Genomic DNA, 57,671 nt, shown 5'->3' with positions numbered 1-57,671 from the left:
TGACTTAACATCTCTAAAGCAAACAAGAAACGCTCATGCGATCGCAATGTTCAAACAAGCGATGTTGAACTTAACAGCAGGTTCTTCCCATACCCATCTCTTAATAGGGAATGCTTACAATGAAGTACAATCGCTACCTTTATTGCAACAAGCAAACGATCGCCAAGTTTTGTTTCTACTCTATCTAAATAAACTTATGCTTTGCTGCTGGTTTAACCTACCACAGCAAGCAGTGGAAAATGCGGATTTAGCAGCAGCTTATCTTGATGGAGTTGCAGGACAAGTCAGCATTGCATTCTTCCACTTTTATGATGCGTTAGCCCGATTGGCGATTTATGCTGAAGCATCACCTCCGGAGCAGATTGAGATTCTGAGCAAAGTGAAATTGGATCTCGAACAAATGGAACGATGGGCGCGACATGCTCCCATGAACTACCAGCACAAATTTTTTTTGATGCAAGCAGAACAGCATCGCGTATTGGGTGAAGAGTTTCAAGCAATGGAGTTATACGATCGCGCCATTACCCTTGCAGACGAACACGAGTACACTCAAGAGGCGGCTATTGCTTACGAGCGCTCTGCTATGGTTTATTCGGCTAGAGGAAAGGTTGTGTTTGCTAAAACCTGCATACAGGAAGCCCGTTACCGCTATCTCAGATGGGGGGCTATGGCAAAAGTTAGAGATTTGGAGACAAAGTTTCCAGAATTCTTCGAGCAACCTTTAGAAACCAGTGCCAAAATTTCTGTGACCGATTCCACAAGTAGCCGTTCCGAGACGCTAGATTTGGAAACTGTCATGAAAGCGTCTCAAGCAATTGCAAGCGAGCTTGTTCTCACCCGTCTGTTATCAACTCTTATGAAGGTAGCGATTGAAAATGCTGGAGCACAGATAGGAAGGTTGATTTTAGAAACAGATGGTCAGCTGTTAATGGAAGCAACAGGTATGGCGGATGGCGAGACAATTTATATAGGACAGCCCGTTCCCATTCAAAAGTGCCAAAATGTTTGTGTTGCTATTGTCAATTATGTTGCTCGCACTCAAAACAGCATAGTTCTAGACAATGCAACTCGCGACAATCAATTTGCATCCGATCCTTATATTCGCCAACAACAGCCCAAATCTATTCTCTGCACTCCAATGGTCAATCAGGGGAAATTATCTGGCGTGCTTTATTTGGAGAATAACTTAGCCACGGCTGCGTTTAAACCAGAACGAGTGGAATTATTGAATTTATTGTCTACACAGATGGCGATCGCAATTGAGAACGCACGGTTACTCAGAAATAGGGAAGAACTCAACCAATTTCTACAACTGAAAACAGAACAAACTTCTCGAATTTTAGAGCGAATTACAGATGGATTTATTGCTGTGAATCGGCAATGGCAGATTGTCTATGTCAATCAACAAGCCGAACGGCAATTGGGAAAAGCTGGTGAGGAACTTTTGGGACAAAACTTTTGGAAGACTTATCCAATCGTTATAAATACCGTGTTTTACCAGCGATATCATGAAGCTATGAAGAATAAAAACCACATTCAATTTGAAGAGTTTTATCCACCTAGCAAGAAGTGGTTGGAAGTCAATGTTTATCCTGATGATGAAGGCTTATCTATCTTTTTTCGCGATATTACAGAAAGAAAGCAAATGGAGGATAAACTGGTTTATGATGCCCTCCACGATACCTTGACTGGATTACCCAATCGGCTGCTATTTACCGAACGATTGGAGCAAGCTATTCGGCGAACGCAGAAGCACCGGGATTATCGATTTGCCGTGTTGTTTTTGGATGTAGATCGTTTTAAGGTAATTAATGATAGTTTGGGGCATATGGTTGGAGATGAGCTTTTAGTTGCTATTGCTCGAAGGTTAAAATCTTGCCTCAGCCCGATGGATATAATTGCGAGATTGGGAGGGGATGAATTTATTATTTTATTAGATTCTCCAGAAGATGAAGCCCTGATTGCCGATCGCATTCAGTTAGCGCTCAATGTACCGTTTGATTTAAATGGTTATAAGGTTTTCAATACCGTCAGTATTGGGATTGTTTCTAGTGTGACGGGGTACAATCGTGCGGAAGAATTGCTGCGTGCTGCGGATATTGCAATGTATCAAGCAAAAGCAGGCGGGAAATCTTGTTATGTTATTTTTAATACGAGTATGCAAGATAGAGCCACATTGCTGCTACAGCTAGAGACAGATTTGCGATGGGCGATCCAACACCAACAATTGCAAGTTTATTATCAACCGATTGTATCGCTGCAAACTGGGAGATTGGAAGGGTTTGAAGCGCTGGTGCGATGGTTGCATCCGGAGAAGGGGTTGATTTCGCCTTCTGAATTTGTTCCCTTAGCAGAAGAAACAGGGCTGATTGTTCCTATTGGGGAATGGGTGTTGCTAGAAGCATGTCGTCAGTTGCGCGTTTGGCAATTGCAATTTAGCGATCGCTTACCTCTGACAATGAGCGTTAACCTTTCGGTGAAGCAGCTCTCGCAATCAGATTTGATTGAACGTATCGATCGGGTTTTAAGTCACATGGATCTTCGGGGAGACAGTTTAAAGCTGGAAATTACAGAAAGCACTTTAATGACTTATTCAGAAGTGACAAGGGATGTGTTGCAGCAATTGAGCGATCGTAACATACAGCTTTGCATTGATGATTTTGGGACGGGGTATTCTTCATTAAGTTATCTGCACCAGTTTCCCGTTCATCTTTTGAAGATCGATCGCTCCTTTACTCAGAGGATTGGGGTTCAAAATCAGGATACTGAGATTGTCCGCACTATTTTGGCATTGGCACACAATTTATCAATGAATGTTATTGCGGAAGGAATCGAAACGGTTGAACAGCTGGCTGAATTGAGAAGACTGGGCTGTGAATACGGACAGGGTTATTGGTTTTCTAAACCTTTGGACAGTCAAGCAGCAGAAGTGTTGATTGCACAAAGACCTGATTGGCTAATGGCTAATGGCTAATTGCTAATGGCTAATGGCTAATGGCTAATTGTTAATGGCTATTGAAGTCTTATTTTAGCCAAGTGAAAAAAAGCCTCGATCCATTTGGTTATACTATCTCACCAACAATTTACCCTGGTTACCTGCTGCTGCGATCGCACCTGTATTGTATAGTTAACTAGCATCAAAGAGTGTTAGCCTGTTCGCCGATCGCTCGGTTTTTGAGCATAGTTACGAGCGGGAGCATCCCAAAGAGTGCCAATTGCCTTCAGAATAGAATTCTCAGGCTATATAAACGCTCGTCCCTTCGGACTCACCGCAAGACAAGGACTTCTTATTAAGTCCACGTAGGTGGTGAGTCCGGCGCTGCAGGCGGGTTTCCCGCCGTAGGCGACTGGCGAACCCGGAGGGACTTAGCTTGTATAGCGGCGATTTCAATCGCCAACGTGTTTTTTGCAAATTGGGATGCTCCCGTTACGATCGCCAATCTCAATTAAGGCGAGTCAAGAGAAAACTTCTTCAGTCGGAGAATGTGCAGCATGAATAAACCGAACACGCTACTGATAGAAATTGCAATCCATAAACCGTGAGCGATCGCTGGGGAACGATCCATTGCCCATCCGCCTAAAATTGGACCGACAAAATAGCCAATTGACCAACATTGATAGCCGATAGCAAGATAAACTGCTCGCAATGATTGCGGCGCTAACTCAGCTATTAGTGCTGGTGCAAATGGTTTGTAGATGGCACTTGCAATGGACAAGACAGAAAATGCAGCAATAGTTCCAAAGATGGCAATTGATGGCATCAGATGAGTTGCCCAAACTAAAATGAATCCAGCACTCCATAACAACATTGAGATTGTAAGAACTCGAACATTCAACAGTGAAGTTAATAGTTGTACTAGCGGTAATTGCAACACCGAACCAATGCCGACATAGCACCAAGTAAAGAGATTTGCCACACTGACTAATGACGAGCCTGCATCTGAATTCGTCTGTGAAATCCCAATAAAAACAAAGTTTGTAAAATACAGCGGTAATGTAGTGCTAACCAAAGCAATATAAGTTGTAAAAAGAACATTAACTAACATAAAGACTTGCAGGGAGCTATCTTTTAATGCCAAACTAAATCCTTGGAGTGGATTGGAATGTTCGTTCGCCTCTTGATGAGAGTCGGCGATCGCAACTTGGATTGTTACCAAAAACACCAAGAGAATCAACCCTGCCATTAAAAAGAGCGTTTGCGGTTGCGTGACTGTAGAAAGTACGAGCCCACCACTCAAGATTCCCAAACCACTGCCAATACTATCTGCCAGTACCAGAATGGCAAATGCTTTTTGATGTTCTTTTGGAGGAGTGACATCAATAACTGCAGCATCAGCTGCTGTCCAATAACATCCGGCGCTCAACCCCATCAGCAAATTTACGACAATCAGCATGGATAAATTGGGAAGCAATGCTAATGCGATCGCTGCTAAAATTGACAACAAAGCCGAAAATAACAGTGTTCGTTTGCGACCATATGCGGGAGAATCAGCTAAATAACCTCCCAAGAAATGCCCTACGACTCCAGCAAGCGCCCCACAGCCTACCGCAAACCCAACCACTGTTGCTGAAAAATTCAACTGATTGACAAAAATTAAAGGGATAAAGAATTGGATAGTCCCATATCCACCTTGATAGAGAAATCGAGCAATTGCCTGTGCCCAAACCTGATAACTTGATGGTTGGAGCAAGAAGGGTTTAGGATTTGCAAGACTTTGATTTTCCACAGAAACCTCATAAATAACGAGTGTGGCTGAATCGGTATGTAGAGACGTGCTGTTTGAAGCGTCTCTCCATTATCAATTTTTATCATCATTTTTGTAAAATGATATAACTACTAACTTGAAGCTTGAGGATTCAAACCAATGGTAATGCAAGCTAACGAGAAAAAAAACTATACAAGCGAAGAATATTTAGAATTAGAGCTTAACTCAGAACAACGTCATGAATACATTAACGGTGAAATTATTCCTATGACTGGTGGGACACCAAATCACAATCAAATTGCAGGAAACTTCTATGCTGCACTAAATTTTGCTCTCAAACGTCAACCCTATCGAGTTTTTGTCACCGATCAACGGTTGTGGATTCCTAAAAAACGAATTTACACCTATCCTGATGTTATGGTAGTTCGGGGCGAATTGCAATTACAAGAAGGAAGACGAGATACTCTTATTAATCCATTCATCATTGCTGAAGTCTTATCAGCCGCAACTAGAAGTTATGACAAAGATGAGAAATTTTTAGCTTATCGTACTATTCCAACTTTTCAGGAATATTTGTTAATTGACCAATATAAAGTCCATATAGAACATTTTTTTAAAACAGATAATAAACGCTGGTCTTTTCTTGAATATGATGAACTTAATGAAACATTGTCTCTAAATTCTATTTCTTTTGAAATCAGTCTTATGGATCTTTATGATAAAGTTGAATTTGAAAATCTATAGCAGTTCTCAATTATTAGCAATCCTATTTCATCGCTATAGAATTTTTCTCATGTAAACCAATTTACTTACTGAAATTCACGCACCAACACACAAACTTGCTGGCTCAAATGGGCTTTTTACTGACTTGGTAGAGAATCGGGATCGACGCCAATTGAACGTAAATACTGCGCTAACTGTTCTGCTCGTTCTTCTGCTGTTAAATAGCGATCGCCTTTTTTGTCATACCAAGACAATAGTTGTTGTTGAATACCAGCAACGGTAGCTTGGTATCGTCCAATCCCCAAACCTACTTCTGGCATCCAATAAGGTTCACCAATTTGCAATTGATAATTACCATCTATCAACTTATACACTTCAAACGGTTGATGTTGGTCGCGTTGCCAATATTCTGGGTTATAAATCACATAGTACAACACACCAAGTTTAGCGTAGATATCTAGTTTCTCATCGTATTCACCCCCTGGTGTTTGGGATACTATCTCCAAAGTCAAAATGGGAACTATCTCCTTTTCTTCCCAAACTGCATAACTTCTGCGAGATTTCCCCCCCTTTTTACGTTCCACTCCCAAGCTCAAAAAGCCATCAGGTACCACAGGCACTCTAGAATTGACTCCTGTGGTGTGATATATTGCCATATCTACACCAAAAAACCAATCCAGACGCTTTGCCCAAATTGAGTTCAGCAAAAACAGTAAAACATTGGGCAAGAAATTTTGGTCTTCGTTATCCACAGGTGTATCATCTGAGCAAGCTAGTTGATTGGTGCTTGGTAAGGCAACAGGGATTTCAGGTGACAGCATAACTGTTGTCAGGCTTGGCTTTAAGTTCTTCTATTATAGGTGGAGCGCACTATGAAGAGTGCAAGACGTTCAAAACAAGTGTACTATAAAAAACAAAGCATCCCTCTGTTTAGATGACATCAAAAGGTAAGGTGCTATGCCCAAACGCCTTCTAGTGGTTGAGTCCCCCGGTAAAGTCAAAAAACTCAGTCAAATCCTGGGAAGCGATTGGATCGTGCGTGCTAGTTGCGGTCACATTCGCGAACTCAGCAATGAAGGTGAGGATTCTTTGGGATTTGTGATGGAAGGCAACAGCGTACAATGTCGTTACATACCTCGCGACCAACAAGCACGGGAAACGATTCAACAGCTAAAGGCGGCTGTCAAGCAGGTTCAAGAAGTTGTCTTAGCGACAGATCCAGATAGAGAGGGAGAAACTATTGCTTGGCATCTTAAAGAAGCCTTGGGACTCAAAAACCCAAAACGGGTTGTGTATACAGAAATTACTGAGTCTGCGGTTCGGAGTGCCATTGCCCATCCTAGAGAACTTGACCTAGATTTAATAGGGGCGGGATTGTGCCGAGATTGTCTGGATAAGTTAGTTGGTTACAAGGGTAGCCCGTTAGTCTGGGCTTTGAATAATGGAGCAAAAAGTGTTGGTAGAGTCCAAAGCGCAACTTTACACTTGATTTGCCAGCGCGAAAGGGAAATTCAGTCTTTTGTTCCTCAAGATTATTGGAGTGTGTGGGTAGATTATGCTGAGGGCTTCCGCGCTTTTTATAAAGGAAAAGTGGGCGAACGCGCCGAGTCTTCAGAACCGGAAACGGAAGCACACGACGATGCAGCAAGTAACACCAAAAATGCCCCAGAGTCAACTCGCGTTCTTTCTGAAGCCGAAGCAGATCGTTTGGTAGAAGAGGCGCGGCGTCATCCACACCAAGTCGTTAAATTTGAAGGTAAGATTGCCAACCGCCAACCACCTCCACCGTTTATCACTTCTACCCTCCAACAAGCGGCGGGTTCAAGGCTGCGATTTGCTCCTGACCGGACTATGGTTTTAGCTCAAAAGTTGTATGAGGCGGGGTTAATTACATATATGCGGACGGACTCAGTGATGCTCAGCCCTGAGTTTTGCGCCGATGCTCGAAAATGGTTGGAGGAAAACGATCCGCAAAATGTACCGCCGAAAACTGCCAGACATCGGAGTAACAAAACGGCTCAAGAGGCTCATGAAGCAATCCGCCCGACTAACGTGTTTCGTCCTTCAGCCGAGTTGCGAGTAGAACTGCCTGCAGATGAGTTTAACCTGTACGTAATGATTTGGAAACGTGCGATCGCATCCCAATGTCGTCCCGCGCAATTGCGTAAAACCTTGATAATCGTTCAGTCTGGTGAAATTTTATGGCAAGCAAGAGGACAAGTTGTTGAATTTCTAGGTTACGCCCGATACTGGTCAAACCTCAGCAAAGATACCCTTTTGCCAACCTTACACGAGGGACAAATTCTAACTTTAGAAAATGCAGGACACGAGAAAAAGCAAACGCAACCACCACCACGCTACAGCGAACCAAAATTAGTCCAACTGATGGAACGCAAAGGGATTGGTCGTCCGAGTACCTATTCTCCCACAATTGCTACCCTCAAGAAACGAGATTACGTGCAGTTAACAAAAGATAGTTTACAACCAACTGCCTTGGGTTTGGAAGTGGACGCTTTTTTATTAAAAGCATTACCCGATTTGCTACAAACAGAATTTACTGCAAAGATGGAAGATGCTCTAGATGCGATAGCGTCTGGGAAACAGCCATGGCAGAACTACCTAACAAATTGGAACCAGAATTACTTTGCACCTGCACTGGTAAAAGCAAAAACTGTAGTTGTGAGTTCATCGAATGGAGTAAAAGCGCCCTCTGTTGATAAAAGTAAATTTGAGACTTCCAGAACTCGTTGTCCTCAGTGCAAGAATCACTTAGCCAAAATCAAGAGCAGTAAAGTTAAGAAGAAATACTTTCTGAAATGCGTGAGTGGGTGTGAAGATGTCGTTCTTTTTTGGAGTGAGTATAGCAAAACATGGGAAGCACCACGCTCAAAAGCAACCACAGGCGAAAGCCCCCAAAAGCCCCCTGCACAAATCACAGAATATCCCTGTCCGGTATGTAAAAAACCTTTAGAGGAGTATAGCTATGTAAAAGAAGGGCAAAGTAAAAAAATGCTCCGCTGTTCTGACCCCAAATCTCGAAATGACCAGAAACATAAAGATGTGGCTTTTTTTACTACCCAAAAAGGTTGGTGGAGCCCTAAATTCGGGGAATTGAAGTGTTAGCCTCCACAATATATACAACTCTGCTTGCTCGAGTTAAAGTTAAACTTTTGGCGAGCTTGCAGTAATTAATAGTAATAGCGACCAAGGTATATTGAGATTGGGCACCAGCCATGAATATTTTCGCAGTGCGGGTATGGCAAAGGGAATGAGAAACCTGAGCGATCGCAACGATACAGGGCGATCGCCATTTTGGTCTACCAATCCATAATATTGAGCTAGTTCAGCAACAATTTGCACTTTTCCCGTGCGACGCATTAAAGTTGGGTCTGCTGTAAGAGCGGCAATTACCCGTCCTGTAAGCAAAGGAGTTTCCCAATTGTATCCCTCCTTAAAGACAGCACTTTGTTGGTCTGCTGCCTCATTTTCCTTCATCTGAGCGGCTAAACGAGTGATATGTTCGGTACCAACAATTCCCGGCCAAATGGAAAGTGAGGTAATATTCTGTGGTTTCAATTCAATTGCCATATCTGCTGCTAAGCGATCGCAAGCAGCCTTTCCCACAGTATATGGCACCCCAAAAATATAAGACAAACCGCCCCAAGAAGAAATGGTGCAAATCAATCCCTGCTGGTACTGCGTCATCATCCGAGCCGCAAAAACACTCGCTACATAGTGGCTACGCAGTCCAACATTGTTGCAAGCATCCCAAAAATTCGGTTCGCACTCCCAAAAAGGTTTTCCATAAGCATCTGTTAATGCTTGAACTCCTGAATAAACGTTATTCACCAACACATCAAGCTTTCCTTGCTCATCTTGGATGCGCTCGAACAGCAAACGCACTTGCTCATCAGAGCTGTGGTCTACAGGAATGGGTATGCAAATTCCACCAGCTGCTCTCACGGCTGACTCAGTTTCCCGGAGACTTCCAGAACCATCGTTGGATTCTAAAGTACGACCTGTGATATATACAGTAGCGCCTGCTTCACCCAGTCCAACAGCAATTCCTTTGCCCAGACCTCGCGTTGCCCCCGTTACCAATGCTATTTTACCTTCAAGGTATTTGTTCATAACTGGTTATCACTCGCTCAACAAAATTAAGAAGACTTCCAATTAAAAAATCATCCCATCGTAAGGGCGCAAGTCCGCTGCTCCCCTGCACGTTAATTTCTGATTTGGGGTAATTTATTTTTGGTGTTCCCTTGTTCCAGGAACTTTTGGTGTTGATACTTAGACATTAGCAGCAATGGCGATAAGAAGGCTTAACGGCTTCAGCCGTATCCCATTTGAGGGAGTTGCACCAAGTATGAAGAGTTATTCATGAAGAATGAAATAACTTTAAGAAATAAAAATCAAGTCTTGTAGAGTAAATATAGTAAGTTAAAAAGAGAATTTTCTTAATCAAAAGGGCTTGAAGTGATGCTAAATTTATATTCCTTGAAATTCGCTAATGCAGAATTGCAAAAAATTATCGTTTTTCACTCAGATGCAGTTGGTGGGGGAATTTGGTCTTCCATCAAGCTAGTGGACCGAGATAACACGTGACTGGAAAATTAAGAAAATTCTTAGATATATTGCTGGGTTTTATTACCTATAATGAAACATTAGATGTTCGGGAATTAAGAATAAATGCACTGTAGTTGAGCCACAGAAAAAGGGAGCATCCCTATTTGGAAAAAACACGCTTGCGCTCGGAAATCACGGCTAAATAAACTAAGGGTGTGCTACGCAGGCTATACGTTATAGTCCACGTAGGTGGACGAGCGTTTATATAGTTTCAGAATTTCATTCTGAGGACAATCTGCACTCATTAGGATGCTCCCCAGAAAAAAGCAAAGAGCATCTTCGCAACGAACCGAAAAAGTAGATTTTAAACGATAACTAGCTAGAAGCACGATCGCTATGAAAGAACATCGTAACGGTATTATAGAACTGCAAATCGTGGAAGCAGCTTTGCTGGATTATCCGTTGATTGACGACTGTGTGGTACGGGTTCGGAAAGGAAAAACTTCCGCAACAGAGCTAGTCGCTTATATAGTTTTGGCAGGGACACTCTCGTTGGAGCAGTTACAGTCTCACCTGCAAGCCGTGCTACCTGCTGGTATAACTATTAGTGCTTGCGTTCCAGTATCTACCCTACCACTCAATAAACAGGGGCTGGTGGACGAGCAGGCTTTAATCGAGATGGAAGTCATCGACCCTGACTTAGCGCAACGTTGGGAAGAGCAACTGCTGTCTGTGCCAAAAGTTGAACAAGTAGCGGTTGTGGTTCAAGAGCACGTAGAAAAAATTCCTCCATTACATCTATCAGACGTGCTACCTGAATACAAAGGTACGAGTGAAGAAGAAAGTATAGATTCAGAGATACTGGGTGTAAAGCTTTTACCTACTACCCCGTCTGTTGAAAAGGCTTTGGGGTTAAAAGAAGAGTGGGGATCGAAAGCATTAGCTATAAGTTGTGGGGAGCCTTCACAGGAGGACGCGGGGCTTCCAACCACCCTATCAAAGGCTTTGCAAAGAACCGCATCTCAGGTACCAAAAAAAGGAATTATCTATCTACAGGCTGATGGCTCTGAAATTGTACAGTGTTATGAAGATTTATTGGATGAGGCAGAGCGAATTTTAGCAGGATTACGCAAGTTAGGTTTAAAGCCTCAAGATAAAGTGATTTTCCAGTTAAACCACAATTGGGACTTTATCCCTGCTTTCTGGGGTTGCATTTTGGGAGGCTTTGTACCCGTACCAATATCAACTGCTCCAACGTATGAGTCAGTCAACAGTACTGTTCAAAAGCTACACAATGCTTGGCAAATGTTGGAGCAACCGCTCGTTCTTACTAGTGCAGAACTAGCTCCAGCAATAGGTTTGCTGCCTAACCTTCTGGATTTGACAAACTTCCAAGTTGAAACTATCGATCGCTTGCGCTTGTGCCAACCGGACAAACATTGGTATGATGCCCAACCCGATGATTTGGCAGTACTCATCCTTACTTCTGGCAGTACGGGTTTTCCCAAGGGTGTAATGTTAAATCACAGTAACATTTTGAGTAATGTTTCTGCTAGCGCACAAATGAATAATTTCCAACGCGAAGATGTTTCATTGAACTGGCTAAACCTAGACCATGTAGGAAGCCTTGTACGCTGTTCTATTCGAGATATCTATGTAGGCTCGCAGCAGATCCATGCTCCTGCTGAGGTCATGTTAGAAGATCCACTGAGATGGTTGGATTGGATCGAGCAGTATCGGGTGACATTCGCTTGGGCTCCTAACTTTGCATTGGGACTCATTAATGCTAGGGCAGATGTTATTCAACAACGGAGTTGGGATTTATCTGGAGTGAAGTCTGTGTTGTCAGTCGCTGAGGCGATCGTACCCAAAACAGCAAAAAGGTTTTTAGATCTGCTAGCTCCTCACGGGTTGTCATCCCAAGCCATGCATTCGGCTTGGGGTATGACAGAAACCTGTGCAGGTGTTACATTCTCTCATCGGTATTTGTTGGACTTGTCAGATGACCAAACTTTTGTAGAAGTGGGCGCACCTATCCCTGGTTTTAAGATGCGTATTGTGGACGATCGAGAGCAGGTCGTTACTGAGGGTACAATTGGTCGTCTGCAAATTTATGGATCGATGATTGCTTGCGGATACTATAAGAATCCCGAACTTAACCGAGAAGCATTTACTGAAGATGGATGGCTGAGGACAGGAGATTTAGGATTTCTTCATCAAGGGCGTTTAACTATTACCGGTCGCCAGAAAGATATCATTATTGTCAACGGTCTCAATCACTACAGCCATGAAATAGAAGCGGTCGTTGAAGCAGTTAACTCAGTGGAGGTTTCTTATACTGCTGCTTGTGCAGTCCGAGATCCCCAAAGCGATACCGATCGATTAGTTATTTTTTTCCATACTCGTCTAACGGATAACAACCAATTAGCAGAACTGCTAAAGGAGATCCGGAAAAACGTTGTTCGAGAGATTGGGGTAGATCCAGCCTATTTGATTCCGGTTGAGAAGAAGGCTATTCCCAAAACTGCTATTGGGAAGATTCAGCGATCGCAACTGAAACAACGCTTTGAAGCAGGTGACTTTAACGAAATTATCAAACAAATCGACATCCTGACTGGCAATACCAACACCCTTCCAGACTGGTTTTACAAAAAGGTTTGGCATCGCAAAGAAGCAGTTACTTTAACTCCTCACTCAAAGACAGGTCTGTGTTTGCTCTTCCTCGATCGGTTGGGATTGGGTGTGCAAATATGTGCAAAATTGGAGCAGATGGAAGTACCATACGTGTGTGTTGAGCCCAGTTTGAATTTTGCTAGGCTTAGAGATAACTACTATGTTATCGATCCTACAAATCCCGATTGTTATCGGCAGATCTTCGAGAATCTTAAAGAAGCAAATCTTCAAATCGATCGAATTCTACACTTGTGGACTTATGGTGAGTATGAGGGAGATGTCTCCAGTTTAGAAGCATTAGAGCAAGCACAAGAAAGCGGAGCTTACAGTTTGCTGTTCTTAGTTCAAGCACTCTCGCAAGTCCAAGGCTCTCAAACGAAAGTACGCTTGTCTGTGATTTCTAGCTATACACAACCCATCAGAATAGAAGACGAAATTGCTTGCGAGAAAACACCGTTACTTGGTTTGATCAAAACAATTCCACAGGAAATGCCTTGGTTAGACTGCCGTCATATTGATTTACCTACAGAAAACATTGATGCTAATGCCACTTGTGTTCTTCGAGAACTTCAGGTTATTCAAAGAGAACGAGAAGTAGCCTACCGAAACGGACAACGTTTAGTCCCTGGTTTGGAGAAAGTTGACCCACAACAAGCGCCAAAGCGGGAGTTACCTTTTAAGCGTGGCGGAATGTATTTGCTTAGTGGAGGTTTAGGGGAGATTGGTGTAGAGATTGCCAAATATTTGTTACAACAACACGAAGCTAAACTCTTATTAGTAGGCAGAACTCCTCTACCAGAAAGAAGCACATGGGAAGAACACTTAAGGCAAGAAGATACCGTCTCCACACGCATTAAAGCTTACTTATCCTTGGAACAGCTTGGAGGACAGGTTCGTTACGAAGCCGTAGATATTTGCGACTTGATGCACTTACAGTTGGTGGTTGACCGGGTTAAGTCCGAATGGCAATGCGAGTTGGATGGAGTCATTCATCTAGCAGGTATTGCTCAAGAGCGTTTGTTAATTGAGGAAACGCGGGATAGTTTGGCTACAGCACTTCGTCCGAAAGTTTCAGGTACCTGGGTACTACATCAACTTCTCAAGACCCAACCAAACGGTGTCTTCATCAGCTTTTCTTCTGTAATTAGTTTTTTCGGGGTCTTTAACGTGGGTGCCTATGCCGCAGCTAATAGTTTCTTAGATGGCTTTTGGCACTACCAGAGATATAAGAGTGGGTTACAAAGTTATTGCTTTGGTTCAAGTACATGGGCTGGGCTTGGCATCAGCCGTGGTTATGAAAATCGGGATTCACGTCTTGCCCGAGGTCGTGCAGTCATGTCCAAAGAGCAGGGATTGAATTCGTTTCTGGTTAGCTTGCACCACCAGCCAGCTCATCTCCTTGTTGGATTAAATGGAACCAACCCTCATGTCCGACGCTATATACAGACAAAATGCCATCGCGTGCAGAAATTATCCGCCTATTTCACAGCCCCAGGCGATCGCGTTTCCATTGCCAGTTTACAAGAGTTGGATGTGCGCGATCGCTTTGGAACGCGCAGTCGCTGCGATTTTCACCAACTCCAAGAAATGCCATTAACAAATACAGGCAAAATTGATTTGAAAGGGCTCTCGGTTGAGGATTTAGGGACTCCTGCTAAATATGTTGCACCCAGAACCGCGATAGAAGAAGAACTCATCAGCATTTGGCAACAGGTATTGAATGTACCTCAGGTAGGAATTAACGATAACTTTTTTGAGTTAGGAGGAACTTCTTTACTAGCAGTACGTTTGTTCTCAAGTATCGAGCAGAGATTCGGTAAAAAGCTTCCTCTAGCCAGCCTCTTCCCCTCTGGTACTGTAGAAGCTCTTGCTAAAACTGTCTCTCAACAAGAGGAGTTAATCGATAGTTATGGGTTTTCGTCATCAAACACAGTTCCAAACCAGTCAAAAATCCTTTGGTCTTCCCTTGTAGAAATTCAGCCCAATGGATTTAAGCCTCCTTTATTCTGTATCCACCCTCTTGGTGGAGAAATTTTGTGTTATCGCCCTTTAGCTATTCATCTGGGACAGGATCAACCCGTATATGGGCTACAACCAGTAGGGCTTGATGGAGAACAAAGTTTTTATACTCGGGTTGAAGACATGGCGAAGCACTACATCAACGAAATACAAACCATTCAACCACAAGGACCTTATTATATAGCCGGATACTCCTTTGGAGGTATGGTTGCTTTTGAGATGGTACAGCAACTTTACAAGCAAGGTGAGAAAGTAGGTCTTCTGATTATGATTGATACCTGTCGTCCGGGTACAGAAAAGCGATTGCCTTTCATCTTAAGAATTTGGGAGCACATAAAAAATTTTGTACAACAAGGACCTGTGTACCTTCAGAAAAAGCTTATTGGTTGGCGTGAATGGGGTACATACCTGATCCGAGATAAATATAAGCGTTTTTTGGAACAGGCGGATATATTACCTGAGGGTGACAAGCACTTAGATGTTTTAGGTGCTAATTACCAAGCTTTATGCAACTATACTTATCAAACATACCCCGGTTCAATGACTCTAGTGCGGACTGAGGATGCAAATCGAACTGATGCTGTCGGCGAAATCTACGATCCGCTATTTGGTTGGGGCGATGTCGTAGCTGGAGGAATAGATGTTCATTATCTTCCCGGCTCTCACCTTTCTCTGTTTGACGAGCCTGATGTACAAGTGCTGGCAGAACAATTAAAGCATTGCTTGGAAAAAGCGTATGGTTTGGAAGTTTTAGAAGAAAACACCAAAAAATAAATTATCCCAAATCAGAAATTAACATCATCAGGGCGCAGCGACCTTGCGCCCTGATGATGCTACTAAGCGATCGCACATCACAATGTCATAGTTTATCTAATACCGTTGCTCCAAATTGTTAGCAACAAAGTCGAGGCTCTAAAGCCATTGAAATCTAGCGTCAAAGCAATATTGTTGAACGTGCTATCAACCGACTTAAGCAATTTCGCCGCATTGCTACCCGATATAAAAAACTTGCTGCAAATTCTACAGCTATGATAACGAGCACGCAGCGGCGGCTTCTGCATCGCCTCCATTATTCTATGGTTATAGTTTGAAAACACGCCCTAGCCCCCCGATCGATTGAGGGAATTTCTGAAAGTTAATGTGTAGCTTTAATTTAGAGAATCGGTAGGGATTGGTAGGAAAGTGAGAAAATATTTTTGGCAGTCATGGTTTACTTGTCCTTTGTTTAACTTTAGCAAGCTGGTCATAAAAAACAGAACTATCTAACGAAAGATGCTGTACATAGTTGAGCTTTAGCGCTAAAGCCCAACTACATACTAATTACAATCGTTTGTGCTGGCTTACTTAACAAATGACGATTGACCGATGACTCATGACAAATGACAAATTTGGTTAAAATAATGACAAAGGCTCGTATTGGAATTATTGGTGGCAGCGGTTTATACAAGATGGATGCCCTGAAAGACGTGGAAGAAGTACACATTCAAACGCCTTTTGGCTCGCCATCTGATGCTCTAATACTGGGAACATTGGATGCAACTCCAGTAGCTTTTTTAGCACGCCACGGACGCAATCATACGTTATTACCCTCAGAGTTACCATTTCGCGCCAATATCTATGCAATGAAGCAAATCGGCGTAGAGTATCTAATTTCTGCTTCAGCCGTTGGTTCTTTAAAGGAGGAAGTCAAACCTCTAGATATGGTGGTTCCCGATCAGTTTATCGATAGAACAAAAAATCGAGTTTCAACGTTTTTTGGGGAAGGAATTGTTGCTCACATCGCTTTTGGCGATCCAATTTGTAAGAATTTGGCAGGAGTTTTAGCAAGTGCGATCGCTGATTTAAATCTTCCCGATATCACCTTACATCGTGGTGGTACCTATGTATGTATGGAAGGTCCCGCATTTTCAACAAAGGCAGAATCAAATCTTTATCGTAGCTGGGGTGCAACGGTCATTGGGATGACAAATTTACCAGAGGCAAAGTTAGCCAGAGAAGCAGAAATTGCCTATGCAACCCTAGCGCTAGCGACAGATTACGATTGTTGGCACCCCGACCATGATAGCGTAACCGTAGAGATGGTAGTTGGTAATTTACAGAGAAATGCTCTCAATGCTCAAAAGGTGATTCAAGAAACAGTCAAACGTTTGAGCGACAACCCACCACCCAGCGATGCACACACAGCGTTGAAGTATGCAATTTTAACGAATTTGGCAAAAGCACCAGCAGCTACAAAGGAAAAATTGGAGTTGTTGCTGAAAAAATATTTTTAACAGCGATCCACAATCAGAAATCCCCGGTCGGTGGTAATTTTTTATTCCTTCTTTGCTGAAAAACCAGAGTACGGTCAACGCTCGCTTTTACCTTACTTGCTAAAGAATAGAAGGGTTTTGCTAAAGATTTTCTATTGTAGACAAGTCTGTAATGTGTAAATTTATATACTTATTCCCTGCTGTTCTTTTCTAAGTCTCTCAAAAGTCTTGGAGTTTGACAAACATCGCGTACAGACTATGAAAATCTCTCGCAAAACTATCAGAACACTTATTCTTTCTGGGCTGGTTGCAGTTACGATCGTATTTGGAACCCCAGCAATTTCTTATAATGCAGAGCCCCACAAGCACGAGCACGTGAGTATCAATAAGACACTCGCAGCACTTGATGTTAAGCAGAATAGTTCTGCTAGCATATATTCCGACAGTCTTCATCTTGCTCACACGCAGGCAGTCACTCAAAAAGTGAGAAAGAACGTTGTTGATTTGACTTCAGAAGAGAAACATGCATTTGTCAATGCCCTACAGACACTAAAGCATACCTTTCCAGAAGGTAGTCAGCTAAGTATCTACGACCAATTTGTCGCAGTGCATGTTGCAGCCATGGGTTTAATGTTTGACGGTGCTCGAGGTCCTGCAGCCGGACATGACGGTGCTCATGAAAGTGACCTCTTCTTACCCTGGCATCGCGAGTTTATACACAGATTTGAACAAGCTTTGCAATCGGTAAACCCCGATGTAACGCTTCCTTACTGGGATTGGACAAATGCTCAAGCATTATCAGTTATCTTTCAAGATGACTTTATGGGACCGAACGGTCAAGGGGTAACGCTCAGCATACCTCTAGATTTAGGGAATGCTTCAGGAGGTTCACCTACATCTTCAAACGGTTCTGCCAATGGCGCATCTGATGGCTCGACACAACCAAACGGTTCAGATTCGGGTTCTGGCGTGCCAAATTTGGTAGAGGTGCAAGGGGGACCAGTTGTATCTGGACCTTTCTCTCTAGCAAGCGGATGGGTTTTAAATCCAGACTTGCACTTTAAACCATCAGGAGAAACATTTGGCAACACAATCTTGCGGTTTTTACAAGTTCCTCCCACAAACAATTACCCCGTTCCTCAAGAAGATGTAGAGCAGCTCTTTCCCATTAACGACTATAAAACTTTTCGCCAAGCTTTAGAAGGTTTTATTAAACCCAGTTCTACAGGACAACCAACGCCCGGAGTTTTTCAACATAACTATTTCCATAGCTTTGTTGGTGGAGCTACGTTTGACCCTGCTGTAGGTCGTCCCGATCCTCTAGGCACAATGGCTGACCTTGCTGGTTCTATCAACGATCCGGTATTTTGGCTGATTCATTCCAACGTCGATCGCCTTTGGGCTGAGTGGCAAGAAAAAGGTCATGCGGGTAGCGCTTACTATCCTGCCTCTGGTAACAAATACGGAGAAAATCTCAATGACCGATTGTGGCCATGGGATGGAGGCGAATCAACTCCTGCTAACTGGGGTCCTGGAGATTTATTATCTCTACTGCCTAGTTTTTCTTCAGATGATATTGTTACACCGGCTGATACTTTAAATTACAAAAAGTATGGCTATACCTATGACACTCTTAAAGTTTCATCTTGGCGACGACCATATAAGCGTGAAAAAAAAGTAGCAGGTATTTGAAACTTTTAGCTCGATAAGATTCAGATAAGACTCGATCTCCCGAATCCCTCCCGTTCCCAGGCTCTACCTGGGAACGCAAAAAATTGAGTATGCGCTAAAGTACTACTCTCAACCAACGGCGATCGCTAAACCACTTGATAAACGAAACTGAAACTTGCCCAATGATTGACATCCAGTACATAAGAATCAGAAGCTGTACCATTCATATCGCTGACTGCACTGGCATTGTGCAAATCTTGCAGCAAAGCTTGTGCAACTTCTAGAGGGTTCATAGTAGGCTGAATGCGTTGCTGTTCTGCTTTCGGGTTTTTGTCAGTTTCTAGAGCAGCTAGAGTTTGAGTAAAGGGTGCAGTACTAAAAATAAGTTGGGTTTCAGCTAAAGATGCGGGTGCTTGTACGACCCATTCAAAACCGGAAGTAGTTTGCGGGAAAACGCGGGTTTCTCCAGGCGGAATCACTAAATCTACGAGATGTGGTTGACCTTCTGACACTTCGGTTTCAGCCACTTTATACCATGGAAATAACGCGATCGCTGTTTTACTACTACTAAGTCCCAACAGCATTAAATACACTGGGCGATCGCTTGTGTTTTCCACCCTATATTGTATCCTGTTACCAATGGTCACAGTAGGTATATCCCCAGTTTCAGGGCTAAATGTCTTTTTACTGGATGCTTCTGTATTTTGAGTTCGCAAGGTTTCTCGTTGCATTAACGTTCGCGGTGCTAAAGCGCCAAGCATCTCCAATGTTGCTTTCACACCCAATAGTGATGAACCCTCATTTACGGTGAGTCGCCATAGTTTTGCCGCTAGTAGGGTTTGCAGTTTTGGCACTAACCGTAAGGCTGCTAATTTTACGGCTTCTCCTGCTTCCCCAAAGGTACTGGGAATCTGTTCGCTACCTGGAGAGAATAAACCATAGCGGCTGAGAGAAACTACTGTTAGGTTAGTTGGGGCTGGTTCTTTACTCTTTGATTCTGGGAGTTTTCCAAACACGCAGTCAGCGAGTTGTTCTCCTGCTACCACAGTAGAAACGCGAGATACTGTTGAAAACGCGCTTGTCGCATCGACTCTTTCTATTCTTTCGAGTTTGGTGTCAAGAGCAACTGTTAAACCAACATTCTTAGGTAATACCCGCACTGCTTCTTGAATGAGTTGTCCGACTTTTGGTTCGCTCTCAGTATTGACAATTTGCGCTTTTGCTGTTAGTGCAGAGCGCGATCGCAGTACGATTTGGGAGTTGGGTGTCGATGGAACGAGAGTGAGGCGAGAATTAGATCCCAAGTACTCCAATACGTTTAAGGGTAAGCCTCCCAACCACAGATGAAGAGTTTTCCCATCTTCTTCAATTCCCATTATCACTCCTTCCGCCCCTAAGTTTGAATCGGGAAGAAAATGATTGGTAACAAATGCACGTGCTTGTGGATTATTTTTATCCGTTTTCTCAGCTAGTATTGCAGGTTGCTGTTTGGTACTACCCATCTGCTGTAAAGAACCTACCACATGAGAGATGCAAACTTGAACTGTTGTCGCTGGGGTAGTTTCCCATAGATACTGCGTGAGGGCGTATGTAAATAATCCCGCACTAAATCCAGATAATTGTATCTCTCGTGCTACTTGTTTGGAATGAGAGGTTGCTTTCAGTACAACCCCAGAGGAAGGCGTAGGAACCTTCTCCTTCAGTTGTTTGTGTAACTGAAGTTCCTTTGCTATCACAACAGCATCCTCTAGAACCGGACGGCTGCGAGTTTTTAACCCCGTAGGTAGCGATGTTTGGGGAACATAGTAACTAGTATCCAAAACTGCTGTTGCACGATGCGTGGGTAGCGATCGCACTAATAACAGCAATGTTTCCTCTAATATATAGTTTACATTTTTATTATCTTGTGTACTCTCATCTTTTTCCTGAACGGGAATCAGAGCGTTTTGCAGGGTATCTTGAGAACTTTCGAGATGAACGCGACTGCCATAACCGCTAAAGTGAAATACAACCGCATCATCGGGCTGAACTTGCTTGATAATATGTTCTGAAAAAGCGAGTTCAATATCTTCCCTAGTTGCTTTAGCGTCCGTCAAGCAAAGAACATCTGACGGTTGAAAACCAAAGCGGTGAATCAACAGTTCCTTTTGTAGTTCTACATCTGTCAAACAACCCGTCAGTGGTGATGAAAATTGTGGGTACTGATTAATGCCTACCAATAACGCCAACTTGCGCTGTTTTGGTTGTGCCAAAGCTTGAGAATAGCGGTTTCCCAAGGTCAACCACTCGTTGTCAGTGACACCCATTACCGCGAGTATGGAGCCAAACCTTTGTAAAAACGTCCGCCGCTTCATAATTAGCTATCAGCCCTCAGTCCGTTCGCCCTTTTAGTTTGCCAGATGCTTGTACGAAAAAAATTTCTTTTAGCACTGGATTCACTATCAGCTTAAGGGCTGAGGTCTGTAGTGTAAAGTAAAAGTTTATACTTGATTCTTTGTACCGAATGTGCCTTAGACTGGTAATGGCACTCGCATTGCTCTTGCCAATTCTGCAGCCACTTCTGGACGAGAAAATTCTGGTGGGGGTAACTCTCCGCGACGCAGCATTTCCCTCACTTTTGTTCCCGATAAGTGAATGCGCTCTTCAGGGCTACTTGGACTTGTTTTACTTGTCGCCATTTGCTGAGTGCGCGTGCAGTAGAAAGCGTGTTCAAACTTCATCGGTACAATGCCCAATTCTGCTGGTTGAAACTCATCAAAAATGTATTGAGCATCATAAGTTCCGTAGTAGTTTCCTACTCCAGCATGATCGCGACCCACAATAAAGTGAGTGCAGCCATAGTTTTTGCGAATTAAGGCATGGAAAATTGCTTCTCTAGGACCAGCATAGCGCATTGCTGAGGGATTAATTGCCAGAATGACCCTGTCTTTAGGGTAGTATCCATCCAGCAAAATTTCATAGCATCGCATCCGCACATCAGCTGGGATATCGTCTTCTTTTGTTGCACCCACTAAGGGGTGCAAAAACAAACCATCTACGATTTCCAGAGCGCACTTTTGAATGTACTCGTGAGCGCGGTGGATGGGATTGCGAGTTTGGAAGCCAACAATAGTTTTCCAACCCTTTTCCCTAAACATTTGTCGCGACGTTGCGGGATCGATTTGATAGTTTGGGAAGAAAGGATGGGGATCGCGTTGCAGCAACCAAACATCACCCGCAAGGTGTATTGGTCCTTGATTGTATAACACCTGTACGCCAGGATGTTTGGAATCGTCGGTACGGTAAACGTTAATCGCTTCGCGGCTCTTATCGTAGCGGTACTTCTGTGTGAGTTCTAACACACCAATAAACTCACCTGCGGGATTATCCAAGCGAATTAATCCACCTTCTTTCAAGGAGTTTGCGACTTCTTCTTCTACTGATAGGGTTACGGGAATTGCCCAAACATTACCGTTAGCTAACCGCATTTCTGTAACAACGCGATCGTAATCCTCCTGGTTCATAAAACCAGTGAGTGGACTAAAACCACCAATCGCTATCATCTGGAGATCGGAAACCGCCCGTTCATCCAGTTGTACTCGCGGTAAAAAGTCAGCTTTCGAGAGAAATTCTTGCCTTTGTTCGGGTGTAGCGATGCGATTCACTAACTGTCCGCCGTGGGGGGCAATAGCATCAAGATGATAACTCAAGGTTGTGCCTTCTGTGTAATAACTACATTTTTTTTTAGCTATTTAATTAAGTTACCAAATCATGGAACACTCGTTAAGGGTTGGGGGTTAGTTGTTAGTAGTTGGTCGCGGAGCGTTAATTACCGATATTCTTGTATACGTAGTAGCAATCCAAAAAGTGTCAAAACTGAGATAAGGATGGCTGCAACAGCAGCGGAAATTTCAAAGCCTTCTATATCCTTGAACCCCTGCTCAACTGCTTTGTTGAAAGCTTCTTGGTTGATATCTTGCATTTTATTGTGGGCTTTCTTGAATTCCTCAAACGCCCAGTTTGACTGACCTTTCTCATAACCCGTACACAAAGCGATCGCTTCTTGGTGTTTTCCACTTTGTTCTAACAGGCGTATTTGGCGATCGATTTTGAGATAGCGATCGAAAGTTAACAAAGTCGCCACAGCTGCTTCTCTCTCACCAGCAAATGTGATATCGTTAAAAGCCTCGCCTAATAAACCGGCTAAACGAGGCTTTTGATTGTTTGCTAAGAACCCTGCAACTGCAACTGTCTCCAACGTCTCACCATGTAACGGCTGAGCAATTATAGTTGATTTGCTCAAAAATGCCTTCTCATGTTTGACAGCATTTGCTTTATCTAACAAATAGCGGCTTTCATCAGCATTACTACTGTAAACCAAAGCACGGGCTTCTCTCAGTAAGCGCAGCGATTCAAAAGAATCTTTTGTGGCAATCTTTAGATGGTGGGAGATTGCGAGAAATGTTTGGGTTGTATGCACTAAAAAGAAAATTGCGATCGCTGTTGCGGCGATCAGCCAGGGATTGAGAATGCGTCGCATTCTCCAGTGCAGAAACAGTTGAATTGCTATAAGTACGCTAACGAGAAGTAGCGCGGGAACGATTGTCAGGAATAGAAAGTAAAAGGATGCAATTTGTTGCAGGTCGTAAGTTTCATCAAGTTTTTTTGCGTTTACCTTTTTTAGTTTTTCGGCTTCTGGTAGCAGCTTGTTATCCATAATTTCTGCTGCTTCTCGATAAGCCGTTAGTACCCCGTTTAAATCCCCACGTTCGTTAAAGTCTCTTGCTCGTTGAATTTTGGCTATATAATCCCCCAGCAACAGTTGCATCGTCTTAATAGGTTCGCGTTCTGCTTTGCCATAAGTAATGTTCTCAGCAGCAGCAATTATTCGTTCGGCGAAAGCTTTGCGCCTTTCTTCGTAATATTCAGTAGCACGAGGGTTAGCCCCAGGCTTGACAAGCAGTTCGTTAACAGCATTAGCATCCATACCCAGTAAGCTATCTTGAATCCTCTGGGCGAGAAGGACGCTTGGTGCTGCGTCTTTACCAATTGTTTGAATCATTTGGCGCTGTTGTTGAATACCAGAAATGGTGGCGATCGCAACTAAGAAACTGGTTACCCAAGTGGCGTACAAACCTGTTTTTAGAAGTCGGGGCGTGGTGAGTTTGATTTTTTGGCTGAAGGAGGGTGTCGTGCTTGTCATAAAACTGTAGAGGGAGAGGGGGTAGACCGGGGAGAAGGGGGTAGACCGGGGAGAAGGGGGTAGACTGGGGAGAAACTTCTACCTTGTCTACCTTGTCCTCCTTGTCCCCATTCCCCTACCCCCTAAACTTAATTCGAGTCCAGTGTCCGAGGGTGATTTCATCACCATCTTTTATCGGTACATCTACCATTGGGTTGATTTCTACGCCGTTTAATTTGGTACCATTGGTGGAACCAATGTCGCGCAAGATAAATGTGCCATCGGGATTGCGATTGAGGAGTGCATGGCGGTGGGAAACGGCGCTATCAAAATCAAGGGCTATTTCTGGGTAAACTCCCCGAAGCTCGCTGGAACGACCAATGAGATTGCTGTCTTTGTCTAGCTGGTAGGTTATGGGGGGTTGGTTTGGTGGTGCTGGGCTTTCTGGGCTTTGCAATGAGGGATCGATAGTGGCGGTAATTTCAGCACCGGATGTTGAAGCGGATGGTTGTTCTATGGGTTTTGCAGGTACATCATCTGTAACTTCTTTGGTCAAATTTGTTGTTGCTGCTATTGGTATTTCTCCATGAGCTTTGGTTATAAAGTTATAACCGCAAATCTCGCAGAAGTTACCGCTACTGGGGTCGTGTGGGGCTGTGCAATCGGGACAAGCGATAAGCCGGGTATGGCTTGAGCCAAAGGCGATCGCAGGTGGTGTTGTTTGAAGTACCTCCTGTTTTGGAGTTATTACCGTGACTGCGCTTTGGGTTATTCCGAGAATTTTAGTACCGCAGTCCGAACAATAATCTGATTCGGTTGAAGCGTGTCCTTTTGGACATTGATAGGTGGACATGGTGGGTTTAAAATTTTTCTCTCTTAAGATTTGGGAATGCGAGTTGTTTTGGTGGAGCGAGTTTCCAACATCATCGTGTCTTCTTTAGCAACTTCTCGCTTTAACCGCACTGTTCCTGTTGCAGCATCTTCGATATCAACGACTTTTTTCAGAAGCTTGGCTGTGGCTTCGTTACCCGATTCATGGGCGAGTTGTACGGCTTTTCCTAGCTTGGCTGTAGCTACTTCAATATTTCCGCGATCGCGTGCTTCTAATCCCTCTTGTATGGATTGGGCTAGTTCTGCTTGTCCGGTATAATGAGCTACACGTCTGTCAATTTTGGTAGATTTGGCATCATCGTCTGTCCATAATGCTAGAATACGAGCCTCAGCAATTTTTGTTTCCACGCCATTATCTGTATAAATTAAACTAGCTCTACCTGCTAACATCTCATCACCTACATTTCCCGGTTGTACTTGAATGCAGAAGTGGTAATCGCGGGACTCTCCATTGCTCCAAGCACCAGTTGGATAGTCACAAACTTGAGGTTTTACAACAGTTGCGCGGTGGGTTAAATCGACAATGTCGGGGCTGACTTGCTTGCAGAACAGTATTTTGGCACTTTGAGGAGTCCACAAACGCAAAGCTACGTCACTGACGTTCTTGCTCATAGCTTTCTCTAAAATTGCCCGAAAGTCAGCTTCAATCATTTCTGCTTTGGGGATAATGTCCGTAGTCCCTAATAATTTTCCAGATATTTCTTGGAGTTGTTTAACACGCCAAGTGGTACCCACACCCCGACAATCACACTGAAAAACGCCTTCACACTTATTGAGAACCGCTCTGAGTTTTTGTTCGTCTGATTCATCGTTTTGTCCATCCGTTAGAAGCAGTGCTTGACGCAAAGCATGGGGCATTTTTTGGAATTGTTTTAAAGCTTCATTGAGCCATGAAGAAATGATAGTACCACCATCAGCACGGACTTTTTTTATGGCTGCGATCGCTTTTTCTTTATTTTCAGAAGTTGCTTTCAATATGGGAACAGTTATACGAACATCATCCGTACCACTGATAATGAAAAAATATGAATTTCCAGGAAGTAAGTTTACGATTTTAACCATCGCCTCTCTTACTGCATGAATTTTATCACCTCCCATTGAGCCAGAGGTATCGCATATGATTCCAAAGACTCTGTTTCCCGTAGATGGTGCAGCGACTCCTTCACTACCTTCAGAGCTAACAGTCATAATTGCATGAACTTCTTTCGCCCCTTGGGGTAAATATTGGTTTTGAAATACTTCAGCTTTAAATTGAGTGGTCATAGTTTTGTTATTATTTAATTGATTTTTTGACTAGTTTAGACATTGTCTGGGTTTTCTGAATTTTCCAAATATAAATTTCGTGTAGGTGGACTTTGTTTGTACAGCCATAGAATTCTATTCCGTGGATAATTTACCAAAACAATATGCTCCCTACGATTCAGTTTTCTCATATTAAAAAACTTCCTTAAAATTATTTCCCCTAAAATCAAAATATTGATTTTCTTGAATAACTTCCTCCCGAAAAAACGCCATTTTTTGGCTAAATCCCATTAAATTCCAAAATTGACTGAGTAATTCTAAATTATTATCTTTCTGTAGCTTTTGAAAAACTCGCCTCTGAAATTCCCAATGATTTTCATTGTATTTTGTTTTTAAAGAAATTCCATTATTTTTACACCAATCCCAAGGATTAAAAGTAATGTGATAATTTCCCAATACAAGTGTAAAAATATTAACTTTTAATATCTTTATTTGATGTACGGTAATTACCTCAGATTCAGCATTTTCTTGAAAAAGATGCCGTGAAATAAATAAAGGATTTTTTTCTCCATGAACTTCACAGTATTCTTCAGTTTCTGGGTTAAATGAATCGAGGCAATATTCAATATAATAGAATTCATCATTGTAACTAAGCGTTGACTCGTAAACACAGTAAACTTTATCTCCCTTTTTTAAAAGAATACCGTTGTTAATGGCTTGTTGAGCTTTGGTAGAATTTGAACTGTGCAAGAGTTTGTAAGCTGTTGCTCTTACAATGAATTCTTCATCGTTCATCGCTTCTATCAAAAAATCTACGCCTGTATCTTCATACTGAAGTGCATTAGCAAGATAAGCTGCTCTTTCTTCACCAGTCACACCAGCAAAACGTTTTTGTAAACCTTCAATTCCCCCCAGAACAATACCATCTGTTGGAAATGAGGTTTGTCCTCCTAAAACAGCCTCAGATTTTCCAGGTCTATTGCTACTTTCTGTCATCTTCTCACTTCCCATACATTAGCTTTCACTTTTTACGTTAAAAAGACAACACAGCAACGGTAATATTGTCATGTCCTCCACGCAAACAAGCAAACTCTACTAGCTTCTGGGCTAGTGTAATAGCATCTTCATTTGAGTTCATAAGTCTGTTTAAGTCTGAAACTTGAGGTGTGTAATTCCATAAGCCATCAGTACACAAAAGTAGATACCCGGAACCAGGAATTTCAAAATTGACAATAGAAGGTTCAACATGACCCGCATCTGCACCCACCCAACGAGTAATAGCATGAACCTGGGAAGATTGTTTGGCTTCAGATTCGGTCATTTCTCCTGACAAAACAACATCATTAAACCAGGAATGATCTATCGTTAGCTGTCGCGAACCATCAGAAGCAATCCAGTAGGCGCGGCTATCTCCCAACCAAGCAATTGTGGCTGTATTGTCAACAACAACAGCAGCAACTATTGTGGTTGATGGTGGATCGACATCTGTAGTTACACTGTATGAAATTTCGGATACCGCTCTCATGGCTTCAGCAATTGCCAATTTTATTGCTTGTTGTGAATCTACCCCTCCAACCCTTCTTTCCAAAGCTCTACACGCACTTTCTACAGCAACTTTAGCAGCTAAATCGGGTGAAGCAGAACTAGAAACTCCATCACAAACAACCAGAATATAAGTATTCGTATTTTCAACCTTCGCACAGGCAATATAATCTTCATTACGTTGATGTTTTAGTCCTCGGTGTGAAATTCCTGCAAAGTTAGGAGAAATCACAATCTCAAAGTTATCCGTCGGCTTTATTTCCTGACGAAAACCACATTGAGAACAAAAGCCATCTGGATCGATTTCTTCGACTGAAGCACCGCATTTTTCACATCCCCCTGTCGCTTTTGGGATAGCGGGGGTACCGCATTCTTCACAAAAGCGATCGCCAACCTGGAGCTTGCTACCACATTTGAAACATTGCATAGTTTGTTAATGGCTAATGGTGAGTCCAGCCCTGAAGGCGGGTTTCCCGCCGTAGGGGACTGGCGTTCGCGAAGCGTCTCCGTAAGGAGATACCCGAAGGGCTAATTGCTAACTGCTAATGGCTAATTGCTAATTGTGTTCCATTAGCCATTAGCTCTTTTTAAAATAACGTTCTCGGTCGTACACGATTTGCTTCATCAACTAGGCGAATTTTTTCTTCTCCTGTTGAGAGGTGCGCCATGTCTCGCAGTGCTTTTTCTAATCCTTTTCGTAAATAAAGTTCTTGAAGTGTTTGTCCTAAAATTTTGATGGATAAGTCTTGTGAAACTGCTTGAGAAGTGAGTAAATGTAAAGCGGTTTCTAAAACTTGCTTTGTCAGTTGACAGCGTTCTATACCACTGAGAGTTAGTGCTTCAATTGCTGCTGAAGCTTCTTGGAGTTCTTTGCTTCCTGGAGGAGAATGAGACGCATCAATCAGTGTTCGTGCAATTTCTACTCGCGCCCGTGTATGTAAGTTGGAGGTTTGTGGAACTCGTTCTAACGCCGACACTGCTTCTTTTCTGTTTGCTGTAGCGCACAAGCAACGTGCTAAGCCAAAGGCGGCGGCGGTATAACTGGGGTCGGTACGAGAGACTAAATCGTACATGTGAGTTGCTAGCTGGAAATTACCTGCACTTTCAGCCGCTAAAGCTAACCCCAATTTGGGTGCAAGTTCTCCGGGTAAGTCAAAGTAAACTTGGTCAAAAGCTGCTTGCGCTTCTTGTGCTTTGCCTTGCGCCATTAAACTGCGTCCTTTGTACCACAACACTCTCCAGTCCCAAGGGTCTTTTTCTTCTACTTGCGCCAACACTTGTTCAACTTTGTCATAATTACCAGTGTCAATGAGGCTGTTTGCTAAACGCAGCAATGGTTCCTTTGAATTGGGGAACTGTTGAACGGCTTGTGTTAAGCTAGTGACTCTCATTTTAGGATCGGCAAACGCTCCCGCATTCAGGACTGCGTTGAATCCTGGTTCCGTAGAATCTAGCATTGGCATTGGTAACTGGTGATGGTCGGCTTTAATAGGGCTTAACTCACCCGTGTTTATCAGTGAAAGCATATCGCCCCCAAAAACGTTACTGGAGGCTGGACGTGGAATCTTTGTTTCGGTTGCAACAACTTCTCGAAGTACGCCCAGCAATTGATCTGCCATTTCATCTGCTGATTGAAAGCGCTCATCAGGGTTCTGTGCAGTCGCTTTCAGTAAAAACCGATATAACGATTCTTGTTGGGCAAAGAGCGGTTCTTCTTGAGGGCTGGGGAGAGTGTAGAGATGTTCTTTTGTGAAACCCGAGATGCTGGTGAGGAGAACTGCAAGTGTCCTACCAATGGTAAATAAATCTGACACAACTGTTGGTCCTTCACCCGCTTCTGGCGCACTATAGCCAACAGTACCGTAAATGTCTCCATGAATGTCATCAATACGACGGACACCACCTAAGTCTATTAACTTGACATCGTGTCCTTCTAGCATCACGTTATCTGGTTTAAAGTCGCAGTAGACTAAACCTAGTGAATGTAGATACGCAAAAGCACCTAAAATCCGATGGATGTAGGCGATCGCTTCTGCAACTGGTAACGGTCCCCTTTCTTTGCGAATCTCCTTCAGTGTTTTGCCACCAACATACTCCATGACAATAAAGCCTTCACTGTCATAGTTGACAAAGTTATAAATACCAACAATGTTGGCGTGTTTTACAGCTGCCAAAAACTTTCGTTCAGCCACTGCTACAACTGCACTGGCTGCATCTTCAGTATTTAGCAACCCTTTCAGTACGACATAACGAGATAATATTTTGTCAAAACCCAAGTAAATCCAACCCAGACCACCAAAAGCGATTGCGCCTTTGACCTCATACTGTCCGGCTACCACATCACCCGGTTTGAGAGTCGCAATAAAAGAATACTTTTGTCCGCACTTGGGGCAAAAGCCTTTCTCTCTTCGCAGAGAATTATTGCAATGAGAGCAAACGCGTTTGTGGTCGGGAACCATGGCTTCCGCCATGATTGCTTTTTCCGGTTCCGTTGAAGGTAATTCGGGTACAGAGACAAGTCCAGCACCAAGCTGCTTGCGACTGCTCCTACTGGAGGTATTGCTAGTACGCCGCGAACCTTTGGAACGGTTGGTCAGAGGCGATGAACCCGTTCCTGTTGTAATTGAGCTGTGCTGAGTTGGCTGTGTTTGTTTGCGAATGCTGTCATGAAGAGATATGGATTGCAGTGGCTCCACTGGCGCAAGCCCACAGACATCACAATATCCATCTTCAATACTGCCAGTACACCCGTTGCGTTTGCAACTTTCGCCGTTCATCGAGAACTTTCCTCGCCTATTCACTCGATCGCTTGAATCTTTTCTAACTCAAATTTTTGAAATTGATAACCCTATTAACCCCATTATTTAAGTGTTTTTCATATTGAGATACTAACTGGGCTGCTTCATCTAAAGGTGTTGGTCGGGAGTATAAAAGTTGCTGAGCCTGCAAAGCGAGTTGATTCAAAATAGTATCTTCTGCTAATCCCCGCGCTAGTGCTTTGGCTTTAAGTGCATCCAACCGCCCGCGCAATTCAGATCTCATGTCTAAAGGTGCTCTGTTTGCTGCATAGACTTTTTCAGTGACTGCAATATATTCCTTCACCTTGGCGATCCAATTTTCCAGACCAACACGCACTGGATTTACCAGTCCTTCAGCAAATTTAGTTTCCAGTGTACTCAGCCAAGACACAAGCGCTTCTATCTGCTTATCTTCCAAAGGAATTTGCACTTCAGAACGATCGACAACTTTTAAAGTACTTTCCTTATGAGCCTCTACAGCTTGATGGTGAAGTTTGATTAACTGCGATCGCAACTGATGAGCGCGAGCAAAACTCTCTGCGAGAAACTGGTGCTGTTGTGCTAATTGTTCTAGAGTCGTTTTTACCCGTGTGATTTGTGGTTGAAGATCTCTTGTGAAATCGTCTGTCACTCCTAAAGGATCGCTTTCCACGCAGCCACGCAACAAGTGAATTTTTTGACTCACTGCGGAAAGTTCTGTCAAGGGCTCTACACCTAATGAAACAGCTAGCGCTTGCAGTTTCTCAATCTCTGCTTGTGCTTGAGTTAGCATGGGTTCCAAACGCGCCCACGCTAAATCAACAGCTAATACAACTTCTTTAGCATTATCAAAGGCATTTGTCATCAGACGCAGTAACTCTTGGGGGGCGATAGAGTCAGTTGTCACAGGAGCACTTAAAAGACTTCTTTCTGCTAGAGGAATTTGTACAACAGACAATTCAATGGACGGTGCTGTCAGTATGTTCTCTATTTCTTCCAGTTTTTGTGGCGACACCAAAAATCGAGAGACTGAGGAACGCAGTTGATTCGCTTTATTAACGACATTTACAATTAAATCAAAATATCCAAACAAATCGTTCATTGCGCTTAATGCTGAAGTGACGCGTGTTTGGGTAACGCCTGTGAGGTTTGCTTTAGGAAATCCAGAAACTCCAGCAAGGATCTGGTAAGTAGAAAGACTGTGTAAATCAATAAGATTTTGACCGATAATGTCAATCTTCACTTTCCAGTCGGCTAGCAACTGGTCAATTTCTTCGAGGGTCATTAGTTAGTTGTTTAGTGGTTAGCGGTGTAGGACAGACGTCTCGCCTGTGATCGTTAGGTGGGCTTTTTGAGTATCCTAGCCCCCTTTATAACTACAGTGTACATAGATCTTTAGATAAGAGATGAAACATCATGAAAAGGGGGGGATTGAAATTAACTTCTCCCCTTTTTAAAGAGGGCTAGGGGGGATCGAAAAGGAGCATCCCAAAGAGTGCCAATTGCCCTCAGAATAGAATTCTGGGGCTATACAAACAAAGTCCACCTACGTGGACTTTTTATTAAGTCCGCCTTCGCGGACTTAGTTTGCATAGACGCGATTTTCAATCGCTCCAGTATTTTTCCAAATTGGGATGCTCCCCCTCAATTATGCTTAACATAAAGAGTCAGAAGAATTTAGAGATGATTTATAAAGTAAACATTAAGAAGAAGTAGGTTGGGTTGAGGAACGAAACCCAACAATGAGGGTTCAATGTTACATTCAGAGGTAGGTTGGGTTGAAGAACGAAACCCAACAATAAAGGTTTGATGTTGCATTCAGCTTTATAAATGACCTCTTAGTGCATTATCAGAAAAACACGACAGAAGGACATAAAAAATACCTAAAAAATTGTTAATCTATATAATCTCTCTGATTTTCTTATTCTTCCCAGTCTTTTGTTTATCCAGTCTTTCATAAAGATAAAAAACTTGAGGTAAACTTTCATATGTTACAAAATATTTTTGGCTCCAAGGTTCTATCAAATTATGGAACCAAACCTTTGAAGGAATTAAATCGTGAGCATCAGAAAACCCATTATTATGGCTTAAATGAATTTCACCTACTTCATAAGAATTGAGAATTTCTAAGCAAGTTTCTTTAGTTAAACTTTGGTTACCTTGAAACCAAATAAGTACATGAGAGACATCCAGTAACAATGGATATTCTACTAGTGTTGGCAAACTAGAACACCAATACTCGCTTGAAGGCATGACTTCTAAATAAACTGGAACATTTAAAGTTTTTTGAAGTTTAAATAAAGCTTTTTCCAATTCTTGCTTCGTACAATCGCGTTGTAGCGTTGGATGAATGGATACTGCTCTAACATCAGAATTAGCAATAAATTCCGAGTAGGGTTGCCAAGTTCTCGGATTGAGTATTTCTAATCTCAAACGCATGCCTTCTTTATAAAGACAAGAATTATGCAAAATGAGTGGAACTGATAAATAATGAAAATCCACTGGACAAATGCTTCCTATGGCTATTTCCAAAAACTCTAATTTTAATAGATGAGCGAGTGTTTGAAAAATTTCCATACACTCGTCAATAGACCTCATTCCAATAGCTGTAATACTAAGACCTAACATTAAAAAACTTCCTTAAAATTCTTTCCTCTAAAATCGAAATTGCATTCTTCTTTGACAACTTCCTCATGAACAAATACCAATCGCTGAGTATAACCCAACAATTCATAAAGTTGTGCCAGTAATTCTATATTTTTTTCATTTTGTAATTTTTTTAAAACTTGGTTCTCCAATTCCCATGGTTCTTCATATTCTGGAAAATTGTCTAAAGATACTTGATTTAGTCCACACCATTTTTGAATATTGAAATTTAAATTATAATTATTCACATATAATGTAGAAAAATCAACTTCCAACATTCTTCTTTGATGTAATATTTTTGCCTCCAATTCAGCATCTTCTTGAAAAAGATGACGTGAGATGAGCTTAGGCTTCTCATCTTCGTAGTAAGCATCGGTTTCTAACTCTTCCTGATTAGAATCGGTAATATAATCTCCTATATAAAACCAATCGTCTCCATAAGAAATTGCTGAAGAATAAACGCAGTAAACTTTATCTCCCTTCTTTAAAAGAATGCCATTGTTAACAGCTTGTTTAGCTTTTATAGATGTTAACTCATGTAAAAGCTTATAAGCAGTTGCTCTAACGGTGAAAGCCTCATCGTTTAATGCTTCCACTAACAAATCGATTCCAGCTTCTCCATACTGAAGAGCATCAGCGAGAGTACTTGTTTTTTGTTCCCCAGTCAAAGTAGCGAAACGTCTTCGTAAGCCTTCTATTCCACCCAGAATCACACTACTTGTCGGTGGTGGTGCTTGTCCTCCCAACACAGCATCAAATTCTTGGGGTTGATTGGTATGTTTTGTCATATTTTTTCAAGGTTTTTTCTGACGCTGTTTTGTCATATAATCATGAGCGATCGCAACCCGAACGCTGCTTCTGTAGGTTTTCTCGGAACCTACTTATTTGTCATGAATGTTTATTATAAGTTTTTGGCGACATTGATGAACTGATACGATATCAATCAATCCACTTTTCGATACTTAATACCAATTTTCTATGAAGATGCATACAATTAGCCTGCGAAGGCAGGCTTTGTTTGTATAGCCCCACATTTTTAATGTGAGGGCAATAATGTGCAACTTCACATAGAATTGGTATAAGTCGCGCAATAGTGGTAAGTCTTGTGCTGCTTTATTAAACTCTGAAGTTTCATCAAAGTAATCGCTTAGGTCCAACAAGTGTATTTTAAACCACTTGATTTGATAAACGTTAGAGTGGATTTGCTGAAACTCTTTCAGTCTTGGCTCAAATCCCTTTGTATAACCACTTCCCGATAAAACAATACCTACATCTGCTTAGTGACGTACAAGCTTTGCGTATAAGTTATCGGCATAATCTGCATCTAAAGATTGGCTTTCCAATTTAGATTGGAAATATATTTTGCATCCTTGATAAAATCCAACCCCATCAATACCGCCGTCTTTACCAGATGGGCCTGGTTTTAGTCCTAAATGAGCTGCTGCACGCCGACCTAGTTCTCCCTTAGTTGATGGATCGAGGCTAATAATTGCTTCTATTAGTTTTCTCGTTACCCACTGGTCTGTCATGAATGCTCATTATTAATTTTAATATTTATTAATTGCTTATACAATAGTTGAAGACCTATTACAATACATTCTGAAATTTGGTCTGTTGCATTAAATGCCTTGAGTTTATACCAAGTGTCAGGCGTCACTTTCATTTTGATTGACTGTGCAGCTAGATTACGAGGATACTCTTCAAGATTGCTAATAGATACTCCCAAACTGTTTGCATAAAAAAGAGCATACTTGATAGCAGAGTTTAAAGTTACTTCAAAACTCAATCCTAAGGCTTGGCGAATTTCCTTAGCTATCTTCTCTTGAGATTCGCCGAGATTCACAGTAAATTGTGTTGGGTTGTCAATTTCTTGCTCCTGCTGAACCGCCTCTGCAATGACCCGCTCTACATAGGCATTTTCGACCTGCGTTGTTGAAACATCTGTTGGCTGATTGTCTTGAAAACTCTCTTGTAAAGATTGTTGCGCTAATGAAGTACTTGCTGGAATTTTTTGGTGAATTTTTTCATTTTCCAAAGGCATACTTAACTCTTTTTCCTACACCTCCACAGTTATGGGTACACAGAATAATCAATTTGTTTCTCCACTGACTAAGTTTGACATGGTGGTTGGTTAGTGGTTAATAGGGGCGCAAGGCATTGCGATCCTACTAACCACTAACCACTCTAGTTAAACTGTTCGATAATCCCACCACCCAAAACCTTTTCTCCGTCATACCAAACAGCGGCTTGTCCGGGGGTAATGCTGAACTGGGGTTCATCAAAAACTATGCGGACACGAGAGTTTTCTAAAGGAATCACTGTAACTGGTACGGGTGTTGACCGATAGCGAACTTGTGCTTCGGCTCGAATGGGGCTGGATGGTTCGGCTATGGATACCCAATTGACTTGAGCTACCGTACATTCTGGCTGAGTCGCTTTTGTGCGATCGCCTACAACAACCCGGTTATTCACTGCGTCTAGAGAGATGACATACAGTGGTTCGGGGGCTGCAATCCCCAAGCCTTTTCGCTGTCCGATTGTGTAGTGATGGATACCTTCATGTTGTCCCAGAACTTTCCCTGCGGTATCTACAATATCCCCTTTCTTGGGTGCAAGGTATTTGTCAAGAAATGCTCGCATGGAACCGTTGCTTTCTACCAAACACAGGTCTTGACTTTCTGGCTTATCTGCTGTTTTCAAACCGTGGTCTGCTGCAACGCGACGGGTATCTGCTTTGAGCATTTCGCCCAGAGGAAACACGGAACCTGCTAGTAAATCTTGCGACAAGTCATAAAGAAAATAGGACTGGTCTTTGTTGCGGTCTACCGCTCGCAACAGTTGGTAACGCCCCGTTGCTTCATCGTACTGAATGCGAGCATAATGACCTGTGGCAATGCGATCGCATCCCAAATTTTCGCGAGCGTACTGCAACATGGGTCCAAACTTCACTGTCTTATTGCACTGCGAGCAAGGTAAAGGCGTAATACCTGCGCTGTAACCGGTTACCAAGAAATCGACAATATTTGTTTGAAAGACATCCCGAATATCAACAACGTGATGGGGAACGCCTAGCTGTTCGCAAATATAAGCCGCGTCTATCATACCCTCAGAGCAACATTGACCTTTCCCTTTCATTAACCAAAGGGTCAGACCAATCACTTCATAGCCCCGAGCGTGCAGAATGGCTGCGGCGGTGGAACTATCAACTCCGCCTGAAAGACCTACTACGACTTTGTTCATCTCCGTTATACATTGCGATCGCTATTGACCGCTTCCAAATAGATAGAGTTTTGCACCTTGTGTCAAACTTTTGACAGCTGACTCACGATATGCAAAGCGGTAACTCCAGCGTACCAAATTTGACGCTCTCTCGCCCACCTGTTGAAAGGATAAAGTATGAAGGATAAAGGATAAAATGTGAAGTATTTTACCGATAATAGGGATATAACACTTAAAATTTCTACTGTCTCAGTTGTTTTCGCTTGCAAAAGACAGTATGCGTACCTAAAAACGCTTTATTTTTGATACTTTATTCTTCATAACTTTATACTTTTTCTGGATTACTTACCAATAAGTATGTCAAAACCAATACCAAATAGGGGCATAACCTTTTTCAGCATTCATTGTCTGTCTTTGCTTTTGGGAGGGTGGGTAGCAGTGCTGTTACCATTGACTTCTGCAAAAGCTCAGTTTGAAGAACTACCTCCCCCACCTCCTGGGAACTATCAAGAATACAACGCACCTCAGGAACAAGATCGGAGGTATCCAGATAATAGAGGGTGCTATCGTATATTGGTGGATAGAAGGAACGGGCTCAGTCGAGTTCGGCAAGTCGTCAGCGATGCTTTCTATTATGGGAATGCCATTCAAGCAGGGTATGAGTGTGGCGAATCTCGTATGCGAAGGCTAACTAACAGGCTAGTATCCTATGGTTTAAGTGGTGTTGTGGCTATCGACCTTTCCAACGGACAGACTGTTGGTGACAGACCTTACCCAGATAGACCCTACCCAGGTAGATGTAGGGGTTATGTTGATAAATCTTACTATGTAGTAGTGCCTGCCCTTTCTTCTAACCTACCTGAGTTGGAAAGACAAGTGAAAAGAACAGTTAAGTATGGGGAATGTGTTGAAGCTAGAAATGAGCCACGCGGACCCCATGTAAGAGTTGGACCGTTTGAGCAACGTGCAGAAGCGGAAGATTTAAACAAATATCTGCGAGGTCAGCGAATTCGAGATTTTTCTAATACCAGAGTTTATTATGGCAAGTAACAATTTTGGATTTTGGATTTTGGATTTTGGATTTTGGATTAATCTAAAATCTAGAATCTAAAATCCAAAATTCATGGGCAGACAAGAACTCATTTCACAGGTAGTCGTTACCGCACAACAAATGCGGGATATCGAAAACCGTATCTTTGCTGGGGGAATGCCTGTAGCCGCTTTGATGGAAAAAGTGGCGGGATTAATTGCCGATCGCATCCAAACAAAATTGGCAGAAGATACCACCTATTTCCCCCACTCCCCCTCATTCCGCATTGGAATTCTCGTCGGTCCCGGTCATAACGGCGGTGATGCTCTAGTTGTTGCTCGCGAGTTGTATTTTCGCGGTTATGAAGTTGGCATTTATTGTCCTTTCTCCAAACGGAAAGAATTAACTTCACAACACTTGCAGTACGCTCAAAGTATAGGTATTATTTGCTACGAATCAATTGAGCTACTGGCAGATTGTCACCTATTTATTGATGGATTATTTGGATTTGGCTTGGAAAGAGCAATCTCCGATCCCATTGCTACAGCTATCAACCAGCTCAATGAATGGCACAAACCCGTTATCGCGATCGATCTCCCTTCCGGCTTGCATACAGATACTGGGGAAGTGTTGGGAACGGCGGTACGTGCAACCCATACACTGTGTTTGGGTTTATGGAAACTTGGTTTATTGCAAGATCAAGCTTTAGACTGTGTTGGCAAAGCAGAATTAATAGATTTTGATATTCCGTTGGCTGACATACACGCCATATTAGGCAAATCGTTAGGTATAAAACGGATTGTAAAAACAACCGCGCTTTCCACTCTCCCTTTACCCCGTCCACCAGTTACCCATAAGTACAAGGAAGGACATTTACTCCTGATTTGCGGTTCGCGTCGCTATTCTGGAGGAGCATTACTCACGGGGTTAGGAGGAAGAGCAAGTGGTGTGGGGATGCTTTCCATTGCGGTACCGGAATCTCTCAAGTCTATAATGGTGGCACAGTTACCAGAAGCACTGATTATTGGATGTCCGGAAACTGAGTCGGGAGCGATAGCGCAACTTCAGCTACCAGAAAATACTGACCTCAGTAAATTTAATGCTATTGCTTGCGGTCCCGGTTTAACACGAGATGCCAACCCAATTTTACAACAAGTGTTGGAGAGCACAGTCCCTCTGGTTCTGGATGCCGATGGCTTAAATATCTTAGCCGATATGGGAACCATTCCTACATTACAAAAACGGCAAGCACCTACAGTACTCACTCCCCATGCTGGTGAATTTAAGCGGTTATTTCCCGATCTTTCCGATGCCAATCAAGATAGAGTGAAGGCAGTCAGAGAAGCAGCCGCGCAAAGTCATGCAGTCGTGTTGTTAAAAGGAGCGAGAACTGCGATCGCCAATCCCCAAGGTACAGTTTGGCTCAATCCCGAAAGTACCCCTGCTTTAGCAAGAGGAGGGAGTGGGGATGTATTAACCGGGTTACTCGGTGGATTGCTAGCTCAAGCTTCTTCTAAAAATATTCCCGTAGAAGATATTACTGCAACTGCGGCTTGGTGGCATGCTCAAGCAGGAATTCTAGCAGCACAAGAGCGAACAGAGTTAGGTGTAGATGCTCACACACTGACACAGTATTTAATACAAGTGTTGCTTTTAGAGGTCATATCAACTTCCGATAAATACTCATTTTAATACGTTTGCCCCAGGCAGACACCCAATTCGATCTACACAACCTTACGATACTGAAAATGCTTGAGTCATATCCAAAATAAATGCTTCAAGTTCAGCTATAGAATATTGCGTTAACCCCTTGGCACACAAGTGATTTGTGAACGCATTCGATATACTAGTAAAAAAAAATGCTGGTTTATACTGCCGTTCTAAGTCTTTCCGTTTCTTTTTGCGCTCTGCTCTCGGTAAATCGTATGTCGAGCTACGAAACTTTAACAATTGATACTCATACTCCGCCTCTGACTGAATGAGAATATTTGAATCTTGTCGTAATTGCTCAATATACCTTAATTTGCATTGAAATAGTTCATCCTGTACGCGTGCATCATCACCAACAAATTCAGATAGCACATCGATAACGGCCCATCGAGTCATGTAAATTTGGCTACTCATCATCGAGTCAAGAAGTGCCCAGAAATTTTCGGTTCCGAGCCAACCCATTTCACCGATTAGTCTAGGTAACAGGATTGGATCGATGTCTCGAAATACGCTGAAAGCTTGATTTAACGCCGCGATACTGCTATGGCTGCAAGTCTTACCTAACGTATACACTGCTCGCTGACGAATAAAATGGTTTGGAGAAAAAAGAAGCTGTTCAAGAGTTTTAACAATTGAAGACTCTGGATAACCTTTTACAAACTTCTGACAATTAGGATGTCGAGAACCAAAAAGCAGCAAATCTTGAATGAAGAGACAAGTCGAACTAACAATTTCATTATCCCCTGATTGCAAAAGTTTATTGATGATATTGGATAGTTCTGTGTCAGATACCGAGTTAACAATTGCAGCTAAATAATCTACATCATGTAAGTAATCAAGGTAATGCAAGATGTTGCTTGCTATCATTTCTATTTTAATCTCCCAATCAATCGAGGGTTGAATTATGGATGATGAAGAATTTTTGCCAAGGCTGCGATCGCCAATCCCCAAGGTACAGTTTGGCTCAATCCCGAAAGCACCCCTGCTTTAGCAAGAGGAGAGATGTACTCACCGGGTTACTGAGTGGATTGCTAGCTCAAGCTTCTTCTAAAAATATTCCCGTGGAGGATATTACTGCAACTGCGGCTTGGTGGCATGCTCAAGCAGGGATTCTAGCAGCACAAGAGCGAACAGAGTTAGGCGTAGATGCTCATACACTGACACAGTATTTAATGCAGGTCTGAGATACCCCATGCATAAATGCAGGAGGTTCTAACTCACTACGCGAGTTTCGTTTACCCTCAAAGGTTCCGACTCCTCGCAAGCTATTAGGTTACTGAACACGCGCTCTGACCCATTATTGCTAATAGGTGACTTTGAACTAGTCGCAGTTCTCGCACGTTGATTTGACCCATCTTGCCAACCGTCCAGTAGGGATTTCTCCATCCCTAGCCAGCTATCTCTGGCTGATTGGATTGACAAAGTTTCTGTTTTTGGGTCAACGTGACGACTCAGGTAAGCAGATAAAATATCACGTTGCATCGTTAACCCACAGACTGAGCAATGATGAACACGTTGCGATAATGATTTTTTCTGTTTGTTACCACACAAACAAGTTTGAGAAAGTGCGGTATACCTTGTCGAAAACATTAGAACTGTTCCACCAGCATTCTCAGCTTTGCGTACTAGTTCTGATTGAAAGCTTGATGGGGATTTAAACCCTATGGATTTACCATAATTTTTCTGCCATGCCTTGACGGATACCTTCTCGATTTTGATATGTTTACCGATGGCTAAAGTTTGGTTGACTAACCTACCATGTAAAGACTGACGATGCGCTGCTTGTTTACGTTCTGTTTCACGTTTTTTGTTATTCTTCTTTTTATATCTGTTTGATTTATGCCAACGTTTTGAACCTTTCTTGACAGTACCGTTACTGTTGAAATTATTAGGATTATTGGCGCGGCGTTGCCTATCCATTTTGCGCTGTAACTTTCTAATCTTCTTTTGCTTTGATTCTAGTTCGTCTGCAAAAGAAGTCCAGATAGTTTTTTTGTCCCCAACAATTGCAACAGTTGAAACGCCTAAGTCAATACCAATAGTACCATCACTAATAATATTTTTAGGCTTTTGATAAGGTAGTCCCTCACAAACTAATTGAGCAAACCAATAATTTTTTTGATTAAGAATGCGACGCACTAAGCGAACATATTTAATCTTTGATGATAAACCATGCAATATTACAGGGTCGTTAGTAATGATGGCTTTTAACTTCAATGTAGACCATTCAACAGCGTTACCAGTCCAACGAATACCCTGTTTATTGGTTTTACCTTCTAATGAAGCAAACTGTCCTTTCTGCTTAAACCGAACCTTTTTAGCTAACCCGTACATCATTCGCTCTACAGCCTTAAATGCTCTGGTAGCTATCTTCTGAATAGTATTAGCATCAAGGTGCGATTTAATCCAAATACTTGCAATGGCTGTTTTATTAGCGAAAGCTTGTAAATCGTAATCGCTAAACCTGTAAGCTTCACGAGCTTTTTGAAACGCTGTGGAACGTTCTTTTTTGTTGGATTTTGGGATGAGTTTAGCTTGTTGATATATTTCAGAATTACGTACTAATTCTAGTCTGGCTAAACCTTCAGATAAAACAGCATTATACAACTGTCGCCCTGCCTCTAATCTGGCTGCGAGAACGCTCAAGTCTTTAGATGTCGTTATCAATGGTATTTCTGTAACGAAACTAGATGTTCTTACTGCCAAATTAAATCACCTCCCGAGCGTTGTTTATTAGTTATCTTTACTCTATCATATAGATACAATATAGTAAACTACTATTTCGGAAAATGACTGAAAAATTTAAATCAAGCAATAATATTGTTTACTCGTGCAAATATCATGTGATTTTCTGCCCCAAGTACAGGCGGAAAGTGCTGGTTAATGCTGTTGCATCCAGACTTAAAGAATTACTCGCTCAAATAGCTCTTGACATTAAAGTTGAAATATTAGAAATGGAGATAATGCCCGACCATGTGCATTTATTGATAGATGTTGACCCTCAGTTTGGAGTACACCGAGTAGTGAAGAGATTTAAAGGGGCAACATCTAGATATTTGCGTTTGGAATTTCCAGAATTAAAAAGCCGACTGCCCTCGTTATGGACTAATTCGTACTTTGTATCCACTGTAGGAGGTGCGACTTTAGACAGTATCAAAATGTATATTCAAAACCAAAAAGAAACTTGACTGCGACTAAAGTCGCCCGCGCCTAGCCCCCATAAATAGAATTTAGGGGCTACCTCGGCGCGGATAATTCGGTGTGTTCGGAAATAACATAAAATTATTCTCATATTCTGCATCCTGTAGAGTCACACATTGTTAAGTGGGCAATTAAAGAATTAAATAGTACAAAATTACTGGCAATATGGAATGTTGTAACAAGTAACCTTTGCTGTTGACTTTGCCACTATTAAGTAGAGTTGTTGAGCAAGCAGGCGTGTCAGAGCAAAGCGATCCAGAATTAATTTTTTTAGCACGACAGGGAGATAAAGCTGCATTTGGTCGGCTTGTGTTGCGTTATCAGCCGATGGCACAACGCATTGCGGAGCAAATGCTTGGCAATAAGGATTTGGCTAGCGATCTCGTGCAAGAAGCCATGCTGCAAGCTTATCTTTCCTTGAAGAAACTGCATCAGCCAAAGCGTTTTAAAAGTTGGCTGTATGGCATTGTGCTGAATATTTGCCGCAACGAATTGCGCCGTCGAAAGGTAATCGTGTTTTCTCTAGAAGCAATGGTGGGAGATTTAGCTGATGCACCATTTTTGATTGATGAGAAAGCTGCTCCCGAACAAGTTGCGGAACATAAAGAACTCCGCATTGCGTTACTAGAAGCCATCGATACTCTGTCTCACAGTAATCGTCAAGCAACTTTGCTGTTTTATCACGAACAACTGAGCCTGCAAGAAGTAGCAGTGCGCTTAAATATTTCAGTCAATGCAGTTAAGGGGCGTTTGCACAAAGCTCGCCATCAACTTAGAGAACGATTGCTACCTCTTCAAGGGCAAATCCAATCTATTTCATTTAAGGAGTCTAAGATAATGACCGATAACACCAGTGCTCAAATCAAGTCAGAACTTTGCTGTTCATTTTGTAAGAAAAGTAGAGAACAGGTTAATCTTCTCATTGCAGGTCCACCACTAGGAGATGTTACTATTTGTATTTGTAATGAGTGTGTGGATATATGTAACCAAATTATTAGCAGAGAAATTTCTGTATTAGCAAAGCAAGAAATTGAGCCATTGAAGGACTCAGCTGAAATGAGTGGATAAAACTATAGCTTTATCTTTATGTCACTTTTCATGACCTTGGTTACTGCTTCCTGTAAAATTGTCCCAAACTTTTCAACACGCTCAAAACTTGATATAAATTATTTCCTGGATTAAAAATATCAAAAAGTTTGGATAAAGCGTATTGAGGGTTTATTCCCTTTACTAATTTAATAAATCGAAAATTAGCACCATTTGTAATTAATCCAAACGTTGGTTTATCTGGTTGCAACTCAGCCAGCATATAAGCTAGTAGCTGTGCTCTGGCTGCATCTAGAGAGAAATGCGCCTGCTTGGACTCAATTGCAGCTACCCATATTTGTTCAAATAGAACTAATACATCAATGTCTCCTTTAACAATGACGCCTTCATCTTCAGCAGAAATTTCTATAGATTTTTCCGACCTGATATGAAAGGGAGGTAAATAAAAGCCTGCTAATTCTAACAGAGGAGATAACGCCACCATTTTCACTGTATTTTCAAGCATGGGAGGGTATTCAAGCAAATTGGAATAACTCTCTCTAACTCCATCAAGTCGCTGCTTTTCTAGTTCGGTAATTTCTGGCAAATTATCTTGCCATTCCCGGAACAATTGCTCGTCTTTAACTAGCTGAAGTCTAAACTTGGTTGTTAAATCGTGCAGAGTAACGTTTCTAGCTTGAATTGTTTGAAGCATAAGGTACAAATTGATAACACTATAAAAAACAAAATAGAACAAAAATACTATCACTAATTTGAGGATAAGTAGAAAGGCGCAAAAAAACCGAAGTATGTAACGAAAAGTAAAGTTGCCTAAAAACCTCTTCCCTTCTGCCATCTGCCCTCTGCCATCTGCCTTGTCATGACGATAATTTTTAATACTGACCTACTTATGGCAATTCTAGAAACACTTCTCCCTCTGCATCCTCTGCGTCTCTTTAAGTAAAATTTATTTCTACAAGCTCAAAGAAAATTGCTGTGACACTTGATATCTCTACTAAAGATATCAATGAGGCGGAGCCCAATACTACAAGGGCTGAGAATTTTTCTGGCTTTGGATCGCCGTCGAGAAACTCAACAAATGCCTGTAAATGTTGGGTTTCGTTCCTCAAACGCCACGTCACTCAACGGGGGGAACCCTCCGAAGTTTGCTATTGGGGGAAACCCCCAAGCCGCAACTTCTCTCCGCACGTGAGTGGCTCCCCAACCTACCTATTTTCGTATTTCCACGCTAAACCGAGCAGTATTGAGGCGAAGCCTCTAAAAATGCATTCCCAGGCGGAGCCTGGGAACGAGATTGCAAAAGCTGCGAGTGGGTTGCTTTTATGGGCAAAATTTGTGATGCATAACCCATCAATCAAGTACACACTCAGAACATTTTCTATTTGATGAGGTAGGCGTCCTCGCCCACCCTACTGTGTAAATTCAGAGCGCAATAGCTTATACTAAATCCGCGTTTTAAACCCCTCTTATGATTTAGTCCGCGTAGGCGGTGAGTCCAGCGCTGCAGGCGGGTTTCCCGCCGTAGGCGACTGGCGAACCCGGAGGGACTTCGTTTGTATAGTCGCGATTACGAACATCGCTAGGGCTAAAAGGGGTTAGAGAAGCGGATTTGGTATTACATCTTACCGTTCTGCATCACTTGCTGAAGGTGATGGCGGATTTCTTGTGCGTGCTCGACATCAGCCTGACGCAACTTCTGGAATAGTTCTACACAAGGCTGAGAACCTGCTTGCTTTGCATCGTTAATGTAAGCATCATAAGCCTTGATGGCTTCGGCTTTGTTTTGCAAAACGGTGAGAAAGTCGTATTCTAGGTTGCTTACGGGACTCTGGGTTTGACTATTGTTTCCTGCTGTTTGAACCATGAGATTTGCCCTCCTTTCGGTTTCTTCTTCCCTTCTACTTGCCTCAAGGAAGGTCTTCATCTGTCTACAAGAATACCTATTAGTGAAGAGTGACCAAGTGAAGAGTGACCAATGGCTGGTCACTAACTACTGGTTACTGAATTTTAGCAATTTCCTCATACCGTCGTGAATGAAATTCACCGTCGTGGTGCTTATCCTCGTAATGTTTAATAGGACACACCTTAGTGTTAGCACTCATGCAATCCATATGCGGTGTTTTAGCGCACACTACCAAAAGTCCGCCTAAAATTAGCAATAAACAACAAATAGCTGCAGCTTGAATCCAAGAAATTTCCAATGCACCATGAACGACAACTTCTCGCAGTAAAGACACGATTGTAACTTCTACTGCAACTCCAACTGAAATACTATGCTCTTGCAAATAAACCATGAGCAATCGGAACAACTCAACCAAAATCAAGATGAACAGTATTTTGGCTGTTACGTGTTTATAATCAATTGACTGCGTGAGGGCGATCGCTATTCCCCATAACTGAACGAGCATAACGGCAAATAAACCCAAACACAGGACAATCACAATTAGATCTTGGAAAGCTTCCATATTGCGAACTATCCACTGTCGGTCAATCCAGCGATTGGAGAATAAGAACTGGCTCTTGAGGCGCTTTTTCATGAGCATGACATACTACTTGGAGAAAGGATAAAGGATGAAAAACAAAGGATGAAAAATTTCTCCTTCATTCTTCATCTTTACGGATATAAGCCCCTGATTTTGTTCTTGAACGATACAAATTGGAAACGAAAATTAGACTGATTTTTAGTTGATGTTAAGCCCGAACAAGATTTTCCCAACTCAAAATCTAAAATCTACACTTTTGATGAGACAGCATTTGTAGCGATCCATAATTGTTGCTGTTCCCAAATCTCTACTTTGAGAACTTTACTTCATCCTTTATACTTTACACTTTATTCTTTCCACTTAGCGCGGTTGATAATTAAAATTTTGCGGATTGTTTAAATTTTGTGTTTGTTGCAACAATTGTGATGTTTGGTTTGCCCACTGTGAATTTCCTTGAGACTTGTATAAATCTCTGGCATATTGCAAGACTTTGACTGCATCGGGGTATTGTCTTAATTGTATAAAGGCTAACCCCGCTCCATAATAAGCATTTGCATAGTTTGAGTTTCCTTCAGCTGCTTTTCTAAATGCTTCTAATGCATCTTTAAACTTACTTTGACTAAATAAAATCGTTCCAAGATTGTAATGAGCTTCTGAATATTTGGGGTTAATTTTAACTGCTTTGCGAAACACTTCTTTTGCCTTATCTGTTTTACCTTGTTGTAAGTAGCACAGCCCTAAATGGTAAGCTGGTTCGGGTGCATTGGGACTATATTCCATTGCTTTTCTAAAGGATGGTATGGCTTTTTCCCAATTTCTCTGTTGCTCGTACACCAATCCTAAGTTGTAGTGTGCTATCCCCAGTTTGGGATCGATTTCTATAGCCCGTCGCAAGTAATCTCCTGCTTGTTGCAGATTGTATCCTTCTAAAAGCGATCCACCTAAGTTGGCGTAAGCTAAAGCAAATTTGGGGTCTGCTTGTGTGGCTTTGTAAAATGAATCTGCTGCAGGTTGTAATTGTCCTACTTGTCGCAGTGCTAGCCCCAAGTTGTAGTGTGCTGGAGCTAAATTAGGATCGAGTTCGGTGGCTTTGCGAAATAATGCGATCGCATCTGCAACTCTCCCCACTTTTATCGCCTGCAATCCTTGGTCTAAATACTCTGTAGCACCACTGTCAACGTATTGTGCGAGTAGGGGGAGAGGGGGATGGGGGGATGGGGGGATGGAGCGGGAAGGAGAGGGGGAGACAAGGCTTTCAACGACTAGCATAAAACTTACTAGCGCAGGAAGACGATATCTATAGAATAATACCCACATAATGTTTCTTTTTCTCAACACTTTTGTTACATTTACTTTACAATTTTTGGTCTTCAAACAGCTTGATTCATATAAGTTTAATTTAATACATTATTGTTTGTAACACTTAACTTTTATTCTGTAAAAGATTACAAGAGAATACGATTTTAATCCAAGCCTCTTAAAGAGGAGATAATCTCAAATTAAAGACCGCATAATCTTTTGAAGAAACGACTTTTGAACCCTTAATTACTTAGAATAACGCGGCTAGAAACCATTAGCTGCTAGGGAGGATTTATGAACGAAAAAGTCAAATCGGGTTCGCGGAATGTGGCAATTGTTGGTCCATATTTAAGTGGAAAAACTACGTTGCTGGAAAGTTTGTTGTTTGTGACAGGGGCAATTTCGCGCAAGGGCAGCGTTAAGGATGGCAACACTGTAGGAGATAGTGCTGCTGAATCACGCGATCGGCAAATGAGTGTGGAAGTTAGCACTGCTTGCACTGAGTATAGCGATATTCGTTTCACATTTGTAGACTGTCCTGGAAGTGTAGAATTTGCTCAAGAAACTTACAACGCTTTAATGGGAGTAGATGCAGCAATTGTTGTTTGCGAACCCATCACAGACCGAGTCTTAACTCTTGCACCACTGTTTAAATTTCTTGACGATTGGGAAATTCCCCATATCGTCTTTGTTAACAAAATGGATCGGGCAAATATTAACGTTCTAGACACGCTACACTCTCTTAAAGCCGTTTCCAGTCGTCCCCTAGTAGCACATCAATATCCCATCATGCAGGGGGAAGAACTGATTGGCTTTATTGATTTAGTAAGTGAAGAAGCGTACAAATACCATCCCGGTGCTCCAGCAGACCCCATTCCATTCCCGGAAGAACTGAAAGAGGAAGAACATATTGCACGAGCAGAAATGCTCGAAGCCCTAGCCAATTTTGATGACCATTTACTAGAAGAACTTTTAGAAGACATCGAACCGCCTCAAGAAGAAATACTCAAAGACCTAAAACTGGAATTAGGAGCAGATTTAGTCGTTCCCGTTTTCTTTGGCGTTGCAGAACAAGATTATGGCGTGCGCCCGCTTTTACAAGCTTTAGTTAAGGAAGCCCCCGAACCGGAAGTTACAGCAGAACGTCGCTTAAAGGGTCAATCGAGTCAGTCTCCCATAGCGCAGGTTCTCAAAACTTACTACACTCCCCAAGGCGGTAAAATATCCTTAACACGGGTTTGGCAGGGTAAATTAACTGACGGAATCGTACTGAATGGCGTTCGTGCTGGTGGTCTTTATCGCCTTATGGGACAACAGCAGGTGCAGGTAAATGAAGCTAGTGCAGGTGAGATTATAGCTATCAGCCGTTTGGAGGGTATTAAGACGGGCGATACTATTTCTTGCGAATCGCAATCCGTAACAGCATTACCTAGAGCCGATCTCCTCGAACCAGTTTATGCCCTCGCTATTACTCCTGAAAAGCGCAATGATGAAGTAAAGCTGAGCAGTGCAATTACTAAACTTTTAGAAGAAGATTGTTCTCTAGCTTGGGAACAGCATGGCGATACCCATGAAGTTATTCTTTGGGGTCAAGGCGAAATTCATTTGCAAGTTGCCTTAGATCGGTTGCGCCGTAAGTATAATTTACCGATGACCACGCACTTACCGCAAGTGCCTTACAAAGAAACAATCCGCAAACCTGCTACATCGGTACACGGTCGCTACAAACACCAAAGTGGCGGTCACGGACAGTTTGGGGATGTTTATCTGGATATCCAACCACTAGCACGGGGCGAAGGTTTTAACTTTAAGGAAACCATTGTTGGTGGTGTTGTTCCCAAACAATATATCCCTGGCGTGGAAATTGGGGTACGTGAGTTTTTATCACACGGTCCTTTGGGTTTCCCTATGGTGGATGTATCAGTGACTTTGACAAATGGTTCTTATCATACTGTTGATAGTTCCGAACAAGCGTTTAAGCAAGCGGCTCGTCTTGCTATGCAAACAGGAATACCTAAGTGCGAACCGACTCTCTTAGAACCTATTGTTCGTGTGGAGGTTAAGACTCCTAATGAATTTACTGCTAAAGTCTTGCAACTCGTGACTGGTAGACGGGGTCAGATTTTGGGCTATGAGGGGATTAGCAATTGGCACGGTTGGGATAGTGTGGTGGCATACTTACCGCAGGCTGAGATGCAAAACTTTATTGTGGAATTGCGATCGCTGACTCTTGGTGTTGGTTCTTTTCATTGGGAGTTTGACCATCTTCAGGAGGTTCCTGATAAGTTAGCCGAGCGCATTCTTACAAATAGTAATGGTCATGGAGGAAATGGTAAATAATATCTGACCGCACCCTTCATGCAAATGGACGCAGATAGAATAGAAAAATTTCTGCGTCTCCTTATTTTTTTCAAAGATTAGTCAATAAACAGGCAACGCTCTTTGAAGAGGACAAAAGTGCCTGGTAACAGCTTTTATAGAGACGCGCCATGGCGCGTCTTTAATATATCTAATAAATCTAAAGATTATTTTCTCCAATTCATTGAACAGTATTGCATTTATGTCAAGACACTTCCGATAAAAAACTTCGTTATTGATAAATTTGAAGGAGAGCATCTCGTTTTGGCAAAATGCCCTCAGAATAGAATTCTGGGGCTATACAAACAAAGTCCACCTACGTGGACTTTTTATTAAGTCCGCGTTCCTGAGATACCCCATGCATAAATGCAGGGGGTTCTAACTCACTACGCGAGTTTCGTTTACCCTCAAAGGTTCCGACTCCTCGCAAGCTATTAGGTTACTGAACACGCGCTCTGACCCATTATTGCTAATAGGTGACTTTGAACTAGTCGCAGTTCTCGCACGTTGATTTGACCCATCTTGCCAACCGTCCAGTAGGGATTTCTCCATCCCTAGCCAGCTATCTCTGGCTGATTGGATTGACAAAGTTTCTGTTTTTGGGTCAACGTGACGACTCAGGTAAGCAGATAAAATATCACGTTGCATCGTTAACCCACAGACTGAGCAATGATGAACACGTTGCGATAATGATTTTTTCTGTTTGTTACCACACAAACAAGTTTGAGAAAGTGCGGTATACCTTGTCGAAAACATTAGAACTGTTCCACCAGCATTCTCAGCTTTGCGTACTAGTTCTGATTGAAAGCTTGATGGGGATTTAAACCCTATGGATTTACCATAATTTTTCTGCCATGCCTTGACGGATACCTTCTCGATTTTGATATGTTTACCGATGGCTAAAGTTTGGTTGACTAACCTACCATGTAAAGACTGACGATGCGCTGCTTGTTTACGTTCTGTTTCACGTTTTTTGTTATTCTTCTTTTTATATCTGTTTGATTTATGCCAACGTTTTGAACCTTTCTTGACAGTACCGTTACTGTTGAAATTATTAGGATTATTGGCGCGGCGTTGCCTATCCATTTTGCGCTGTAACTTTCTAATCTTCTTTTGCTTTGATTCTAGTTCGTCTGCAAAAGAAGTCCAGATAGTTTTTTTGTCCCCAACAATTGCAACAGTTGAAACGCCTAAGTCAATACCAATAGTACCATCACTAATAATATTTTTAGGCTTTTGATAAGGTAGTCCCTCACAAACTAATTGAGCAAACCAATAATTTTTTTGATTAAGAATGCGACGCACTAAGCGAACATATTTAATCTTTGATGATAAACCATGCAATATTACAGGGTCGTTAGTAATGATGGCTTTTAACTTCAATGTAGACCATTCAACAGCGTTACCAGTCCAACGAATACCCTGTTTATTGGTTTTACCTTCTAATGAAGCAAACTGTCCTTTCTGCTTAAACCGAACCTTTTTAGCTAACCCGTACATCATTCGCTCTACAGCCTTAAATGCTCTGGTAGCTATCTTCTGAATAGTATTAGCATCAAGGTGCGATTTAATCCAAATACTTGCAATGGCTGTTTTATTAGCGAAAGCTTGTAAATCGTAATCGCTAAACCTGTAAGCTTCACGAGCTTTTTGAAACGCTGTGGAACGTTCTTTTTTGTTGGATTTTGGGATGAGTTTAGCTTGTTGATATATTTCAGAATTACGTACTAATTCTAGTCTGGCTAAACCTTCAGATAAAACAGCATTATACAACTGTCGCCCTGCCTCTAATCTGGCTGCGAGAACGCTCAAGTCTTTAGATGTCGTTATCAATGGTATTTCTGTAACGAAACTAGATGTTCTTACTGCCAAATTAAATCACCTCCCGAGCGTTGTTTATTAGTTATCTTTACTCTATCATATAGATACAATATAGTAAACTACTATTTCGGAAAATGACTGAAAAATTTAAATCAAGCAATAATATTGTTTACTCGTGCAAATATCATGTGATTTTCTGCCCCAAGTACAGGCGGAAAGTGCTGGTTAATGCTGTTGCATCCAGACTTAAAGAATTACTCGCTCAAATAGTTATTGACATTAAAGTTGAAATATTAGAAATGGAGATAATGCCCGACCATGTGCATTTATTGATAGATGTTGACCCTCAGTTTGGAGTACACCGAGTAGTGAAGAGATTTAAAGGGGCAACATCTAGATATTTGCGTTTGGAATTTCCAGAATTAAAAAGCCGACTGCCCTCGTTATGGACTAATTCGTACTTTGTATCCACTGTAGGAGGTGCGACTTTAGACAGTATCAAAATGTATATTCAAAACCAAAAAGAAACTTGACTGCGACTAAAGTCGCCCGCGCCTAGCCCCCATAAATAGAATTTAGGGGCTACCTCGGCGCGGATAATTCGGTGTAAAAACTGGAAAGCTTTGAACTATAACCTTCAGGTGAGGTTTCATTTAAAAGAGCATAAACGACCAAGTCTAGAGATACTGGGCTTTCTTTAATCTAGTCGCCATTTTCTCTCCATCTCCACATACGGCTTTTGAAAGATCCCTGTTACTCTCATAAAGAATAACTATTGTTATAACCTATTTCAGTATATAGCAGAACCTTTTTTAACTGCTAAGATAAGCTTGTACTAGCCGATCCTAACTTTAATCTTAAATTTTACAGTGTATTAATGGTAACGCTTCAATTACGACAATTAAGTGTTCTGCCAGAAAAGAGAATGCTATTTCATAATATGAACTGGCAACAGTTTGAGGCAATTCTAGAAGAACCTGACGAACATGGAGCTTCTCGTTTGGCTCATGGCAAAATTTTCCTAATTTGTCAGCTTTTGAAGTTATTTGCCAGTTTGTTGAAGAAAGTAAAATTATTGGTAAAAGTTTAACATTCAGAAAGTTTGGGGAAAGGATTGGAAAACAAACAATTTCTGGTGCTTAAATCTGTAGAGTACTTTATGGTAGTAATTATAGCAGCGTTCCATTTGCGTAATTAGGTAAGAAAGTAACAAAAACTACAATTATGGAACAAAGAACAGTTTTGATTATTGATGATTGTGCGGAAGATAGGGAGGTTTATCGTCGTTATTTGCTACAAGACCGTGATTGCGGCTACAAGATTTTGGAAGAAGAATCAGGAACAGGAGGATTGATGTTGTGTCAGCAGTTCAATCCCGATACCATCTTAGTCAACTATATGTTGCCTGACATGAACGGGCTGGAATTTTTAGCACAACTCAAACAACAGACACAAGGAAACGTTCCACCAGCGATCGTGCTTGCTGGACGGGGAAATGCATCGATTGTTATTCAAGCGATGAACAGGGGTGTGTGGAATTATTTGGTAAAGGAGCAAATGACTGCGAAGGATTTACTGTTTGCCTTAAATGATGCTATGGAATATACCCGGTTACGGGAAAGCCAGAAGTTGCTTCAAGAGATTACGAATACAACTCCTGGTATTTTATATATTCAAGATATTGTGGAACAGAACAATATTTATATCAATCGTCAAACGACTGAAGTTCTTGGTTACACGCCCCAACAACTTCAAGCCATGGGAGCCAGAGTGCTTGAGGAGTTGATGCACCCTGAGGATTTGCTTCGAGTCTCCAAACACTTTCAAGATTTTGACTTAGTTGAAGATGGCAAGATTGTAGAATTTGAGTATCGAATGCGCCATGCCAACGGGGAATGGCGATGGTTTTGCAGTCAAGAAACTGTATTTAAAAGGAATTCTCAAGGTTCGGTGCAGCAGATTTTAGGTACAGCACTTGATATTACCAGACACAAACGGGCAGAAGTTGCGCTGAAACAGCAGTTGTTAAGGGAACAACTCGTCACAAAGATTGCCCAACACATTCGCCAATCTCTCAAGCTTGAAGAAATTTTCAAGACAACTGTCGATGAAGTGCGCCAGTTTCTTCAAACCGATCGCGTGCTTCTTTTTCGTTTGGAACCTGACGGTAGTGGTACTGTAGTTATGGAATCTGTCAGTTCCAACTGGCCTTCAATTGTATCAACTAACATTTTCGATCCCTGTTTTCGAGATAGCTGGGTCGAACCCTATCGTCTGGGACTGGTGGTTGCAAAAACGGATATCTATAACTCAGGAATTGACCCGTGTCATGTAGAGCTACTAGCGCGGTTTCAAGTTAGGGCTAACTTGGTCGTTCCCGTGCTTCAAAAAGAGCAATTGTGGGGGTTGCTGATTGCCCATCACTGTGAAGCGCCCCGACAGTGGCATCAATTTGAAATTGATTTACTAAAGCAATTGGCAACTCAGGTAGGAATTGCTATCCAACAAGCGACACTTCTCGAGCAGGCTGAAGCCGCTAACCGTGCAAAAGATGAGTTTGTGGCAATGGTAACGCACGACTTACGAACTCCCTTAAATGGCATTTTGGGTTGGACTCATCTGTTGCGTAATCTGAAGTTAGATGAAGCTGCGTTTGCGCGTGGGTTGGAATCTATCGAGCAGAGTGCTAAGTTTCAAGAAAAATTGCTCGAAGATTTGCAGGATATCACGCGTATTATTCAAGGGCAATTGAAACTTCAAGTGAGTGAAGTCAATTTGGTGGATGTCATTCAAGCCGCCCTGGAAACTGCTTACCCCCTCGCTTACGATAAAACTTTATGTTTGGAATCAATACTTGACAATTCCATTGAGACTATTTCAGGCGATCCCAAGCGCTTACAGCAAGTTTTAGGCAATTTACTTTCTAATGCTATTAAATTTACTCCTAATGGAGGCAGAATAAAAATGCAATTGGAGCGGGTTGATAGTTTCGCTCATATTACAATAAGCGATACGGGTTGCGGTATTAGTGAGGATTTTCTCCCTTACGTGTTCGAGCGCTACCAACAAGCCAAAGGCGCTCGTTACAGAGATGGTTTGGGGTTGGGGTTAGCGATCGCCCGTCATTTAATAGAGTTACACAATGGAACAATACAAGTCTCGAGTCCCGGTATTGGACAAGGAGCAACTTTCATCATTAAGCTCCCGTTAGCTCACAACCAGCAATAGAAGACTTCCCAATAAAAATGTCTCAAAATTGACTTCTTGTGGTACTTTGTATACTGCCCATCCTTGTTTTATCTGCGGATACGATGCAAAGAACCACAAGATGGGATAATTTAAGCAAGAACAAAATGACCGGATAATTTTTCATTTGACCTAATTTTCCCAGCCAGTATGAGTCAAGATACACAGACTTGGTATATAGTCAAGCGTACTGAGGGTCATTGCGAAATACTCCCCAGTAGCCAAGCCAATGAAGAAAACAAGTTAGAAATTATCGAACGATGGGGACCGTTTGAATCTCAAGGAGAAGCGATCGCTCGTCGCGTAGGACTTATTCGAGCGGGGAAATGTCAACCAGTCTAGAAATTATGAATTATGAATTATGAATGAGAAAACTTCATAATTCATAATTCATAATTCATAATTCTCACGTTCCTGCTCGAGGATTCCCTTTCTGAGCAATTTCTTTACCTAACACTTCCACAGCTTTAGCAAACTGAGGGTCTTGTAGAGTTGCTACTTTTTCACGTTCGCCAAGCCACAAGTCCTGTCGCTGTTTATCATTTAAATCCACGACTACGTCTGGATGAATCCCCGCCTTATTAATATCCTTTCCACTGGGGGTAAAATACTTGGCGATCGTGACAGCAATTCCCGAGCCATCATCAAGAGGACGAACGGATTGTACCAAGCCTTTACCAAAGGTTTGACTACCAACTAGTACAGCACGCTTGTTATCTTGCAAAGCGCCTGAAAGAATTTCACTTGCACTCGCTGAACCTTTGTCTACCAAAATCACCAATGGTTTGTTAGTTAAAGCACGTCCGTTAGCCGTTTCTCGTTCTACTTCTGCATAGCGGTCTTTAGTAGAGACGATTGTGCCATTATTCAACCACATGCGAGCAATTTCTACGCTTGAGAAGAGCAAACCACCAGGATTATTCCGCAAATCTAGAATATATCCAGCGACTTGTTTGTTTTCTAAAGTCCTGATTGCTTGTTGCATTTCTTTAGCGGCGTTGGCGCTGAACTGCTTCAGACGGATATAACCAACATTACCCACTGGTGTTTGTTTAGTACTCGCTTCTACAGGATGGATTTCAATTTTCGCCCGTGTAATTTTAAACTCTTTTGGCTGGTTATTCCGCAGAACTGTTAGATTGACGGCTGTTCCCGGTTCGCCTCGGATCAAGGATACGGCTTCATTGGTATCCATGCCCTCTGTACTTTTGCCGTTAATTTTGGTAATAATGTCTTTTGCTAAGATACCTGCTTTAGCTGCTGGTGTATCTTCAATTGGAGCAATGACAGTCAGTTTTTTGGTTTTCTCATCCATACCAATTTGGATACCAATACCTGTCAGTTCTCCAGAGGTATCCACCTGCATATTTTTGAATTCCTCTGGGTCCATAAACCGGGTGTATGGATCGTCGAGCTTCTTGAGCATTTCCCGGATGGACTTGTAAGCTTCTTGCTTATTGGTATATGACTTGTTTAAGTACTCCTTACGAACAGCTTGCCAATCTACCTGATTGAACGTACCGTCTACATATTGGCGTTGAATAATTTGCCAAACTTCATCTACTAATTCTTTTGGACTTTCTTTAAATAAAGCCTGTCCCTGCGAGTGAATGCCGAGGCTAGTGACTGCGATTGTAGCTAATGTCACCGCCGTAGCTCCCAAAACAAGCCCACTTCTTGTAATCACCATAATGACAGCTGCGCCAGACGGAAAATTTTGTATATTTCAGTATGCTCAATCTAACACAGGGTTCCTCTGTACAGAGTGAACATAATTGTTTATTTCAGAAAAATCCTTTGCAATCCGGCGACCGAGGCGATCGCCAGTACAAAAATTGTTGAAAACTTTAAGGATCTACCCAGCGTCCATCAGCCTTTATTAAGTTAATCAATTCTTCTACTCCTTTATCTTCAGGAACTTTCTTGATTTCTTCTCTCCCTCTATAGAGAGAAATATAACCGGGTGTTTTACCGACATAACCGTAGTCAGCATCAGCCATTTCTCCGGGTCCATTGACAATACAGCCCATAACTGCTATGTCTAACCCGGTGAGATGTTTGGTTGCTTCCCGCACTTGATGGAGCACTTCTTCCAAATTAAACAGTGTACGCCCGCAAGAAGGACAAGCGACGTACTCCACCATAGTCTTCCGCAATCCCAGAGCTTGCAAAATACTATAGCAGACAGGAATTTCTTTTTCTGGTGCTTCTGTGAGGGATACACGAATTGTATCGCCAATACCATCAGCTAAAAGTGTCGCAATGCCAGCTGTCGATTTAATGCGTCCGTATTCCCCATCTCCTGCTTCCGTGACACCTAAATGAAGGGGGTAATCCATACCCAGTTCATCCATCCGCTTTGCCATGAGACGGTAAGCGGCTACCATGACTGGTACGCGTGAGGCTTTCATGGAAATAACAATGTTATGAAAATCTAAAGATTCACAAATGCGTATAAATTCTATGGCTGATTGCACCATACCTTCAGGAGTATCGCCATAGGTAAACAACATTCTCTCAGCCAAAGAACCGTGATTCACCCCAATTCTCATGGCTTTGTTTTGATCGCGGAGAGAAATTACCAGTGGTGCTAGAGTTTCACGGATTTTTTCTCCGATTTCGTCAAATTCCGTAGGGGTGTACTCGGTTCTGTTGGGGTTTGGTTTTTCAAAAACATACAAACCTGGATTAATGCGTACCTTCTCTATATGTTGGGCAACTTCCAGGGCAATCTTCATCCCATTATGATGTACGTCCGCAACAATCGGTACATCTTGGTATGTTTTGATTAACTTTTGTTTAATCTCAGACAGCGCTTTAGCGTGAGCTATGCTCGGGACAGTTACGCGCACGATTTCACAGCCAATTTCATGCAGGCGACGAATCGCAGCCACAGAACCATCTATATCTAGAGTATCTTCGTTAATCATTGACTGCACGACAACTGGGTGACCACCGCCAATGGTGACATTGCCAACTTTTACAGGGCGGGTTTTGCGCCGTTTTATCGTGGTATCAAAGGTGGGTTGACTCGGAACTGTGTTGGACTCTGTAAGTATTGGCAAGGTTTGCATAAGTTAATAGAAGTGATTTTTGTAGCGAGGGTATCAAATTTAAAAAGACTCTGCTTCTCAGATTGCCATAGGAGGGGCAAATTTTGTGATGGATTTGGAGAAAAAATTTCTTGGGGTTCTTGAGTCCCCCAAGCTCTTAAAAAATCCAGTTTCTTGGAGGCGCTATTTCGCACAAGCACAATTTCTTCCTCGCTGTTTAGCAGCATAAAGGGCTTCATCAGCTTTAGCTATCAATTCTTCTAGAGAAAATGTCGGTGCTGGAATCATGCAGGTGACTCCCAGGCTTAAACTAACGCAAGGGCTTACTTCTGACT

Annotated in this window: 43 protein-coding genes and 2 pseudogenes (2 of these 45 cut by a window edge); 18 read left to right on the top strand and 27 right to left on the bottom strand. The window is 42.2% G+C overall.

Features of this window, described 5'->3' with window-relative positions:
* Nucleotides 1-2,974, top strand: partial view of an EAL domain-containing protein gene (locus AB0756_RS33735; RefSeq protein WP_038079833.1) — the final stretch only. The gene continues 3,194 nt to the left of window position 1, outside the view; 2,974 of the gene's 6,168 nt are visible here — the last part of the coding sequence; its start codon lies off the left edge, out of view; its stop codon occupies nucleotides 2,972-2,974.
* A 472-nt stretch (nucleotides 2,975-3,446) separates the two neighbouring features.
* On the opposite strand, the gene AB0756_RS33730 is transcribed toward AB0756_RS33735, so the two are convergent.
* Nucleotides 3,447-4,727 carry an MFS transporter gene (locus AB0756_RS33730; RefSeq protein ID WP_038085266.1) on the bottom strand — a complete coding sequence of 427 codons (1,281 nt, stop codon included), beginning with the start codon at nucleotides 4,725-4,727 and terminating at the stop codon, nucleotides 3,447-3,449.
* 138 nt (nucleotides 4,728-4,865) lie between these two features.
* Between AB0756_RS33730 and AB0756_RS33725 the strand changes: the two genes are divergently transcribed.
* A complete protein-coding gene (locus AB0756_RS33725) occupies nucleotides 4,866-5,450 on the top strand; it encodes a Uma2 family endonuclease (protein ID WP_038085263.1) in 585 nt (194 codons plus the stop codon).
* Between the two features lie 116 nt (nucleotides 5,451-5,566).
* On the opposite strand, the gene AB0756_RS33720 is transcribed toward AB0756_RS33725, so the two are convergent.
* Nucleotides 5,567-6,250 (bottom strand): Uma2 family endonuclease, encoded by a 684-nt coding sequence (locus AB0756_RS33720; protein WP_038085260.1) that lies wholly within the window; start codon nucleotides 6,248-6,250, stop codon nucleotides 5,567-5,569.
* Between the two features lie 136 nt (nucleotides 6,251-6,386).
* Here AB0756_RS33720 and topA point away from each other — a divergent pair, with 136 nt between their 5' ends.
* Nucleotides 6,387-8,552 (top strand): type I DNA topoisomerase, encoded by a 2,166-nt coding sequence (gene topA / locus AB0756_RS33715; protein ID WP_038085257.1) that lies wholly within the window; start codon nucleotides 6,387-6,389, stop codon nucleotides 8,550-8,552.
* Nucleotides 8,553-8,591: 39 nt separating this feature from the next.
* On the opposite strand, the gene AB0756_RS33710 is transcribed toward topA, so the two are convergent.
* Complete coding sequence (locus AB0756_RS33710; RefSeq protein WP_038085255.1) at nucleotides 8,592-9,560, bottom strand: SDR family NAD(P)-dependent oxidoreductase; 969 nt, start codon at nucleotides 9,558-9,560, stop codon at nucleotides 8,592-8,594.
* Between the two features lie 831 nt (nucleotides 9,561-10,391).
* On the opposite strand from AB0756_RS33710, the gene AB0756_RS33705 reads away from it, so the two are divergent.
* From AB0756_RS33705 to AB0756_RS33690, 4 genes and pseudogenes are all read left to right on the top strand, one after another.
* Nucleotides 10,392-15,461: an SDR family NAD(P)-dependent oxidoreductase gene (locus AB0756_RS33705; protein WP_050045317.1), complete on the top strand. Its 5,070-nt coding sequence runs from the start codon at nucleotides 10,392-10,394 to the stop codon at nucleotides 15,459-15,461.
* Nucleotides 15,462-15,619: 158 nt separating this feature from the next.
* Nucleotides 15,620-15,778: pseudogene (locus AB0756_RS33700) on the top strand (IS5/IS1182 family transposase); the annotation flags it as partial.
* Between the two features lie 309 nt (nucleotides 15,779-16,087).
* A complete protein-coding gene (locus AB0756_RS33695; protein ID WP_038085253.1) occupies nucleotides 16,088-16,960 on the top strand; it encodes an S-methyl-5'-thioadenosine phosphorylase in 873 nt (290 codons plus the stop codon).
* Between the two features lie 237 nt (nucleotides 16,961-17,197).
* The gene (locus AB0756_RS33690; protein WP_038085250.1) at nucleotides 17,198-18,631 is read left to right on the top strand and encodes a tyrosinase family protein; all 1,434 of its coding nucleotides are present in this window, start codon (nucleotides 17,198-17,200) and stop codon (nucleotides 18,629-18,631) included.
* Between the two features lie 125 nt (nucleotides 18,632-18,756).
* On the opposite strand, the gene AB0756_RS33685 is transcribed toward AB0756_RS33690, so the two are convergent.
* The 14 genes from AB0756_RS33685 to mnmA form a co-directional block, all read right to left on the bottom strand.
* Nucleotides 18,757-20,964: a caspase family protein gene (locus AB0756_RS33685; protein ID WP_038085247.1), complete on the bottom strand. Its 2,208-nt coding sequence runs from the start codon at nucleotides 20,962-20,964 to the stop codon at nucleotides 18,757-18,759.
* A gap of 156 nt (nucleotides 20,965-21,120) precedes the next feature.
* Nucleotides 21,121-22,299, bottom strand: a complete 1,179-nt coding sequence (gene sat / locus AB0756_RS33680) for a sulfate adenylyltransferase (RefSeq protein ID WP_038085242.1) — start codon at nucleotides 22,297-22,299, stop codon at nucleotides 21,121-21,123.
* 119 nt (nucleotides 22,300-22,418) lie between these two features.
* Nucleotides 22,419-23,792, bottom strand: coding sequence for a hypothetical protein (locus AB0756_RS33675; RefSeq protein ID WP_038085239.1), 1,374 nt, complete (start codon nucleotides 23,790-23,792; stop codon nucleotides 22,419-22,421).
* Nucleotides 23,793-23,907: 115 nt separating this feature from the next.
* Complete coding sequence (locus AB0756_RS33670; RefSeq protein WP_038085237.1) at nucleotides 23,908-24,624, bottom strand: FHA domain-containing protein; 717 nt, start codon at nucleotides 24,622-24,624, stop codon at nucleotides 23,908-23,910.
* 23 nt (nucleotides 24,625-24,647) lie between these two features.
* On the bottom strand, nucleotides 24,648-25,925 hold the full coding sequence (locus AB0756_RS33665; RefSeq protein ID WP_038085235.1) for a vWA domain-containing protein: 1,278 nt from the start codon (nucleotides 25,923-25,925) through the stop codon (nucleotides 24,648-24,650).
* 171 nt (nucleotides 25,926-26,096) lie between these two features.
* Nucleotides 26,097-26,900 (bottom strand): hypothetical protein, encoded by an 804-nt coding sequence (locus AB0756_RS33660; protein ID WP_408019909.1) that lies wholly within the window; start codon nucleotides 26,898-26,900, stop codon nucleotides 26,097-26,099.
* 37 nt (nucleotides 26,901-26,937) lie between these two features.
* Entirely contained in the window at nucleotides 26,938-27,873 is a 936-nt protein-coding gene (locus tag AB0756_RS33655) for a PP2C family serine/threonine-protein phosphatase (protein WP_050045318.1), read from the bottom strand.
* Between the two features lie 160 nt (nucleotides 27,874-28,033).
* Complete coding sequence (locus AB0756_RS33650) at nucleotides 28,034-30,223, bottom strand: serine/threonine-protein kinase (RefSeq protein WP_038083022.1); 2,190 nt, start codon at nucleotides 30,221-30,223, stop codon at nucleotides 28,034-28,036.
* Nucleotides 30,224-30,266: 43 nt separating this feature from the next.
* On the bottom strand, nucleotides 30,267-31,508 hold the full coding sequence (locus AB0756_RS33645) for a hypothetical protein (protein ID WP_038083023.1): 1,242 nt from the start codon (nucleotides 31,506-31,508) through the stop codon (nucleotides 30,267-30,269).
* A 614-nt stretch (nucleotides 31,509-32,122) separates the two neighbouring features.
* The gene (locus tag AB0756_RS33640; protein WP_050045319.1) at nucleotides 32,123-32,800 is read right to left on the bottom strand and encodes a hypothetical protein; all 678 of its coding nucleotides are present in this window, start codon (nucleotides 32,798-32,800) and stop codon (nucleotides 32,123-32,125) included.
* 50 nt (nucleotides 32,801-32,850) lie between these two features.
* The gene (locus AB0756_RS33635; protein ID WP_408019908.1) at nucleotides 32,851-33,657 is read right to left on the bottom strand and encodes a hypothetical protein; all 807 of its coding nucleotides are present in this window, start codon (nucleotides 33,655-33,657) and stop codon (nucleotides 32,851-32,853) included.
* Nucleotides 33,658-34,146: 489 nt separating this feature from the next.
* Entirely contained in the window at nucleotides 34,147-34,398 is a 252-nt protein-coding gene (locus AB0756_RS33630; RefSeq protein ID WP_063779459.1) for a hypothetical protein, read from the bottom strand.
* A complete protein-coding gene (locus AB0756_RS33625; RefSeq protein ID WP_038083025.1) occupies nucleotides 34,395-34,910 on the bottom strand; it encodes a hypothetical protein in 516 nt (171 codons plus the stop codon). Before AB0756_RS33625 ends, AB0756_RS33630 begins: the two co-directional genes overlap by 4 nt.
* 143 nt (nucleotides 34,911-35,053) lie before the next feature.
* Nucleotides 35,054-36,109, bottom strand: coding sequence for a tRNA 2-thiouridine(34) synthase MnmA (gene mnmA, locus AB0756_RS33620; protein ID WP_038083026.1), 1,056 nt, complete (start codon nucleotides 36,107-36,109; stop codon nucleotides 35,054-35,056).
* Between the two features lie 336 nt (nucleotides 36,110-36,445).
* Here mnmA and AB0756_RS33615 point away from each other — a divergent pair, with 336 nt between their 5' ends.
* Together AB0756_RS33615 and AB0756_RS33610 are read left to right on the top strand one after the other, a co-directional pair.
* Nucleotides 36,446-37,138 (top strand): SPOR domain-containing protein, encoded by a 693-nt coding sequence (locus AB0756_RS33615; protein ID WP_050045320.1) that lies wholly within the window; start codon nucleotides 36,446-36,448, stop codon nucleotides 37,136-37,138.
* A gap of 73 nt (nucleotides 37,139-37,211) precedes the next feature.
* Entirely contained in the window at nucleotides 37,212-38,810 is a 1,599-nt protein-coding gene (locus AB0756_RS33610; protein ID WP_038083027.1) for a bifunctional ADP-dependent NAD(P)H-hydrate dehydratase/NAD(P)H-hydrate epimerase, read from the top strand.
* 42 nt (nucleotides 38,811-38,852) lie between these two features.
* Here the strand turns inward: AB0756_RS33610 and AB0756_RS33605 are convergent, their stop codons facing one another.
* Nucleotides 38,853-39,695 (bottom strand): HEAT repeat domain-containing protein, encoded by an 843-nt coding sequence (locus AB0756_RS33605; protein ID WP_038083028.1) that lies wholly within the window; start codon nucleotides 39,693-39,695, stop codon nucleotides 38,853-38,855.
* Nucleotides 39,696-39,752: 57 nt separating this feature from the next.
* Between AB0756_RS33605 and AB0756_RS33600 the strand changes: the two are divergent.
* Nucleotides 39,753-40,012 (top strand): annotated as a pseudogene (locus tag AB0756_RS33600) (NAD(P)H-hydrate dehydratase); the annotation flags it as partial.
* 28 nt (nucleotides 40,013-40,040) lie between these two features.
* On the opposite strand, the gene AB0756_RS33595 reads toward AB0756_RS33600, so the two are convergent.
* A complete protein-coding gene (locus tag AB0756_RS33595; RefSeq protein WP_038072491.1) occupies nucleotides 40,041-41,534 on the bottom strand; it encodes an RNA-guided endonuclease InsQ/TnpB family protein in 1,494 nt (497 codons plus the stop codon).
* Nucleotides 41,535-41,617: 83 nt separating this feature from the next.
* On the opposite strand from AB0756_RS33595, the gene tnpA (AB0756_RS33590) reads away from it, so the two are divergent.
* Nucleotides 41,618-42,016 carry an IS200/IS605 family transposase gene (gene tnpA, locus AB0756_RS33590; protein ID WP_038072489.1) on the top strand — a complete coding sequence of 133 codons (399 nt, stop codon included), beginning with the start codon at nucleotides 41,618-41,620 and terminating at the stop codon, nucleotides 42,014-42,016.
* Nucleotides 42,017-42,230: 214 nt separating this feature from the next.
* On the top strand, nucleotides 42,231-43,097 hold the full coding sequence (locus AB0756_RS33585) for an RNA polymerase sigma factor (RefSeq protein ID WP_167844727.1): 867 nt from the start codon (nucleotides 42,231-42,233) through the stop codon (nucleotides 43,095-43,097).
* 40 nt (nucleotides 43,098-43,137) lie between these two features.
* Here AB0756_RS33585 and AB0756_RS33580 read toward each other — a convergent pair whose 3' ends face one another.
* Entirely contained in the window at nucleotides 43,138-43,770 is a 633-nt protein-coding gene (locus tag AB0756_RS33580) for a hypothetical protein (protein ID WP_038087274.1), read from the bottom strand.
* Between the two features lie 312 nt (nucleotides 43,771-44,082).
* Here AB0756_RS33580 and AB0756_RS33575 point away from each other — a divergent pair, with 312 nt between their 5' ends.
* Complete coding sequence (locus AB0756_RS33575; RefSeq protein ID WP_137986131.1) at nucleotides 44,083-44,268, top strand: hypothetical protein; 186 nt, start codon at nucleotides 44,083-44,085, stop codon at nucleotides 44,266-44,268.
* Between the two features lie 423 nt (nucleotides 44,269-44,691).
* Here AB0756_RS33575 and AB0756_RS33570 read toward each other — a convergent pair whose 3' ends face one another.
* The 3 genes from AB0756_RS33570 to AB0756_RS33560 form a co-directional block, all read right to left on the bottom strand.
* Nucleotides 44,692-44,940, bottom strand: coding sequence for a hypothetical protein (locus AB0756_RS33570; protein WP_038087261.1), 249 nt, complete (start codon nucleotides 44,938-44,940; stop codon nucleotides 44,692-44,694).
* Nucleotides 44,941-45,073: 133 nt separating this feature from the next.
* Nucleotides 45,074-45,613: a phosphate-starvation-inducible PsiE family protein gene (locus tag AB0756_RS33565; protein WP_038087270.1), complete on the bottom strand. Its 540-nt coding sequence runs from the start codon at nucleotides 45,611-45,613 to the stop codon at nucleotides 45,074-45,076.
* 306 nt (nucleotides 45,614-45,919) lie between these two features.
* Complete coding sequence (locus tag AB0756_RS33560) at nucleotides 45,920-46,876, bottom strand: tetratricopeptide repeat protein (protein WP_050045324.1); 957 nt, start codon at nucleotides 46,874-46,876, stop codon at nucleotides 45,920-45,922.
* Between the two features lie 276 nt (nucleotides 46,877-47,152).
* Here AB0756_RS33560 and AB0756_RS33555 point away from each other — a divergent pair, with 276 nt between their 5' ends.
* Entirely contained in the window at nucleotides 47,153-49,198 is a 2,046-nt protein-coding gene (locus AB0756_RS33555) for an elongation factor G (protein ID WP_038091331.1), read from the top strand.
* A gap of 396 nt (nucleotides 49,199-49,594) precedes the next feature.
* Here the strand turns inward: AB0756_RS33555 and AB0756_RS33550 are convergent, their stop codons facing one another.
* Entirely contained in the window at nucleotides 49,595-51,088 is a 1,494-nt protein-coding gene (locus AB0756_RS33550) for an RNA-guided endonuclease InsQ/TnpB family protein (protein WP_038072491.1), read from the bottom strand.
* An 83-nt stretch (nucleotides 51,089-51,171) separates the two neighbouring features.
* On the opposite strand from AB0756_RS33550, the gene tnpA (AB0756_RS33545) reads away from it, so the two are divergent.
* The 4 genes from tnpA (AB0756_RS33545) (at nucleotide 51,172) to AB0756_RS33530 (ending at nucleotide 54,625) form a co-directional block, all read left to right on the top strand.
* Nucleotides 51,172-51,570, top strand: coding sequence for an IS200/IS605 family transposase (gene tnpA / locus AB0756_RS33545; protein ID WP_038074483.1), 399 nt, complete (start codon nucleotides 51,172-51,174; stop codon nucleotides 51,568-51,570).
* A gap of 344 nt (nucleotides 51,571-51,914) precedes the next feature.
* Nucleotides 51,915-52,127, top strand: a complete 213-nt coding sequence (locus AB0756_RS33540; protein ID WP_137986132.1) for a hypothetical protein — start codon at nucleotides 51,915-51,917, stop codon at nucleotides 52,125-52,127.
* Between the two features lie 134 nt (nucleotides 52,128-52,261).
* Nucleotides 52,262-54,265 carry a hybrid sensor histidine kinase/response regulator gene (locus AB0756_RS33535; RefSeq protein WP_038074482.1) on the top strand — a complete coding sequence of 668 codons (2,004 nt, stop codon included), beginning with the start codon at nucleotides 52,262-52,264 and terminating at the stop codon, nucleotides 54,263-54,265.
* 168 nt (nucleotides 54,266-54,433) lie between these two features.
* Nucleotides 54,434-54,625 (top strand): hypothetical protein, encoded by a 192-nt coding sequence (locus AB0756_RS33530; protein WP_038074481.1) that lies wholly within the window; start codon nucleotides 54,434-54,436, stop codon nucleotides 54,623-54,625.
* 64 nt (nucleotides 54,626-54,689) lie between these two features.
* Here the strand turns inward: AB0756_RS33530 and ctpC are convergent, their stop codons facing one another.
* The 3 genes from ctpC to AB0756_RS33515 all read right to left on the bottom strand — a co-directional run.
* Nucleotides 54,690-55,973: a carboxyl-terminal processing protease CtpC gene (gene ctpC, locus AB0756_RS33525; RefSeq protein ID WP_038074480.1), complete on the bottom strand. Its 1,284-nt coding sequence runs from the start codon at nucleotides 55,971-55,973 to the stop codon at nucleotides 54,690-54,692.
* A gap of 157 nt (nucleotides 55,974-56,130) precedes the next feature.
* Nucleotides 56,131-57,357 carry a (E)-4-hydroxy-3-methylbut-2-enyl-diphosphate synthase gene (ispG, locus tag AB0756_RS33520; RefSeq protein ID WP_038074479.1) on the bottom strand — a complete coding sequence of 409 codons (1,227 nt, stop codon included), beginning with the start codon at nucleotides 57,355-57,357 and terminating at the stop codon, nucleotides 56,131-56,133.
* Nucleotides 57,358-57,519: 162 nt separating this feature from the next.
* Nucleotides 57,520-57,671, bottom strand: the 3' portion of a protein-coding gene (locus AB0756_RS33515) for a diguanylate cyclase domain-containing protein (RefSeq protein WP_167844726.1). Its footprint extends 4,903 nt past the window's final position; only the last 152 of its 5,055 coding nucleotides appear in the window; its start codon lies beyond the right edge, outside the window; its stop codon occupies nucleotides 57,520-57,522.

The organism is Tolypothrix campylonemoides VB511288_2 (genome assembly GCF_045999855.1).
Lineage (GTDB): Bacteria > Cyanobacteriota > Cyanobacteriia > Cyanobacteriales > Nostocaceae > Scytonema > Scytonema bouteillei_A.
Note: the sequence above shows the minus strand (reverse complement) of the source record. Positions and strands in the feature narration are given on the sequence as shown.

Bases quoted from the DNA above. Each gene is read 5' to 3' on its own strand.
- AB0756_RS33555 (WP_038091331.1), top strand. From the start codon at position 47,153: ATGAACGAAAAAGTCAAATCGGGTTCGCGGAATGTGGCAATTGTTGGT.
- AB0756_RS33540 (WP_137986132.1), top strand. From the start codon at position 51,915: ATGGTAACGCTTCAATTACGACAATTAAGTGTTCTGCCAGAAAAGAGA.
- AB0756_RS33560 (WP_050045324.1), bottom strand. From the start codon at position 46,876: ATGTGGGTATTATTCTATAGATATCGTCTTCCTGCGCTAGTAAGTTTT.
- AB0756_RS33665 (WP_038085235.1), bottom strand. From the start codon at position 25,925: ATGACCACTCAATTTAAAGCTGAAGTATTTCAAAACCAATATTTACCC.
- AB0756_RS33695 (WP_038085253.1), top strand. From the start codon at position 16,088: ATGACAAAGGCTCGTATTGGAATTATTGGTGGCAGCGGTTTATACAAG.
- tnpA (WP_038072489.1), top strand. From the start codon at position 41,618: ATGACTGAAAAATTTAAATCAAGCAATAATATTGTTTACTCGTGCAAA.
- tnpA (WP_038074483.1), top strand. From the start codon at position 51,172: ATGACTGAAAAATTTAAATCAAGCAATAATATTGTTTACTCGTGCAAA.
- AB0756_RS33615 (WP_050045320.1), top strand. From the start codon at position 36,446: ATGTCAAAACCAATACCAAATAGGGGCATAACCTTTTTCAGCATTCAT.
- AB0756_RS33650 (WP_038083022.1), bottom strand. From the start codon at position 30,223: ATGAACGGCGAAAGTTGCAAACGCAACGGGTGTACTGGCAGTATTGAA.
- AB0756_RS33670 (WP_038085237.1), bottom strand. From the start codon at position 24,624: ATGTCCACCTATCAATGTCCAAAAGGACACGCTTCAACCGAATCAGAT.
- AB0756_RS33710 (WP_038085255.1), bottom strand. From the start codon at position 9,560: ATGAACAAATACCTTGAAGGTAAAATAGCATTGGTAACGGGGGCAACG.
- AB0756_RS33530 (WP_038074481.1), top strand. From the start codon at position 54,434: ATGAGTCAAGATACACAGACTTGGTATATAGTCAAGCGTACTGAGGGT.
- AB0756_RS33570 (WP_038087261.1), bottom strand. From the start codon at position 44,940: ATGGTTCAAACAGCAGGAAACAATAGTCAAACCCAGAGTCCCGTAAGC.
- AB0756_RS33625 (WP_038083025.1), bottom strand. From the start codon at position 34,910: ATGCCTTTGGAAAATGAAAAAATTCACCAAAAAATTCCAGCAAGTACT.
- AB0756_RS33660 (WP_408019909.1), bottom strand. From the start codon at position 26,900: ATGACAGAAAGTAGCAATAGACCTGGAAAATCTGAGGCTGTTTTAGGA.
- AB0756_RS33635 (WP_408019908.1), bottom strand. From the start codon at position 33,657: ATGACAAAACATACCAATCAACCCCAAGAATTTGATGCTGTGTTGGGA.
- AB0756_RS33725 (WP_038085263.1), top strand. From the start codon at position 4,866: ATGGTAATGCAAGCTAACGAGAAAAAAAACTATACAAGCGAAGAATAT.
- topA (WP_038085257.1), top strand. From the start codon at position 6,387: ATGCCCAAACGCCTTCTAGTGGTTGAGTCCCCCGGTAAAGTCAAAAAA.
- AB0756_RS33580 (WP_038087274.1), bottom strand. From the start codon at position 43,770: ATGCTTCAAACAATTCAAGCTAGAAACGTTACTCTGCACGATTTAACA.
- AB0756_RS33575 (WP_137986131.1), top strand. From the start codon at position 44,083: ATGAGGCGGAGCCCAATACTACAAGGGCTGAGAATTTTTCTGGCTTTG.
- AB0756_RS33705 (WP_050045317.1), top strand. From the start codon at position 10,392: ATGAAAGAACATCGTAACGGTATTATAGAACTGCAAATCGTGGAAGCA.
- AB0756_RS33720 (WP_038085260.1), bottom strand. From the start codon at position 6,250: ATGCTGTCACCTGAAATCCCTGTTGCCTTACCAAGCACCAATCAACTA.
- AB0756_RS33535 (WP_038074482.1), top strand. From the start codon at position 52,262: ATGGAACAAAGAACAGTTTTGATTATTGATGATTGTGCGGAAGATAGG.
- AB0756_RS33610 (WP_038083027.1), top strand. From the start codon at position 37,212: ATGGGCAGACAAGAACTCATTTCACAGGTAGTCGTTACCGCACAACAA.
- AB0756_RS33645 (WP_038083023.1), bottom strand. From the start codon at position 31,508: ATGACCCTCGAAGAAATTGACCAGTTGCTAGCCGACTGGAAAGTGAAG.
- ctpC (WP_038074480.1), bottom strand. From the start codon at position 55,973: ATGGTGATTACAAGAAGTGGGCTTGTTTTGGGAGCTACGGCGGTGACA.
- AB0756_RS33640 (WP_050045319.1), bottom strand. From the start codon at position 32,800: ATGGAAATTTTTCAAACACTCGCTCATCTATTAAAATTAGAGTTTTTG.
- AB0756_RS33685 (WP_038085247.1), bottom strand. From the start codon at position 20,964: ATGAAGCGGCGGACGTTTTTACAAAGGTTTGGCTCCATACTCGCGGTA.
- ispG (WP_038074479.1), bottom strand. From the start codon at position 57,357: ATGCAAACCTTGCCAATACTTACAGAGTCCAACACAGTTCCGAGTCAA.
- AB0756_RS33630 (WP_063779459.1), bottom strand. From the start codon at position 34,398: ATGACAGACCAGTGGGTAACGAGAAAACTAATAGAAGCAATTATTAGC.
- AB0756_RS33690 (WP_038085250.1), top strand. From the start codon at position 17,198: ATGAAAATCTCTCGCAAAACTATCAGAACACTTATTCTTTCTGGGCTG.
- AB0756_RS33605 (WP_038083028.1), bottom strand. From the start codon at position 39,695: ATGATAGCAAGCAACATCTTGCATTACCTTGATTACTTACATGATGTA.
- AB0756_RS33655 (WP_050045318.1), bottom strand. From the start codon at position 27,873: ATGCAATGTTTCAAATGTGGTAGCAAGCTCCAGGTTGGCGATCGCTTT.
- AB0756_RS33675 (WP_038085239.1), bottom strand. From the start codon at position 23,792: ATGACAAGCACGACACCCTCCTTCAGCCAAAAAATCAAACTCACCACG.
- AB0756_RS33565 (WP_038087270.1), bottom strand. From the start codon at position 45,613: ATGAAAAAGCGCCTCAAGAGCCAGTTCTTATTCTCCAATCGCTGGATT.
- mnmA (WP_038083026.1), bottom strand. From the start codon at position 36,109: ATGAACAAAGTCGTAGTAGGTCTTTCAGGCGGAGTTGATAGTTCCACC.